General features: G+C 55.9%; 53 protein-coding genes (1 of these 53 only partly in view). 19 read left to right on the forward strand and 34 right to left on the reverse strand.

Annotated elements, in window-relative coordinates:
• The first annotated feature begins 145 nt into the window (after positions 1–145).
• On the forward strand, positions 146–2179 hold the full coding sequence (metG, locus tag APU02_RS03665; RefSeq protein ID WP_060569303.1) for a methionine--tRNA ligase: 2034 nt from the start codon (positions 146–148) through the stop codon (positions 2177–2179).
• 32 nt (positions 2180–2211) lie between these two features.
• Here metG and APU02_RS03670 read toward each other — a convergent pair whose 3' ends face one another.
• From APU02_RS03670 to APU02_RS03680, 3 genes are read right to left on the reverse strand one after another with little or no spacing between them, the layout of a single operon-like run.
• Complete coding sequence (locus APU02_RS03670) at positions 2212–2700, reverse strand: DUF1456 family protein (RefSeq protein ID WP_042284424.1); 489 nt, start codon at positions 2698–2700, stop codon at positions 2212–2214.
• Positions 2701–2746: 46 nt separating this feature from the next.
• Entirely contained in the window at positions 2747–3466 is a 720-nt protein-coding gene (btsR, locus tag APU02_RS03675; protein WP_060569304.1) for a two-component system response regulator BtsR, read from the reverse strand.
• Positions 3463–5148, reverse strand: a complete 1686-nt coding sequence (locus APU02_RS03680; RefSeq protein ID WP_060569305.1) for a sensor histidine kinase — start codon at positions 5146–5148, stop codon at positions 3463–3465. Before APU02_RS03680 ends, btsR begins: the two co-directional genes overlap by 4 nt.
• A 223-nt stretch (positions 5149–5371) precedes the next feature.
• Here APU02_RS03680 and mlrA point away from each other — a divergent pair, with 223 nt between their 5' ends.
• Positions 5372–6103 carry an HTH-type transcriptional regulator MlrA gene (gene mlrA, locus APU02_RS03685; RefSeq protein ID WP_042284435.1) on the forward strand — a complete coding sequence of 244 codons (732 nt, stop codon included), beginning with the start codon at positions 5372–5374 and terminating at the stop codon, positions 6101–6103.
• A 59-nt stretch (positions 6104–6162) separates the two neighbouring features.
• On the forward strand, positions 6163–6270 hold the full coding sequence (locus APU02_RS03690) for a protein YohO (protein ID WP_042284438.1): 108 nt from the start codon (positions 6163–6165) through the stop codon (positions 6268–6270).
• Here APU02_RS03690 and APU02_RS03695 read toward each other — a convergent pair.
• The 5 genes from APU02_RS03695 to bglX all read right to left on the reverse strand — a co-directional run bounded on the left by APU02_RS03695 (position 6251) and on the right by bglX (position 12447).
• The gene (locus APU02_RS03695) at positions 6251–6982 is read right to left on the reverse strand and encodes an ABC transporter permease (protein ID WP_060569306.1); all 732 of its coding nucleotides are present in this window, start codon (positions 6980–6982) and stop codon (positions 6251–6253) included. The two genes, APU02_RS03690 and APU02_RS03695, sit on opposite strands and share 20 nt — an antisense overlap.
• Positions 6966–7913 (reverse strand): ABC transporter ATP-binding protein, encoded by a 948-nt coding sequence (locus tag APU02_RS03700; RefSeq protein ID WP_060569307.1) that lies wholly within the window; start codon positions 7911–7913, stop codon positions 6966–6968. The genes APU02_RS03695 and APU02_RS03700 overlap by 17 nt, the downstream gene beginning before the upstream one ends.
• Positions 7906–9072: an ABC transporter permease gene (locus tag APU02_RS03705; protein ID WP_042284449.1), complete on the reverse strand. Its 1167-nt coding sequence runs from the start codon at positions 9070–9072 to the stop codon at positions 7906–7908. Before APU02_RS03705 ends, APU02_RS03700 begins: the two co-directional genes overlap by 8 nt.
• 16 nt (positions 9073–9088) lie before the next feature.
• Complete coding sequence (locus tag APU02_RS03710; RefSeq protein WP_042284451.1) at positions 9089–10006, reverse strand: ABC transporter substrate-binding protein; 918 nt, start codon at positions 10004–10006, stop codon at positions 9089–9091.
• A gap of 143 nt (positions 10007–10149) precedes the next feature.
• Positions 10150–12447, reverse strand: a complete 2298-nt coding sequence (gene bglX / locus APU02_RS03715; protein ID WP_060569308.1) for a beta-glucosidase BglX — start codon at positions 12445–12447, stop codon at positions 10150–10152.
• A gap of 216 nt (positions 12448–12663) precedes the next feature.
• On the opposite strand from bglX, the gene dld reads away from it, so the two are divergent.
• Together dld and APU02_RS03725 are read left to right on the forward strand one after the other, a co-directional pair.
• Positions 12664–14394 carry a D-lactate dehydrogenase gene (dld, locus tag APU02_RS03720; protein WP_060569309.1) on the forward strand — a complete coding sequence of 577 codons (1731 nt, stop codon included), beginning with the start codon at positions 12664–12666 and terminating at the stop codon, positions 14392–14394.
• Between the two features lie 101 nt (positions 14395–14495).
• Positions 14496–15050 (forward strand): GNAT family N-acetyltransferase, encoded by a 555-nt coding sequence (locus tag APU02_RS03725; protein WP_042284457.1) that lies wholly within the window; start codon positions 14496–14498, stop codon positions 15048–15050.
• Between the two features lie 47 nt (positions 15051–15097).
• Here APU02_RS03725 and pbpG read toward each other — a convergent pair whose 3' ends face one another.
• Entirely contained in the window at positions 15098–16024 is a 927-nt protein-coding gene (gene pbpG, locus APU02_RS03730) for a D-alanyl-D-alanine endopeptidase (protein WP_060569310.1), read from the reverse strand.
• 169 nt (positions 16025–16193) lie between these two features.
• The gene (locus tag APU02_RS03735; RefSeq protein WP_042284461.1) at positions 16194–16781 is read right to left on the reverse strand and encodes a Yip1 family protein; all 588 of its coding nucleotides are present in this window, start codon (positions 16779–16781) and stop codon (positions 16194–16196) included.
• Between the two features lie 171 nt (positions 16782–16952).
• Here APU02_RS03735 and APU02_RS03740 point away from each other — a divergent pair, with 171 nt between their 5' ends.
• Entirely contained in the window at positions 16953–17522 is a 570-nt protein-coding gene (locus tag APU02_RS03740) for a DedA family protein (RefSeq protein ID WP_060569311.1), read from the forward strand.
• 8 nt (positions 17523–17530) lie between these two features.
• Here APU02_RS03740 and APU02_RS03745 read toward each other — a convergent pair whose 3' ends face one another.
• The 8 genes from APU02_RS03745 to APU02_RS03780 form a co-directional block, all read right to left on the reverse strand.
• On the reverse strand, positions 17531–18292 hold the full coding sequence (locus APU02_RS03745; protein WP_042284467.1) for an SDR family oxidoreductase: 762 nt from the start codon (positions 18290–18292) through the stop codon (positions 17531–17533).
• Between the two features lie 88 nt (positions 18293–18380).
• Positions 18381–19820 (reverse strand): multidrug resistance outer membrane protein MdtQ, encoded by a 1440-nt coding sequence (gene mdtQ / locus APU02_RS03750; protein ID WP_042284468.1) that lies wholly within the window; start codon positions 19818–19820, stop codon positions 18381–18383.
• 370 nt (positions 19821–20190) lie between these two features.
• Positions 20191–21129 (reverse strand): tRNA dihydrouridine(16) synthase DusC, encoded by a 939-nt coding sequence (gene dusC, locus APU02_RS03755; protein ID WP_042284470.1) that lies wholly within the window; start codon positions 21127–21129, stop codon positions 20191–20193.
• A gap of 110 nt (positions 21130–21239) precedes the next feature.
• Positions 21240–22433, reverse strand: a complete 1194-nt coding sequence (locus APU02_RS03760) for a 3-hydroxybenzoate 6-monooxygenase (protein ID WP_042284472.1) — start codon at positions 22431–22433, stop codon at positions 21240–21242.
• A 14-nt stretch (positions 22434–22447) separates the two neighbouring features.
• Complete coding sequence (gene maiA, locus APU02_RS03765; RefSeq protein ID WP_042284474.1) at positions 22448–23092, reverse strand: maleylacetoacetate isomerase; 645 nt, start codon at positions 23090–23092, stop codon at positions 22448–22450.
• Between the two features lie 8 nt (positions 23093–23100).
• Complete coding sequence (locus APU02_RS03770) at positions 23101–23802, reverse strand: fumarylacetoacetate hydrolase family protein (RefSeq protein ID WP_042284475.1); 702 nt, start codon at positions 23800–23802, stop codon at positions 23101–23103.
• A 14-nt stretch (positions 23803–23816) separates the two neighbouring features.
• The gene (gene gtdA, locus APU02_RS03775; protein ID WP_060569312.1) at positions 23817–24854 is read right to left on the reverse strand and encodes a gentisate 1,2-dioxygenase; all 1038 of its coding nucleotides are present in this window, start codon (positions 24852–24854) and stop codon (positions 23817–23819) included.
• A gap of 11 nt (positions 24855–24865) precedes the next feature.
• Positions 24866–26227: an aromatic acid/H+ symport family MFS transporter gene (locus APU02_RS03780; protein WP_060569313.1), complete on the reverse strand. Its 1362-nt coding sequence runs from the start codon at positions 26225–26227 to the stop codon at positions 24866–24868.
• 126 nt (positions 26228–26353) lie between these two features.
• Between APU02_RS03780 and APU02_RS03785 the strand changes: the two genes are divergently transcribed.
• The 6 genes from APU02_RS03785 to APU02_RS03810 all read left to right on the forward strand — a co-directional run bounded on the left by APU02_RS03785 (position 26354) and on the right by APU02_RS03810 (position 30655).
• A complete protein-coding gene (locus APU02_RS03785) occupies positions 26354–27262 on the forward strand; it encodes a LysR substrate-binding domain-containing protein (protein WP_042284482.1) in 909 nt (302 codons plus the stop codon).
• Positions 27263–27393: 131 nt separating this feature from the next.
• Positions 27394–27792, forward strand: coding sequence for a CidA/LrgA family protein (locus tag APU02_RS03790; protein ID WP_042284484.1), 399 nt, complete (start codon positions 27394–27396; stop codon positions 27790–27792).
• Entirely contained in the window at positions 27789–28484 is a 696-nt protein-coding gene (locus APU02_RS03795; protein ID WP_042284486.1) for a CidB/LrgB family autolysis modulator, read from the forward strand. The genes APU02_RS03790 and APU02_RS03795 overlap by 4 nt, the downstream gene beginning before the upstream one ends.
• A 129-nt stretch (positions 28485–28613) precedes the next feature.
• Positions 28614–29498, forward strand: a complete 885-nt coding sequence (gene cdd, locus APU02_RS03800; protein ID WP_060569314.1) for a cytidine deaminase — start codon at positions 28614–28616, stop codon at positions 29496–29498.
• 196 nt (positions 29499–29694) lie between these two features.
• Complete coding sequence (gene sanA / locus APU02_RS03805; protein ID WP_042284490.1) at positions 29695–30414, forward strand: outer membrane permeability protein SanA; 720 nt, start codon at positions 29695–29697, stop codon at positions 30412–30414.
• A 1-nt stretch (position 30415) separates the two neighbouring features.
• Complete coding sequence (locus APU02_RS03810; protein WP_042284493.1) at positions 30416–30655, forward strand: DUF2542 family protein; 240 nt, start codon at positions 30416–30418, stop codon at positions 30653–30655.
• 44 nt (positions 30656–30699) lie between these two features.
• On the opposite strand, the gene mglC is transcribed toward APU02_RS03810, so the two are convergent.
• From mglC to folE, 6 genes are all read right to left on the reverse strand, one after another.
• Entirely contained in the window at positions 30700–31710 is a 1011-nt protein-coding gene (gene mglC, locus APU02_RS03815; RefSeq protein WP_042284495.1) for a galactose/methyl galactoside ABC transporter permease MglC, read from the reverse strand.
• 15 nt (positions 31711–31725) lie between these two features.
• Positions 31726–33246, reverse strand: a complete 1521-nt coding sequence (gene mglA, locus APU02_RS03820) for a galactose/methyl galactoside ABC transporter ATP-binding protein MglA (protein ID WP_042284498.1) — start codon at positions 33244–33246, stop codon at positions 31726–31728.
• A 67-nt stretch (positions 33247–33313) separates the two neighbouring features.
• A complete protein-coding gene (gene mglB / locus APU02_RS03825) occupies positions 33314–34312 on the reverse strand; it encodes a galactose/glucose ABC transporter substrate-binding protein MglB (protein WP_042284499.1) in 999 nt (332 codons plus the stop codon).
• A gap of 294 nt (positions 34313–34606) precedes the next feature.
• Positions 34607–35632: an HTH-type transcriptional regulator GalS gene (galS, locus tag APU02_RS03830; RefSeq protein WP_060569315.1), complete on the reverse strand. Its 1026-nt coding sequence runs from the start codon at positions 35630–35632 to the stop codon at positions 34607–34609.
• A 142-nt stretch (positions 35633–35774) separates the two neighbouring features.
• Entirely contained in the window at positions 35775–36932 is a 1158-nt protein-coding gene (gene yeiB, locus APU02_RS03835; protein ID WP_060569316.1) for a DUF418 domain-containing protein YeiB, read from the reverse strand.
• Positions 36933–36946: 14 nt separating this feature from the next.
• On the reverse strand, positions 36947–37615 hold the full coding sequence (folE, locus tag APU02_RS03840; RefSeq protein WP_042284508.1) for a GTP cyclohydrolase I FolE: 669 nt from the start codon (positions 37613–37615) through the stop codon (positions 36947–36949).
• 307 nt (positions 37616–37922) lie between these two features.
• Here folE and fghA point away from each other — a divergent pair, with 307 nt between their 5' ends.
• On the forward strand, positions 37923–38759 hold the full coding sequence (gene fghA, locus APU02_RS03845) for an S-formylglutathione hydrolase (protein WP_060569317.1): 837 nt from the start codon (positions 37923–37925) through the stop codon (positions 38757–38759).
• Positions 38760–39102: 343 nt separating this feature from the next.
• Complete coding sequence (locus tag APU02_RS03850; protein ID WP_060569318.1) at positions 39103–41088, forward strand: ligand-gated channel protein; 1986 nt, start codon at positions 39103–39105, stop codon at positions 41086–41088.
• Positions 41089–41185: 97 nt separating this feature from the next.
• Here the strand turns inward: APU02_RS03850 and lysP are convergent, their stop codons facing one another.
• Complete coding sequence (gene lysP / locus APU02_RS03855) at positions 41186–42661, reverse strand: lysine-specific permease (RefSeq protein WP_042284515.1); 1476 nt, start codon at positions 42659–42661, stop codon at positions 41186–41188.
• A 219-nt stretch (positions 42662–42880) separates the two neighbouring features.
• Complete coding sequence (yieE, locus tag APU02_RS03860) at positions 42881–43744, reverse strand: DNA-binding transcriptional regulator YeiE (RefSeq protein WP_042284517.1); 864 nt, start codon at positions 43742–43744, stop codon at positions 42881–42883.
• A gap of 98 nt (positions 43745–43842) precedes the next feature.
• Here yieE and APU02_RS03865 point away from each other — a divergent pair, with 98 nt between their 5' ends.
• From APU02_RS03865 to APU02_RS03875, 3 genes are all read left to right on the forward strand, one after another.
• On the forward strand, positions 43843–44892 hold the full coding sequence (locus APU02_RS03865; RefSeq protein ID WP_042284519.1) for a YeiH family protein: 1050 nt from the start codon (positions 43843–43845) through the stop codon (positions 44890–44892).
• A 113-nt stretch (positions 44893–45005) separates the two neighbouring features.
• Complete coding sequence (gene nfo, locus APU02_RS03870; protein WP_060569319.1) at positions 45006–45869, forward strand: deoxyribonuclease IV; 864 nt, start codon at positions 45006–45008, stop codon at positions 45867–45869.
• A complete protein-coding gene (locus APU02_RS03875) occupies positions 45866–46957 on the forward strand; it encodes a sugar kinase (RefSeq protein ID WP_060569320.1) in 1092 nt (363 codons plus the stop codon). Before nfo ends, APU02_RS03875 begins: the two co-directional genes overlap by 4 nt.
• A 60-nt stretch (positions 46958–47017) precedes the next feature.
• Here APU02_RS03875 and APU02_RS03880 read toward each other — a convergent pair whose 3' ends face one another.
• The 6 genes from APU02_RS03880 to fruB all read right to left on the reverse strand — a co-directional run bounded on the left by APU02_RS03880 (position 47018) and on the right by fruB (position 54274).
• Positions 47018–48268 (reverse strand): NupC/NupG family nucleoside CNT transporter, encoded by a 1251-nt coding sequence (locus APU02_RS03880; RefSeq protein WP_060569321.1) that lies wholly within the window; start codon positions 48266–48268, stop codon positions 47018–47020.
• 82 nt (positions 48269–48350) lie between these two features.
• Positions 48351–49286 carry a pseudouridine-5'-phosphate glycosidase gene (locus APU02_RS03885; RefSeq protein ID WP_060569322.1) on the reverse strand — a complete coding sequence of 312 codons (936 nt, stop codon included), beginning with the start codon at positions 49284–49286 and terminating at the stop codon, positions 48351–48353.
• Positions 49274–50215, reverse strand: coding sequence for a pseudouridine kinase (locus APU02_RS03890; protein WP_060569323.1), 942 nt, complete (start codon positions 50213–50215; stop codon positions 49274–49276). The genes APU02_RS03885 and APU02_RS03890 overlap by 13 nt, the downstream gene beginning before the upstream one ends.
• Before the next feature lie 282 nt (positions 50216–50497).
• Positions 50498–52189 carry a PTS fructose transporter subunit IIBC gene (fruA, locus tag APU02_RS03895; RefSeq protein WP_060569324.1) on the reverse strand — a complete coding sequence of 564 codons (1692 nt, stop codon included), beginning with the start codon at positions 52187–52189 and terminating at the stop codon, positions 50498–50500.
• Positions 52190–52205: 16 nt separating this feature from the next.
• The gene (gene fruK / locus APU02_RS03900) at positions 52206–53144 is read right to left on the reverse strand and encodes a 1-phosphofructokinase (protein WP_042284532.1); all 939 of its coding nucleotides are present in this window, start codon (positions 53142–53144) and stop codon (positions 52206–52208) included.
• Entirely contained in the window at positions 53144–54274 is a 1131-nt protein-coding gene (gene fruB / locus APU02_RS03905) for a fused PTS fructose transporter subunit IIA/HPr protein (RefSeq protein ID WP_060569325.1), read from the reverse strand. The genes fruK and fruB overlap by 1 nt, the downstream gene beginning before the upstream one ends.
• A gap of 367 nt (positions 54275–54641) precedes the next feature.
• Between fruB and setB the strand changes: the two genes are divergently transcribed.
• The gene (gene setB, locus APU02_RS03910) at positions 54642–55823 is read left to right on the forward strand and encodes a sugar efflux transporter SetB (protein WP_060569326.1); all 1182 of its coding nucleotides are present in this window, start codon (positions 54642–54644) and stop codon (positions 55821–55823) included.
• On the opposite strand, the gene APU02_RS03915 is transcribed toward setB, so the two are convergent.
• Complete coding sequence (locus APU02_RS03915; protein WP_060569327.1) at positions 55820–56074, reverse strand: YkgJ family cysteine cluster protein; 255 nt, start codon at positions 56072–56074, stop codon at positions 55820–55822. The genes setB and APU02_RS03915 overlap by 4 nt on opposite strands.
• A 139-nt stretch (positions 56075–56213) precedes the next feature.
• Between APU02_RS03915 and yeiP the strand changes: the two genes are divergently transcribed.
• Positions 56214–56786, forward strand: coding sequence for an elongation factor P-like protein YeiP (yeiP, locus tag APU02_RS03920; protein WP_060569328.1), 573 nt, complete (start codon positions 56214–56216; stop codon positions 56784–56786).
• A gap of 111 nt (positions 56787–56897) precedes the next feature.
• Here yeiP and uxuA read toward each other — a convergent pair whose 3' ends face one another.
• A protein-coding gene (gene uxuA / locus APU02_RS03925) for a mannonate dehydratase (RefSeq protein ID WP_042284545.1) crosses the window boundary here: on the reverse strand, positions 56898–57671 show its 3' portion. 417 nt of this gene lie beyond the right edge of the window; only the last 774 of its 1191 coding nucleotides appear in the window; the start codon falls outside the window, past its right edge — the gene reads right to left on this strand; it ends in the stop codon at positions 56898–56900.

Consider the following 57671-nt stretch of genomic DNA (forward strand, 5'->3'; position numbering starts at 1 on the left):
CTGAAAAGTACAAGTGTAGCGACCTAGTGTACTCCAGCGGTAATGATTAATCATTTATGGTTTGATGCCCTTATTTCTTGGCGTAGTTATTACCTTTCAGGTAACATCAAAACCCCCTTTTAACAGAGAAGAAGTAATACCTACTATGACTCAAGTCGCGAAGAAAATTCTGGTAACGTGCGCGCTGCCGTACGCCAACGGCTCAATCCACCTCGGCCATATGCTGGAGCACATCCAGGCTGATGTCTGGGTCCGTTACCAGCGAATGCGCGGCCACGAGGTCAACTTCATCTGCGCCGACGACGCCCACGGCACGCCGATCATGCTGAAAGCGCAGCAGCTTGGCATTACGCCGGAGCAGATGATTGGCGAGATGAGTCAGGAGCACCAGACCGATTTCGCCGGGTTCAACATTAGCTACGACAACTATCACTCCACGCACAGCGAGGAAAACCGTGAGCTGTCAGAGCTTATCTACACCCGTCTGAAAGAAAACGGCTTCATTAAAAATCGCACCATTTCTCAGCTGTACGATCCGGAAAAAGGCATGTTCCTGCCGGACCGTTTTGTGAAAGGCACCTGCCCGAAATGTAAATCGCCGGACCAATACGGCGACAACTGCGAGGTGTGCGGCGCGACTTACAGCCCGACGGAGCTGATCGAGCCGAAATCCGTTGTTTCCGGCGCGACGCCGGTGATGCGTGACTCTGAACATTTCTTCTTTGATCTGCCGTCGTTCAGCGAAATGCTACAGGCGTGGACCCGCAGCGGCGCGTTGCAGGAGCAGGTTGCGAACAAAATGCAGGAATGGTTCGAATCCGGCCTGCAACAGTGGGATATCTCCCGCGACGCGCCTTACTTCGGCTTTGAAATTCCGAACGCGCCGGGCAAATACTTCTACGTCTGGCTGGATGCGCCAATTGGCTACATGGGGTCGTTCAAGAACCTGTGCGACAAGCGCGGCGACAGCGTAAGCTTCGACGAATACTGGAAAAAAGACTCCAGCGCCGAGCTGTATCACTTTATCGGCAAAGACATTGTTTACTTCCACAGCCTGTTCTGGCCCGCGATGCTGGAAGGCAGTCACTTCCGTAAGCCGACCAACCTGTTTGTACACGGCTACGTGACGGTGAACGGCGCCAAGATGTCCAAGTCTCGCGGAACGTTCATTAAAGCCAGCACCTGGCTGAACCACTTCGACGCCGACAGCCTGCGCTACTACTACACCGCCAAGCTCTCTTCCCGCATCGACGATATTGACCTGAACCTGGAAGACTTCGTGCAGCGCGTCAACGCCGATATCGTTAATAAGGTGGTTAACCTGGCGTCGCGTAACGCGGGTTTTATCAATAAACGTTTCGACGGCGTACTGGCGGCGGAGCTTGCTGACCCTGAGCTGTATAAAACCTTCACCGACGCGGCAGCGGTTATTGGCGACGCGTGGGAAAGCCGCGAATTTGGCAAAGCGATCCGTGAAATCATGGCGCTGGCCGACCTGGCAAACCGTTACGTGGACGAACAGGCGCCGTGGGTTGTGGCTAAACAGGAAGGCCGTGACGCCGACCTGCAGGCGATCTGCTCAATGGGCATCAACCTGTTCCGCGTGCTGATGACGTATCTGAAGCCGGTTCTTCCGACCCTGTCCGAACGCGTGGAGGCTTTCCTCAACACCGAACTGACCTGGGATGCTATCCAGCAGCCATTGCTGGGCCATAAGGTAAATACCTTCAAAGCGCTGTATAACCGCATCGACATGAAGCAGGTCGAAGCGCTGGTTGAAGCGTCGAAAGAGGAAGTAAAGGCGGCGACAGCGCCGGTCACCGGTCCGCTGGCGGACGATCCGATTCAGGAAACCATCACTTTTGACGACTTCGCCAAAGTCGATCTGCGCGTGGCGTTGATTGAAAACGCCGAGTTTGTGGAAGGTTCGGACAAGCTGCTGCGCCTGACGCTGGATCTCGGCGGCGAGAAGCGTAACGTCTTCTCCGGCATTCGTTCCGCGTACCCTGACCCGCAGGCGCTGATTGGCCGCCACACGATAATGGTTGCTAACCTCGCGCCGCGTAAAATGCGCTTCGGCATCTCGGAAGGGATGGTGATGGCCGCAGGCCCGGGCGGGAAAGATATCTTCCTGTTAACCCCTGACGAAGGCGCAAAGCCGGGTCAGCAGGTTAAATAACCAAAAAGCCGGAGATCGTCTCCGGCTTTTTTTTACGCCTTCTTGCCCTGTGGCGGCTTCGCGCTATGTTCCCGGTTCGTCAGCCCGCGTAAAAAATAACGCATAAACTGATCGCCGCACTCGCGGTAGTTCTTATGGTCCGGCGCGCGCATCATCGCGGTAATTTCCGGCATTGATACGCGGAAATTCTGTTCGGTCATGATGGCAAGGATATCGTCCGTTTTCAGTGAAAACGCGATGCGCAGTTTCTTCAGCACCGTGTTGTTATTCACGCGGCGTTCGAGCGCTAATTCCGGCGCAGAATCGTCTTTTCCGCGCTTGTCATAAATCAGGCCGTTGAGGAATCCGCTCAGGACAATATCCGGGCAGCGCACAAAACCGTCTTCATCCTCTTTGGTCATCCAGGTATCAAAACCCGCAGAGGTCGATTCCATACCGGCAAGCGCAAGAATGCGTACCATGTCGTTATTATTGGCTTTCAGGGTGTAGCGCAAGCTACGAAGAATATCATTACTAAGCATAGAGCCTTCAACTGTCGATGATGCAATGGCGCGCAGTGTACCAGTTTTACAGGCCAATCGCCTCTTTCAAACTTTTCAGATAGCGACGGCTCACCGGCACGGTTAATCCGTTGCGTAAAATCAGCTCCGCCTGGCCATTATCTTCCAGCCGAATCTCCTGAAGATGCGCCATGTTCACAAGATATTGCCGGTGGCAGCGCAGCAGCGGCGTACGGCTTTCCAGTGTTCTGAGCGTCAGTTCGGTAAAGCCTTCTTTACCTTCGCTGCTGGTGACAAAAACGCCGCTCATTCGGCTGCTGACGAAAGCGACATCATCCATCTGCAACAGATAAATCCGGCTGTGTCCGCTACAGGGAATAAACTTCAGCGCCTGCTGGTTTTCCGGCAGCACGGAAACGTCCTGTTTGCTGCGCTCCTGGCGCAAGCGGTTAAGGGTTTTCTCCAGACGCGCCTCTTCAATGGGCTTTAACAGATAATCAAAGGCGTGTTCTTCAAAGGCTTTGATGGCGTATTCATCAAAAGCGGTCAGAAAAACGATATATGGACGGTGTTCCGGGTCGAGCATACCGACCATCTCCAGTCCGCTGATGCGCGGCATCTGAATGTCGAGGAACAGCACGTCCGGGTGTAATTTATGCACCGCGCCAATCGCTTCTACCGCATTCGCGCACTCCCCGACAATCTCAATATCGCTCTGTTCCTGTAGCAGGATCCGCAGATTTTCCCGCGCTAGCGGTTCATCATCCACAATCAGCACTTTAATCATGCGTTCTCCTCCAGCGGAAGTCGTAGGGTTATTCGGGTAAAGCGGTCAGGCTCACAGGCCACGCTAATGCCATAGTCATCGCCAAAACGCTCACGCAGGCGTTTGTCCACCAGATTCATTCCCAGGCCGCTGGCATTGGTCGTCGGTTGATACAGCCCGGCGTTATCTTCTATGTCCAGCATCAGGTGTTGTCCCTCCTGACGGGCGGTAATGGACACTTCACCCGTCTCCAGCAGTTGCGATGTGCCGTGTTTGATGGCGTTTTCCACAATGGGTTGAAGGGTAAACGCCGGAAGTTGCTGGTGAGCCAGCGCCTCCGGCACGTTCAGATTCACCTTTAAGCGCGACTGAAATCGCGCCTTTTCAATTTGCAGATAGGCGTTGACGTGCTCAATTTCATCGGCAAGCGTCACAATTTCTGAGGGTCGCTTCAGGTTTTTGCGAAAGAAGGTGGACAGATACTGCACCAGTTGGCCCGCCTGCTCGCTGTCGCGGCGCACCACCGCTTTAATGGTATTGAGCGCATTGAACAGAAAATGCGGATTCACCTGGGCGTGCAGCAGCTTGATTTCCGACTGGGTCAGCAACGCTTTCTGGCGCTCGTACTGTCCGGCCAGAATCTGGGCGGACAACAGCTGGGCAATCCCCTCCCCGAGCGTCCTGTTGATGGAGCTGAACAAGCGGTTCTTGGCTTCATACAGCTTAATGGTGCCCATCACCCGCTGGTTTTCGCCGCGCAGCGGGATCACCAGCGTTGATCCCAGTTTGCACTGGGGATGCAGCGAACAGCGGTACGGCACTTCGTTACCGTCGGCGTAAACCACCTCGCCGGTTTCAATCGCCCGCAGCGTATAGCTTGATGAGATCGGCTTGCCCGGCAGGTGATGGTCATCGCCAATGCCGGTAAAAGCCAGCAGCTTCTCCCGGTCGGTAATCGCCACCGCGCCGATATCCAGCTCCTGGTACAGCACCTGCGCGACCTTCATGCTGTTCACTTCGTTAAAGCCCTGGCGCAAAATCCCCTCCGTCGAGGCCGCCACCTTCAGGGCGGTAGCGGAAAACGCCGAAGTGTATTTTTCGAACATGGCGCGCTTGTCGAGCAGAATGCGCATGAACAGCGCCGCCCCGACGGTGTTGGTCACCATCATCGGCGCGGCGATATTACTGACCAGCCGGTACGCATCGTCAAAAGGCCGGGCGATCAGCAAAATGATCAGCATCTGCACCAGCTCGGCGACAAAGGTAATCGCGCCTGCGGTCAGCGGATTAAAGACTTTGTCGGTCCGCCCCCGCCGCGTCAGAACGCTGTGTACCAGCCCGCCGAGCAAACCTTCGACGATGGTGGAGATCATGCAGCTCAGGGCGGTCATCCCGCCCATGGAGTAGCGATGAAGGCCGCCGGTTAACCCAACCAATCCGCCGACCACCGGCCCACCGAGCAGCCCGCCCATCACCGCGCCTATCGCCCGGGTGTTGGCGATAGAATCGTCGATATGCAGGCCAAAATAGGTGCCGAGAATGCAAAAGATGGAGAAGGTGACGTAGCACAACAGCTTGTGCGGTAAGCGGACAGTGACCTGCATTAAGGGAATGAACAGACGCGTCTTGCTCATCAGCCATGCGATAACCAAGAACACGCACATCTGCTGAAGCAGCAGCAACACCAGATTAAACTCGTACATACCCGCAGACCACACTTCTATTAAAACCGCGTAACATACATCGACAGCGTTGATCTTTCTTTGAACTGTTGCAAAAAAAGATGAAATCGTGAGTACGATCACTCAATGTCGCCGCCGACTCTCAGATTTTTACCGCTAAATTGATTAAAAAACAGACAAAACTACCTGGTTCGAAAAAGAGCGTCTAAAGTTAAACTGGGACCTCGCGAGCAAGGATTAAAAGATGGCGCTTTACACCATAGGTGAAGTGGCTCTGCTTTGTGATATCAACCCTGTCACGCTTCGCGCGTGGCAGCGGCGTTATGGATTACTGAAACCGCAGCGAACAGACGGCGGACATCGTCTTTTCAACGACTCGGATATCGACCGCATCCGCGAGATCAAACGCTGGATCGACAACGGCGTCCAGGTCAGCAAAGTCAAAGTGCTGTTGAGCAATGACACGTTCGATCGGCAAAACGGCTGGCGCGAGCATCAGGAAACGCTCCTGCATTACCTGCAAAACAATAATCTGCACAGCATCAGAGTCTGGCTTAAAGAGCGCGGCCAGGATTATCCGGCGCAAACGCTCACCAGCCATCTGTTTATTCCGCTACGCCGCCGTCTCCAGTGCCCGCAGCCGACGCTTCAGGCGCTGCTGGGCATTCTCGATGGCGTGTTAATTAACTACATTGCGATTTGTCTCGCCTCGGCGAGAAAGAAACAGGGCAAAGACGCGCTGGTGGTAGGCTGGAATATTCACGACACCACCCGATTATGGCTTGAGGGTTGGATCGCCAGTCAGCAGGGTTGGCGCGTTGACGTACTGGCGCACTCCCTGAACCAGCTTCGCCCGGAGCAATTTGAAGGCCGCACCCTCCTGGTGTGGTGCGGCGAAAACCAGACACCGGCGCAGCAACAGCAACTGGCGACCTGGCGTGCCCAGGGATACGATATTTACCCACTTGGCATTTAATGATTCATTAACAGGAGCGCTTCTCTGTATAATCTCTTGGTTAACATAAGGAGAACATCATGAGCGCAACGAAAATCGGCGTTATCGCCCTCTTTTTACTCATGGCTATCGGCGGTATCGGCGGCGTCATGCTCGCGGGTTATACCTTCATTTTGCGTGCTGGCTAAGCCGCTGAACTAATCGTTCAAACAGGCGGTCAATGACGATCGCCGCCAGCGCGACCAGTAACGCCCCCTGAATGACATAGGCGGTATTAAAGCCGCTCAGGCCGATAATGATCGGCGTGCCCAGCGTACTCGCACCAACCGTAGAGGCAATGGTCGCCGTGCCAATATTGATGATTACCGAGGTGCGGATCCCCGCCAGAATGACAGGCGCAGCCAGCGGCAGTTCGACCTTTCGCAGCTGCTGGCCGCGGCTCATTCCCATCCCGCTGGCGATTTCCCGTACGCTTGCCGGGACAGACCCCAGCCCCGCCAGCGTCGCCTGTAGCACCGGCAGCACGCCGTAAAGGATCAGCGCAATAATCGCCGGCTGCTGGCCAAACCCCATCACCGGCACCGCGATTGCCAGCACGGCGACGGGCGGAAAGGTTTGTCCTACTGCGGCAATGGTTTCCACCAGCGGACGAAACTCCGCCCCGACAGGTCGCGTGACCGCGATCCCTGCCCCGACGCCAATCAGCACCGCGATCAGGCTCGACACGCCGACCAGCCAGAAGTGGGCCAGCGCCAGCGCGACAAAGCTCTCCTGTTGGTAGACCGGACGCGGCAGTTCAGGAAACAGGCGAGCGAACAGCGCCTCGCTATGCGGCAAGCCTACCAGCATCAGCACAAATACGACGATAAGCCAGAGCAGCGGATCAGTCAGTCGTTTCATCACGCAACGTCTCCGAAAGCAAATCGCGAAAGTGCAGCGTACCGCAGGCAACGCCATGCTGGTTAACCACCGGTAAAATTTCCCGGTTATGCGCCACAAACAGGGAGAGCGCGTCGCGTAGCGTCATCGTTTCCGTTAACGCATCGCCGACAGTGTGCTCATCACGCCGCACATAGTCGGCGACGTTACGCAGCGACAGCAGACGTACGCCCAGTTCGCTACGTCCGAAAAACTGGCGAACAAAATCATCGGTCGGCGCGGTCAACATCTGGAGCGGAGTGCCCTGCTGCACCACTTCGCCGCCGTCCATCAGTACCAGATGTTCCGCCAGGCGTAACGCCTCGTCAATATCGTGGGTCACCAGCACAATGGTTCGCCCGAGCAGGCGGTGAATACGGGTCATCTCCTGCTGTAATGCGCCACGGGTAACCGGATCCAGCGCGCCAAACGGCTCATCCATCAGCAGAACCTGCGGGTCGGCGGCCAGCGCGCGCGCTACGCCCACCCGCTGCTGTTGCCCGCCGGACAACTGATGCGGATAGCGTTCCCGCAGCCCCGGCTCCAGCCCCAGCAGCGCCATCAGTTCATCGACCCGATCGTCTCGTTTCTGTCGCGACCACTTGAGCAACTGCGGCACGGTGGCAATGTTTTGCGCCACGGTCCAGTGTGGAAACAGACCGATCGACTGAATGGCGTATCCCATACGTCGGCGAAGTTCGAGCAGCGGCAGAGAGCGGATCTCCTCACCGGCAAAGCGAATTCGTCCGCTGTCATGTTCCACCAGGCGGTTGATCATCTTCAGCGTGGTTGATTTTCCCGAACCGGAGGTGCCAATCAGCACCGAAAAACTGCCTTCTTTAAAATGCAGATTGAGATCGTTAACCGCTCTCTGCTCACCGAAGGTTTTACTCACGTGGTTAAATTCAATCATGATGGGTTACCTTCAGCAAAGCGCTCCCTAAGTCAAACAGCGCGTCAATCACTACCGCCAGCACAATCACCGGGATCACGCCAAGCAACACTAAATCGATGGCGCTGCTGAGCAGTCCCTGAAAAACCAACGCGCCGAAGCCGCCCGCGCCAATCAACGCGGCAATCACGGCCATCCCGACTGTTTGTACCATGACCACGCGCAGGCTGCGCAAAAATACCGGTAACGCCAGCGGCAACTGGACGTGAAAAAAGCGCTGGGCGGCGCCCATGCCCATCGCGCGCGCGCTTTCCAGCACGTCACGCGGCACCTGGTCCAGCCCGGCGACCACGCCGCGCACCAGCGGCAGCAGCGCGTACAGCACCAGCGCGATCAGCGCCGGCGTCAGACCGGTTCCCGCGACGCCCAACGATGAAAGCCACGGGAAGGCCTTTACCAGCCCGGCGAGCGGCGCAATTAACAGACCAAACAGCGCCACCGACGGAATGGTTTGGATCACGTTTAACACGGTAAACACCGGTCCCTGACGGGCAGCGGAAAAGTGGCACCAGATGCCCAGCGGCACGCCAATCGCCAGCGCAGGCAAAACGGTTCCCAGCAGCAGCGTCAGATGCTGCGCCAGCGCGTCGTCAAAGACGTCCTGCCGGTTGGCGTATTCTTTAAGCAGAGAAAGCGCGTCGAACGCGCCGGAAAACAGCAGCGCCAGCGGCACGATGGCGATCTGGGCATGCAGAACCCAGCGCCAGAGCGGCTGGACGGTGATTCTGCGAATCGCGTCGCTACAGGCCAGCAGCCCTAACGCCAGCGCCAGCCACAGACCGCTTCCCAGGCTGGTCCGCGCCAACGGCGAGCCAGTTTCAGCCAGATGGCTGGCGGCTTTTCCCGCGCTCCAGAGCATCAGGATCACCAACAGTTGCGCAACAGCAAGCGTGAGCGCAGCGCCTCGTCTTCCCGGCACGAAGCACAGCGTGAGCAAGGCGCACCCGGCGCCCACCAGCAGCGAAACCGAACCGGGCCAGACTGCCCAGATCGGACGCCCCTCGCCAGAAACCAGTCGGTTAGGAGCATAGTTTACGAACGGCAGCGCGGCGGCAACTGCGGTGAGCGCCACCAGCAGCAACAGCACGCGGTTAATACTGACTTTTGCCACGTCACCCAGCCTTATTTCAGTCCTTTTACTTCACCCATCCCTTTTGCTTCAGGTAATCTGCGGCGACTTTTTTCGCGTCCAGTCCTTCCACGGCAATACTGGCGTTTAACTGCTGCAGGGTTTTCGCGTCAAGGCTGGCGAATACCGGCTGCAGCCATTCGGCCATTTGAGGATAGTCTTTCAGCACTGCTTCACGCACTACCGGCGCAGGGGCATAGATCGGCTGTACGCCTTTCGGATCGCTCAGGGTTTGCAACCCCAACGCGGCCACCGGACCGTCCGTACCGTAAGCCATCGCCGCGTTTACGCCGGACGTTTGCTGTGCTGCCGCTTTGATCGTTACCGCGGTGTCGCCGCCCGCCAGCGAAAGCAGTTGATCCTGACTCAGTTTAAAATCGTAGGCTTTTTCAAAAGCGGGAAGCGCATCGGCGCGCTCAATAAACTCGGCCGAGGCGGCCAGCTTAAAGGTTCCGCCCGCTTTCAGGTAGCGTCCGAGATCGGCCAGCGAAGTGAGTTTATTTTTCTCAGCGACATCGCTACGCACTGCGATGGTCCAGGTATTATTGGCGGGCGCTGGCGTTAACCACACCAGCTTATGCTGTTCGGCATCGAGCTTTTTGACTTTTTCATAGCCCGCGTTGGCGTTTTTCCACGCCGGGTCGTTTTCATCTTTAAAGAAGAAAGCCCCGTTGCCGGTGTATTCCGGATAAATATCCAGTTCGCCGGAGGTGATTGCCCCACGCACAACCGGAGTCGTGCCCAGTTGGACTTTATTGACCGTTTTAACGCCGTGGCTTTCCAGCACCTGCAAAATGATATTGCCGAGCAGAGCCCCTTCGGTGTCGATTTTCGACCCCACCGTCACCGGCGACGCCGCCTGCAGGGGTAAACTCACCGCCGCTAACAGCGCCAGCGAGCCCGCACAGATCTTTGAGAGTGTCATTATGCTTTCCTCATCCTTTTGCCGCCCTTTTCAGCGACTTGAGCAAAAAGCATAGTCGAAAAGTGTCTCTTTAACCGGAGAATTCAGTTTTTTCGCGCCAGCGCAAAAAAGAGAGACGGGATTATGCCCGCCTCTCGTCTCTGTTACAGCAGCTCAAATTCCCCTTGCTTGACCCGCGCTGAGTCTACGCCGATAAAGACGTTAAACTTGCCCGGTTCGGCATCATACTGCATTTGTTGATTCCAGAACTTCAACGCCTCGACGTCGATCGGGAAATTGACGGTCTGAGTTTCCCCCGGTTTCAGGGTCACCTTCTTAAAGCCCTTCAGCGCTTTCACGGGACGACTCACAGACGCCGTCACGTCCTGCAAGTACATCTGAATCACCGTCGCGCCTTCCCGTTTACCGGTGTTCGTCACCTGCACGCTCGCGGTTACGCTGCCGTCACGCGTCATGCTCGGGGCGGAAAGTTTGACGTCAGACACGGTAAACGTGGTGTAGCTCAGACCGTAGCCAAACGGATACAGCGGGCCGTTAGCCTCGTCAAAGTAGCGTGACGTGTATTTATTGGGTTTATCGGCGTTATACGGACGACCGGTATTAAGGTGGCTGTAGTAGACCGGGATCTGCCCGACGGAACGCGGGAAAGACATCGGCAGTTTACCGGACGGGTTGTAGTCGCCAAACAGCACATCGGCAATGGCGTTACCGCCTTCGGTACCGGCAAACCAGGTCTCCAGGATCGCGTCGGCCTGTTGATTTTCTTTCACCAGCGCCAGCGGACGGCCGTTCATCAGCACCAGCACCAGCGGCTTGCCGGTCGCTTTCAGCGCCGCGATCAGATCGCGCTGGCTCTGCGGAATAGTGATATCGGTCCGGCTGGAGGCTTCGTGCGCCATGCCCTGCGCTTCACCGACGACGGCAACCACCACGTCGGACTGTTTCGCCGCGTTCACCGCTTCGTCGATCATCGCTTTCGGCGTGCGTGGATCCACCTTCACCGCTTCTTCGTACTGGTTGAGGAACGTGACGATGTCTTTATCGTCAGTGACATTCGCGCCTTTGGCGTAAACAATTTTTGCTTTATCACCCACGGCGTTCTGAATGCCGGTCAGTACGGTCACTGACTGATCCGCCACGCCCGCCGCGGACCAACTGCCCATCACGTCACGTTTGCTGTCTGCCAGGGGACCTACCACCGCAATAGTGCCGGATTTTTTTAACGGTAGGGTTTCCAGACGGTTTTTCAGCAGAACCAGACTTTCGCGCGCTACTTCTCGCGCCTCTTTACGATGCAGGCGGCTTTCGGCGTTGGTGTCCGCCGGGTCAGACTCTTTCGGCCCCAGATGGCTGTACGGATCGTTGAACAGCCCCATATCATATTTGACGTTCAGCACATGACGGGCGGCGTCGTCCAGTTCTTCCATCGTCACCTTGCCGGATTTGATCAGCCCCGGCAGGTATTTGCTGTAATACTCGTCGCTCATGCTCATGTTAATGCCGGACTTGAGCGCCACGCGCACCGCATCCTCGGGATCGGCGGCGGTGCCGTGTTTTATCAGCTCTTTGATCGCGCCGTGGTCGGAAACGGTAATCCCCTTAAAGCCCCATTTGTCGCGCAGAATATCTTTGAGCAGCCAGGCATCAGACGTGGCGGGGGTTCCGTTCAGCGAGTTCAGCGCCACCATGACGGCGCCGCTGCCCGCGTCCAGCCCCGCTTTGTACGGCGGCATATAGTCGTTAAACAGACGCTGTGGACTCATGTCGACGGTGTTGTACTCTTTGCCGCCTTCCACCGCGCCGTAGGCGGCGAAGTGCTTCACGCTGGTCATCACCGAATAGCGGTCCGCCGGGCTTTTACCCTGCATCGCTTCCACCATCGTCTTGCCCATGATCGATGTGAGATAGGTGTCCTCGCCAAAGCCTTCGGAAGCGCGTCCCCAGCGCGGGTCGCGGGAAACGTCGACCATCGGCGCCCAGGTCATATTCAGGCCGTCATCTGCCGCTTCATATGCCGACACGCGCCCGACGGTTTTCACCGCCTCAAGGTTAAAAGAGGAAGCCAGGCCCAGGCTGATGGGGAAAACGGTACGCTGACCGTGCAACACGTCATACGCGAAAAAGAGAGGGATCTTCAGGCGGCTCAGTTCCATCACCTGATCCTGCATTTTGCGGATATCCTGGCGGGTGACGGTATTGAAGATCGCCCCAACCTGTCCGTCCTTGATCATTTCACGGATCGCTTCTTTCGGGTTATCCGGGCCGACGCTAATCAAGCGAAGCTGACCAATCTTCTCATCAACGGTCATTTTGGTCAGGAGTTCAGTCACAAACGCATCCCGCGCTTCCGGCGTCAGCGGGTGGTTACCAAACATATCTTCCGCCAGCGCTGGCTGCAACGCCAGACTCACCGCGACACCTACAGAACATAGCCATTTCATGTTGTTTCTCTCTTTCTCATTAGCCCGACGTGGCTGCGAAAATATAACAAAAACCGCACGTTGCCATAAGCCTAATTGGCAGCCACGCAGAAAGCGAAGGTTATTCTCTTAATTTTCACCGCCGCTGATTCACAGACAGGGTAAATGAGTAAGCGCAGGGGCAGACAAAGCGCTATGCTTGAACGTGATATTTTGTCCCACCACAAGGAGTGGAAAATGTCTTCCCTGACAACAACTGATAATAAAGCCTTTCTGAATGAACTCGCCCGTCTCGTGGGTCATTCACACCTGCTGACTGAACCTGAGAAAACCGCCCGCTATCGCAAGGGCTTCCGTTCCGGCCAGGGCGATGCGCTGGCGGTGGTCTTTCCCGGCTCGCTGCTTGAACTCTGGCGCGTCCTTAACGCCTGCGTGAATGCCGACAAAATTATTCTGATGCAGGCCGCCAACACGGGCCTGACCGAAGGTTCAACGCCGAACGGCAACGACTACGATCGCGATATTGTGATTATCAGCACTCTGCGCCTCGACAAGCTGCATCTCCTTGGCAAAGGCGAGCAGGTGCTGGCCTGGCCGGGCACCACACTGTATTCACTGGAAAAAGCGCTGAAACCGTTGGGGCGCGAACCGCATTCGGTCATTGGTTCGTCGTGCATTGGCGCCTCGGTGATTGGCGGCATCTGTAATAACTCCGGCGGCTCGCTGGTTCAGCGCGGCCCTGCCTATACCGAAATGTCGCTGTTTGCGCGTATTGATGAAAACGGCAAGCTCCAGTTGGTCAACCATCTCGGCATCGACCTTGGTCAAACGCCGGAGCAGATCCTCAGTCAACTGGACGATGAGCGCATCAAAGAAGAAAACGTGCGTCACGACGGGCGTCACGCCCACGATCACGACTACGTAACCCGCGTGCGCGATATCGAGGCTGACACGCCGGCGCGTTATAACGCCGACCCGGACCGCCTGTTTGAAGCCTCCGGCTGCGCCGGAAAGCTTGCGGTGTTTGCGGTACGCCTCGACACTTTTGAAGCGGAAAAAAACCAGCAGGTGTTTTACATCGGCACCAATCAGCCTGACGTGCTGACCGAAATCCGCCGCCATATTCTGGCAAACTTTGAGAATCTGCCAGTCGCGGGCGAGTACATGCATCGTGATATTTACGATATCGCGGAGCAGTACGGTAAAGATACGTTCCTGATGATCGACAAGCTCGGTACCGACAAAATGCCGTTCTTCTTTACCCTGAAGGGCCGTACCGATGCAATGCTGGAGAAAGTGAAATTTTTCCGTCCGCACTTCACTGACCGCGCAATGCAGAAGTTCGGTCATCTGTTCCCCAGTCATTTGCCGCCGCGAATGAAAAGCTGGCGCGATAAATACGAGCATCATCTGCTGTTAAAAATGGCCGGGGACGGCGTGGCGGAAGCGCAAAACTGGCTGAGCGAATTCTTTAAAACCGCGGAAGGCGACTTCTTCGCCTGTACGCCGGAGGAAGGCAGCAAAGCATTCCTGCACCGTTTCGCGGCGGCGGGCGCGGCAATCCGCTATCAGGCAGTGCATGCCGACGACGTGGAAGATATTCTGGCGCTGGACATCGCCTTGCGTCGTAATGACACTGAGTGGTATGAACATTTGCCGCCGGAACTTGACAGCCAGTTAGTGCATAAGCTCTATTACGGACACTTTATGTGCTACGTCTTCCATCAGGATTACATCGTTAAAAAAGGCGTTGACGTACATGCGTTGAAAGCGCAGATGCTTGAACTGCTTCACCAGCGCGGCGCGCAGTATCCCGCCGAGCACAACGTCGGGCATCTGTACAAAGCGCCGGAGGCGTTGACCCGTTTTTATCGCGAAAATGACCCGACCAACAGTATGAATCCCGGAATTGGCAAAACCAGCAAGCAGAAATTCTGGAAAGACCCCTCTACCGGGCAAACCGTGTAAGCAGGCCCGCCGTGCAGGCTGGATCTGCTCGAAATATCGTGCAAAAGTAACGACATGTGCCGGAGCTATGACTCCGGCTTTTTATCCTGAAGGTGATAACCATGTCTGCTGCCGATACGCTTTCTGATGATGATATTGTGGTGCGCGACGCTTCGCCCGGCGACGTGGAGGCCATTTCCGCGCTGTACGCCTGGCATGTGCTGAATGGTCGCGCCTCTTTCGAAGAGATCCCCCCGACGGTAGAAGAGATGCGCCAGCGAATGCTCAAGGTCGCGCAGTATGGCCTGCCCTGGCTGGTGGCTTTGTATCGCGGCGTGGTGGTGGGCTATTGCTATGCCACTCAGTACCGCCCTCGCCCCGCCTACCGTTATACCCTGGAAGAGTCGATATACGTTGACGCCAGCATGACCGGGCGCGGTATCGGTAGTCTGTTAATGTCCACGCTCATCAGTCGCTGTGAAGCAGGCCCGTGGCGACAAATGGTGGCGGTGATAGGCGACGGGCACAATAACCCTGGCTCATTACGGTTACATAAAAAACATGGTTTTGAAATTGCCGGACAGCTTCGCAGCGTCGGCTACAAGAAAGGCGACTGGCGGGACACATTGATTATGCAGCGCCCGCTTAACGAGGGTGACTGGACGCTGCCGGAATAACGTTGATGTCGCCGGATGGCGGAGAACCGCCTTATCCGGCTTTCAGCTCAATCGTTTTGCGCGGTCTGCTGCGCCATCTGCGCGGCTTTTTGCTTTTTATAGCTTAATGCCGCCGCCGGAACCGGCATCACTTTGCCGGTCTCAATCCAGGTACGTAAACGGCTGGCGTCGGCAAAATGGGTATATTTGCCAAAGGCGTCCATCACGACCAGCACCACCGGTTTGTGATTAATTACCGTGCGCATCACCAGGCAGTGCCCCGCCGCGTTCGTGAAGCCCGTTTTCGTCAACTGAATGTCCCAGTTGTCGCGGTACACCAGATGGTTGGTATTGCGAAACGGCAGGGTATACGCCGGGTTCGAGAAGGTCGCCATATCCTCACGCGTCGTACTCAGTTGTCCAATCAGCGGATACTGCTTGCTGGCAATCAGCATTTTGGTGAGATCGCGCGCGGTAGATACGTTGTGAATGGATAACCCGGTCGGCTCGACAAAACGCGTATGGGTCATGCCGAGCGCTTTCGCCTTCGCATTCATCGCCTTAATAAAGGCGTTATAGCCTCCCGGATAATGGTGCGCCAGGCTTGCCGCCGCGCGGTTTTCCGAGGACATCAGCGCCAGCAACAGCATGTTTTTACGACTGATCTCACTGTTCAGCCGCACGCGGGAATAGACGCCCTTCATTTCTGGCGTCTGGCTGATATCGATCTTCAGCTTCTCGTCCAGCGGCAGTCGCGCGTCCAGCACGACCATCGCGGTCATTAATTTTGTTATCGAGGCGATCGGGCGCACCCGATCCGGATGGTTCGAATAGATCACCTTATTGGTGTTCAGATCGACGATCATCGCGCTACCGGAGGCGATTTCCGGTTGGGAGGCCGCGGTCGTCGCCGCCGCTTTGGCCATCGCCTGCGGTGCAAAAGGCACCGCCAGCATTAACGCCAGGCTAAGAACAGAAACTCGGAATGTCAGCATGATGAGATTTCAGAAAATGATTCACACGTGTGATAACACGCACCGCTTGAGTGAGAATTTACTTAAGCTAGCGAAAGAATCATAGCGAGCTAATAACATTGCCGCCATAAGAGAATCGTCAGGAAAGGCTGCATTGCTGGCTTTTACACCAACAATGCAGAGAATGACCTCAGAAGACCCGGTAACCGTATCCCCACAGAATAACGGTCAGCGCGAGCAGCACTTCCAGCACCAGCACGCCAATCGCCAGCGTCGAACTGGAGAAGCTCAGCCCCTCCTCCTTATTAATGTTCAGGAAGGTCGGTATACCGAGATACAGTAAGTAACCGGTATAAAACAGCGCCACCGTTCCCACCAGCGCACACAGCCAGACCAGCGGATACAACGCCACCACCCCACTCAGAAACAGCGGGGTCGCTACATAACCGGCAAACACCATACAATGCGCCAGCGACGGGCGCTGCGGAAAGCTACGCGCCATCCACCAGATCACCCGTCCCATCACCGCCACGCCAGCGAGCATGACGGCGTAGAACAGCACAGCCAGCGCAAGCCCCGTTACCGGCGACAGCTTCAGCACGTTGCCGTCGCCAAAATTCCAGCCGATTTGCGTGGTGCCAATAAACGCGCAGATAACCGGAATCGCCGCCATCAGCAGTACATGATGGGTGTAGTGATGCGATACCGTTTCATTCTCGCTTTTGATCACCTGCATTTCACGATCGGGATGGGAAAACAACCCCCAGACATGGTTCATACCGCCCCCTTGTGTCAGTTCCGGCCCCTAACACCTCAAGTATAATTCGCTTTTCGATTATTTTATGTACAGATCAGGAAATGTCAGGGCAGACGATCCCCTCCTCCTTTTTCATTCAGCAACATAAATTCACAAGGTGTATGCTTAACCGTGCGGAGGTTATTCAGACATATGGATATAAACAGTCTTATTGCACAATACGGTTATGCCGCGCTGGTCATCGGTAGTCTGGCGGAAGGCGAAACTGTGACCCTGCTGGGCGGCGTCGCCGCTCATCAGGGATTACTGAAGTTTCCTTTGGTGGTATTGGCCGTCGCCGTAGGCGGCATGATTGGCGATCAGGTATTGTATTTGCTCGGGCGCCGCTACGGTGACTCGCTCCTGCGCCGTTTTTCCCGTCATCGTGACAAAATCCGCCAGGCGCAAAAGATGATCCAGCGTCGTCCATATCTGTTCGTCATCGGCACGCGCTTTATGTACGGTTTTCGCGTCATTGGCCCGCTGCTGATTGGCGCAAGCCATCTGCCGCCAAAAATTTTTCTGCCGCTGAATATTCTCGGGGCGCTGATCTGGGCGCTGATCTTCACCACACTCGGCTACGCGGGTGGTGAAGTCATTGCCCCCTGGCTGCACAGCCTTGATCACCATCTAAAACATCTGGTCTGGCTGTTTCTTGCCATTGCGCTGGTGGTCGGCGTTCGCGGGTGGCTAAAACGCCGCAGCCGCCGCAAAGCCGACTAATACGAACGCTACTGCGGTGTAAACTGTGGATTGGCGAGCATAAATCCGCCGTCGACGATCAGCGACTGGCCGGTGGTGTAGCTTGCCCCGTCCGAACACAGCCACGCCACCAGGCTGGCAATTTCGCGCGTCGCCCCCATTCTCCCCAGTGGGATCGACGGTTCAGCGCCAGGCTTCACGTCGCTGTCGTCCATATCATTCATCGGGGTGGCGATGGCTCCCGGCGCCACGGCGTTGACCAGAATATTGTGTTTGACCAGCTCAAGCGCCATGGATTTGGTCAGCCCGCCAAGGGCGTGTTTCGCGGCGGTATAAGCGCTGGCCTCGGGCAGCGGCGTATGCTCATGTACCGAGGTGATATTGATAATACGGCCGCCCTCCCCCTGTTTTACCATCTGGCGAGCAGCCAGTTGGGAACAGAGAAATGCGCCGTCGACGTCCACCGTGAAAATCTGTCGCCAGTCGTCGAAGGGCATCTCAAGAAACGCGGCTTTGCGCATTGTGCCCGCATTATTCACCAGCACGTCAATCCGGCCCAGCCGGGTAATCAGTTGCTCAAGCGCCTGTACCCCCGCAGGTAGCTGGCTGAGATCTAACTGGACGGTCTCAGCGCGAACGCCGTGCTTCATCACCTCTTGCGCTGTCGCGCGCGCGCCCTGTTCATCGGAATGCCAGGTGATGCCAATATCAAATCCCTGCTGCGCCAGATGCAGGGCGCAGGCTTTGCCGATACCTGAATCAGACGCGGTGACAATGGCCACTTTTCTCATAATATCTCCGGTTGAATCAAACTGAACCTTAAGAATCTGTCTCATCAGGCTCTAAGTATAGAAGCTCAGTCTGAGAGAGCCGGAAAGATCAGGAGTGCGGGTAGCCGCCGCCGAGCGCGCTGGTGAGCTGTACCGAGGCGTCCAGCCACTGGCCTTGTAAAATCAGGCCGTTACCCTGTTCGCGCAGCGCCGGGATTTTCGCCTCGCTAACGCGGGAACCGGCAATAATCCCCGCCCTGAAGCGCGCTTCAGCCAACGTTACCACCCGCCGGGCATCGTGCTCAATCTGCTGCTGATGGGCATTTTTTTGCGCCAGCGTTGCCACCTGACTGGCGGCGCGTGCGACGTCATTTACCGCCTCCACCACCGCTTTGTTGTAATTCGCGATCGACAAATCGCTTTGCGCCTGGGCGATATCCAGATTCGCGTTCAGTCTGCCGCTGTCGAAAATCGGTAGCGTCAGCCCGGCGGTAACGCCCATCTGCTGCGCGGAACTGCGGAACAGATCGCTTAAATGCAGCGCATCCTGTTGCAGAAAAGCCATCAGGTTGATATCAGGATAAAACGCCGCTTTCGCCGCCTCCACGCTGCTGAGCGACGATTCGATATACCAGTGCGCCGCCTGCAAATCTGCCCTGCGCGCCAGCAATTCATAGCCCAGGCGATCCGGCAGCCGGCTTTCCACGTTCGGCAGCGCCACCGGGTGAAGCGCCAGCGAGGTCGACTGGGCATTAATGAGCGCGCTGAGCCGCGCCTCTATGACCTTCATCTTTCCGGCAGCATCATTCAGTTGCTGTTGTGTTTTGCTGTCATCGATATCGGTTTCAACACCCTCGACCGAAGACGTTATCCCGTTCTGGTACAGCTGGCGATCGCTGTTAATAATATTGCGCTGTTCGTCTTCGATTTGCTGGAGCAGCGTGCTTAACGCCGCCTGCGTTTGCCATTCCCAGTACAACCGCGTGACGCTGCTTGCCAGCAACTGGCGGGTCTGCTCACGTTCCGCTTCCCGCGCTTTCACCGCGCCGATTCGCGCCGTCACTTCCGCACGATTTTTCCCCCATAAATCCAGATCCCAACCGGCGGTTAAGCCAAACGTACCGTTGGTATACCACGGTCCCGTGGTGCCTGCCGCGGGATCGGTCAGTGCGAACGGTCCCATTAACCCTTCCGCTGACATTTTCTGCCGCTCGAGATCCGCTGAAAAATCCAGTTGCGGACCGTCCTGGGTTTCAACCGCTTTTGCCTGCGCTTCCGCCAGTTGAATGCGTTGTTCAGCCACCTGCATATCCGGCGAATGCAGCAGGGCGTGCTCAATCAGACCGTTGAGCTGGGGATCGTGATATACCTGCCACCATTGGCTTTCCGGCCACCCTTTTTTGAGTGACGCAGGCAGTGAGGCGTCAACGTGAGTCGCGGGGGTTTGCTGCGCCAGCGTCTGATGACTGTCATGCATGGGGGCGCATCCCGCCAGCAAAAGTGCAAAGGGGAAGCACGCTTTCACAGCGTGAAAAGAGTTACGATTCATGAAGAAGTTCTGCTTAGAAAGGGTGCGCGGAGCTTACCCGTTGTTGAATGCGGTTTTTTAGTTACGCGTGGCATAACATCTTTGGCAAATAACCGTCATATCCGGCAATGTATTTTTCAAATAAATATCATTAATGTGATTTATTTATCTGATCTATGTGTTTGTTATTTACGGACCATATCCCGGCGGCAGGTTGCAGAAGATTTCCTATACTTAATCTGAACTTACCAATAAGGGAACGGCAATGAAGATTTTACTGTGGGTGATTTTGATTATTTTTCTGATTGGGCTGTTGGTGGTCACCGGCGTGTTTAAGATGATTTTTTAACGGCTGCGCCGGGTAGCGACGCTTCGCTTACCCGGCCAGTTATCAGAGGGTTATCGCCTGGATCGCCCGTGCAATGTCCGGTGAATGATTTAACGCGCGGATGTGCTGAAAGAGAACGGTGGCTTCATCATATTCTTTACGCAAATACCCCAGCCACTGCTTGATGCGCGCCACGTGATAAAGCCCGGTATCTCCCTGCTTTTCCAGACGGGTATATTTTTGCAGTAGCGCCACCACCTCCGGCCACGGCATCCGCGGCTGGTTGTATTTCACTACCCGGCTGAGGTTGGGAATATTCAGCGCGCCACGGCCAATCATTATCGCGTCACAGCCGCTTGCCGCCATGCAGGCCTGCGCGCTTTGCCAGTCCCAGATTTCCCCGTTGGCGATCACCGGAATGGTCAGACGCTGGCGAATCTCGCCGATGGCCTGCCAGTTGATGTGTTCGGCTTTGTAGCCCTGCTCTTTCGTGCGGCCATGCACCACCAGCTCACTGGCCCCGGCCTGCTGCACGGCGTCGGCGATCTCAAATTTTTTATCGCCGCTGTCCCAGCCGAGACGGACTTTTACCGTCACCGGCAGGTGGGCAGGTACCGCCTCACGCATCGCTTTGGCGCCCTGATAAATCAGCTCCGGATCTTTCAGAAGCGTCGCGCCGCCACCGCTGCCGTTAACCATTTTCGACGGGCAGCCGCAGTTGAGATCGACGCCGTAGGATCCCAGCTCAACGGCGCGGGCGGCGTTCTCCGCCAGCCACTGTGGATATTGACCCAGCAGTTGCACGCGCACCAGCGTCCCGGAAGGCGTTCGGCTACCGTTCATCAGTTCCGGACACAGGCGATGAAACACTTTTACCGGCAGAAGTTGATCCACCACGCGCACAAATTCGGTGATGCATAAATCGTAGTCATTCACTTCCGTCAGAAGCTCGCGTACCAGGGAGTCGAGTACGCCTTCCATCGGCGCCAGTAAAACACGCATAAGGTTATCCGCAAAAAAAGAGGCGCTATCATAGCGCCTCTCTGCGAGGATCAAAACCTTTTGCCGGATGGCGGTAAAACGGCTGCCCAGGCCGGTGATGAAGCACAGCGCTAGCGCGGCAGCAGACAGTTATCCTCTTTCCAGCCGTATAACCACTCCATGCCGCGATAAAATTCCGCCTGCGATTTGCCTTTCCACAGCAGATTACGCACCTGACGTTCGACGCCCGCAGCGTGGTAGACGCGCCCCATTTCGCGGGTCGACCAGACAATTCGCGCCGTGCGCGGAATGCGCACCGACTCATACAGCGCAAAGGCGCTTGCCGCATCGCCCTCGCATTTTTCCAGCGCTTTGCCGAGGGTCACCGCATCTTCCAGCGCCATGCATGCGCCCTGGGCCATATACTGCGCGACCGGGTGCGCGGCGTCACCGACCAGCGTAATGCGCTCCGTTCCCCATTTTTCCACCGGTTCGCGATCGGCGGTGGACCAGCGACGCCAGGAGGTGGGTTTGTCGAGCATCTGACGTGGACGAGGATGGATACCGGCAAAATACGAGAGCACCTCTTCTTTACTGCCGTCCTTCACACCCCACTCCTCCTGCTGACGGCTATGGAACGTCACCACCAGGTTGTACTGCTTGCCGCCGCGTAGCGGATAGTGAACAAGGTGACAGTGCGGCCCCGCCCACAGTACCGGCGCGTTAATGCGCAAATCTTCCGGCATATCGTCACAATCAATCACCGCCCGGTAGACCACATGTCCGGTCACCCGCGGGGAATCCCCCAGCAGACTCTGGCGCACAACCGACTTCACGCCGTCACAGCCCACCAGAATATCGGCTGTCCAGCTGTTTCCCTGCTCATCAAATACCGTGACGTCGTCCGGCGTCTGGCGAATATCCACCACATTGGTGGACGTCCGGTATTCAACATCAGGATGGGTCAGCACCGCTTCCCAGACCGAGGCATGAATGTCGACGCGGTGAATCACGGCATACGGCCCGCCGAAATGGTCGCGAAACGCCTGGCCGGTTTCAATGCGGACAACTTCCTCCGCGTTTACCGCATCCATCATGGTGATATGGTCGGTAAATACCGCCCGCTGGCGCGCTACGTCGCCAACACCGAGGCTGTCCAGCGCCGAAAAGGCATTTGGGCCAAGCTGGATGCCTGCGCCAATCTCGCCAATCTCGTGCGCCTTTTCCAGCAGCATCACCTTGATACCCTGGCGCGCCAGCGAAAGCGCGGTTGCTGCCCCGCCGATGCCGCCGCCAACGATAATTGCGCTCTTCACTTTAGCCATTGTCGTTCTCCTTCTCAGGCTGAGAGTTTATCTTGTTGATTTTCGGGCGCGGCGGCGATAAACGCCGGAAGCTGTGTGCAGGCTTCATACACCGCATTGCAGCGCGGAAAGGCGCTTAAGTCACACCCCATACGCAGCGCGTTCGCCCACTGCGGGATCAAGCAACAGTCGGCAAGCGTTGGACGGTTTCCGACGCAGTACGACTGAGACTGGCTTTGACGCAACAACTGTTCAACAGCGCTCAGCCCCTGCTGGATCCAGTGCGCGTACCAGCGTTTTTTATCCTCTTCGCTGATCTTCAGTTCGTCAGTGAGATAGCGCAGCACCCGCAAATTATTCACCGGATGAATATCACAGGCGATGGCGTAGACAATCTCCAGTACCTGGCTGCGCGCCGGATCGCTGGCCGGCAGCAGTGGCGACTGCGGGAAATGCCGGTCCAGCCAGTCGATAATCGCCAGCGACTGGCCAAGCGCGTCGCCGTCATCGGTCACCAGCGTTGGCACCAGCCCCACCGGATTCATCCGCCGGTAGGCCAGTTCATTTTGCTGACCGATGCGGATATTGACGCCCACCGTCTGGTAGTCGATACCTTTCAGCGCCAGTGCAATGCGCACGCGGTACGAGGCCGAACTATTGAAAAAACTGTACAGCTTCATGTCTCACCTCAGACAATCTTCACGGCGAGGGGGGTTAACCCGTCCACGTTACCGGTGATCACATCGCCCTTCACCACTGCCCCCACCCCTTCCGGCGTGCCGGTAAAAATGAGATCCCCCGGTTGCAGTTCGAAAAAGCCGGACAGATAGCTAATGGTTTCGTTCACCGACCAGATGAGGTGGCGGATGTCGCTGCGCTGATGATCTTCGCCGTTGACCTGGAGCCAGATAGGCGCGGCATTAACGTCCGGCGCCTGGCTGGCTTTATGCAGCGGCGCGATGGGCGCAGAGAGATCGAACGCTTTGCCAATCTCCCACGGGCGACCCATCTGGCGCATCTCCATCTGCCGATCGCGGCGGGTCATATCCAGTCCGGTGGCATAGCCCCAGACATATTCATGGGCGTTTTCTAACGGGATATCACTGCCTTTTTTGCCTATCGCCACCACCAGCTCAATTTCATAGTGGTAATTGTCGGTTTGCGCCGGATACGGCAGTTCTAGCGTTTCACCTGCCGGCACCGGCACTACGGCATCGGCGGGCTTGCAGAAGAAGAACGGCGGCTCGCGATCCGGGTCGAAGCCCATTTCCCGGGCATGGGCGGCATAGTTGCGCCCGACGCAATACACGCGGCGGACGGGGAAGCGTTCATCGCTGCCGACCACCGGTACGGTAACGGGCGCTTGCGGTTCAAATACATACTGAGTCATTGTTTTCTCCCTTATTAATAACGTGCTTCGCGGAATAACCCGAGGGCTTCCTGTACCGGCCGGTCTGAAAAACTGAATAACACGGTGTCATCGGAGGATGTAAACGACACGCCGTGCCAGGTCGGCACCACGAAAATGTCTTTGGCGGTAAAGGTGAAGGTTTCATTGCCGATGGTCACTTCGCCGCTGCCCTCCACCACGTGGTAAATGGTGCTGTCGGTGGTGCGCGCCATCCGCGAGACAAAGCCTTTCGGCAACAGCTGCAGGAAAGTGCCCATCGATGGCATCGGGTACCCGCCGGTGACCGGGTTGACGTAGCGCATTTTGTAGCCGTCCCACTCGTCGGCCTCGCCGAAACGGGTCAGATCGTGCAGCGCTTCGCGACTGCGATCGTAGCGATAGTTGAAGATCGGTGATGAATTCCCCTTTTGCTGACGCAGCGGCAGCATGTTAGCGGCATAGCGCGGCAGGTAATCGCCCTCTTTGCGCGTCACCGGCTGCTGATCTTCCGGGTAATCCTCGGCAAAGCCGCAGCCGAGAAGATTCACCAGCGGCAGGTCCAGCCCGTCAAGCCAGACAACCGGCTCATCGCCCGGGTTGCCATGGTCATGCCACTGCCATTGTGGCGTCAGAATAAAGTCACCGACGTGCATCTGCGTGCGCTCGCCATCCACGGCAGTGAACGCCCCTTTCCCTTCCACAATAAACCGCAGCGCCGACTGGTTATGGCGGTGGCTTGGGGCGACCTCTCCCGGCATGATCAGCTGAAGCCCGGCATACAGCGTCGAGGTGATAGAGGATTGTCCGCGCAGCATCGGGTTTTCCAGCACCAGCACGCGGCGCACCGCCTCTTTTGCGCCAATCAGGTTGCCGCTCTCCAGCAGCAGCGGACGAATTTCCTGGTAGTTCCAGTAAGCCGGCGCGCAGTTGGCGTTCGGGGTTTGCGGCACCAGGTGATGCAGCGACTCCCACAACGGGGTCAGGTTTTGCCCCGAAATATGCTGATAGAACAGCTGACGGCTGTTTTTGACATCCTGGTTATGTTCAGACATAGGGATTCTCCTTATTCATTTACCATACCGCCAGTGCGCGGCACGTTATCGGGGACAGAGGCTGACTGACGGACAACCACGATCAGCAGGGTCAACATCACCGCGCTGATCGCCGCCGGGACAGCGATAATGAAAAACAGCGTATCGAATGAGAAATTCATCGCCATCATCACGCCGCCGGAGAGCGATCCGACGATGGCGCCGCAGCGACCCACCGCGTTTGACCAACTGACGCCTGTCGCGCGGCTTTGCGTCGGGTAGAGTGTGGCGGTTAAGGCGTTCAGTCCCACCTGCGATCCGCTGATCCCTACCCCGGTACCAAAAATCGCCAGCGCCATCAGCCACAGGCCGTTTTCGCTCAGGCCAATCATGATGATGCACACCGCGCCCAGCGCATAGCTCACCGCCAGAACCCGGAACGGGTTGTGTTTATCCATCAGTACGCCCAGCGCCAGCGCCCCCAGCGTACCGCCAATCTGGAAAGCCGCCGTCACCCAGGAGGCCTGCTGGAGGTCAATGCCGCGGTGGTTGAGCAGCGTGGGCATCCAGCTTGAAAGCAGATAAATAATCAGCAGGCTCATGAAGAACACCACCCATAACATCAGGGTAATGGGCAACTGGCGACCCACGAAAAGCTGACGAATGCTGCCTTTGGCGATCGCCGCCGCTTCGTTAAGGTAAAAATGCGTGTCCTCGTAACGCTGACGGGTAATGGCGCTGACCGTGCGGGCAATGGTGGCCTGCGGCAGCTGGCGACGAACCTGCCAGCGCGGAGATTCCGGCAGCACGAACAGCAGCGCGGCGAACAGCATTAACGGCAGCACCCCGCCAAGGATCAGAATGCCGTGCCAGCCAATGACCGCCACCAGTTGGGCGCTGACGATCCCCCCCATCGCCGAACCGAGGGTAAAGCCGCAGAACATCAGGGTCACCAGCGCGCCGCGCCGCCGCGCAGGCAGATATTCAGAGGTCATGGTGATGGTGTTCGGCATCGCGCCGCCCAGCCCAAGCCCGGTCAAAAAGCGCAGGAATACCAGCGTTTGCAGATCCGGCGAAAACGCCGAGATCAGACTCAGAGCGCCGAACAGCGCCACGCAAAGCTCGATAACCCGTTTGCGGCCAAAGCGGTCGGAAAGTGGGCCGCAAAGCAGCGCGCCCGCCGTCAGCCCCAGCAGTCCCGCGCCAAACAGCGGCGCGAGGTCACCGGCGGTCAGTTGCCAGTGGCTGCGAATGTCGGGTGCAATAAAGCCAATCGCGGCAGTATCAAAGCCGTCCAGCATCACCACCAGAAAGCAGCAGATGATCACCCGCCACTGGGTTTTGCCGACGGGGGCGGCATCGATCAGAGCCTGTAGTTCACGTCGTTGAGTCATTGTGTATGCCTCGGTGCAGGTAAGGTAAGAGGTTCTTTTGTTTTTGGTATGTTACGAGTTTGTAGATTGGGCGATAAAATGTACAATGGCTTTTCATGCAGAGACATAACCTGGAGGTTATCGCGGATGGCTAACTGGGCGCAGAAATTGAAACTTCATCACCTGCAAACGCTGATGGCGCTGGGCGAGCAGGGCAATCTCACGCAGGTGGCGCGAATGATGAATATCAGCCAGCCCGCGCTGTCGAAATGGTTGTCACAGCTCGAAGATGAGATAGGGATCACGCTCTTCGAACGTCACAGTAAAGGCCTGCGCCCGTCCGAAGGCGGCAAATTGTTGTTGCAGCATGCTCAGCGCTTAATCAACGACATGGAGCGATCCCAGTATGAAATTGCCCGCTTTAAGGCCGGTGGTCTGGTCGGCAGCCTGAAAATCGGTTGCTCGCCGGTGGCGACTGACTGTGTGTCACAGGCGATCCTCGGTTTGCTCAGCGAAATGCCGACGCTGCACCTCAACATCGAAGAAAAAGTGATGACGCCGCTGCTGCACGATCTGCTGGCGGGGTCAGTGGATGTGGTGGTTGGCCGGGTTGGCGGGCGGGCGCTCCAGCTTCCGCTGAACTATCAGGTCCTGTATACCGAACCCGTCTGCTTTGTTGCGCGGCCGGATCACCCGCTGGCCAGCCATGCCAGCCTCTCCTGGAACGATCTTGCCAGTTGGCGCTGGATCGTCTGGCCCACGGGGACGCCCATCCGCATCAGCATTGATAACGCGCTGGTCGATAACGGCGTGATGCTGCCAGAGAACACCATTGAATCGGCATCCATGAACGTCAGCACTAACCTGCTGCAAAGCAGCGACATGATCTCTATTCTTTCTTTACGGCTGGCGCAGCGCTATGCCAGCCAGGGGCAACTGGTGATCCTGAACCTGCCGAAGATAGAGCAGAAAGGCAGCGTCGGCGTATTCTGGCGCAACAACGAAACGCCTTCGGCGGCGCTCAGCCGCTTTCTGCACTTTCTGACGCAGGTCTAGCCCGACGAAAGGAGAACATGGCACGATGTTCCCGTTGTCTATCCTCAGTATGCTAAGAATTCATGATGTGATCGGTAGCACGTTTTAACGTTTAATTGTATGATGAATCCATCTCATTTAAGGCGTATCCCATGAGTAAGACACTGAATATCATCTGGCAATATTTACGCGCTTTCGTGCTGATCTATGCCTGCCTGTATGCGGGCATTTTTATTGCAACTCTGCTTCCTGTCGCCATTTCCGGCAGCATTATCGGCATGCTGATCCTGTTTGTCCTGCTGGCGCTACAAATCATCCCCGCTAAATGGGTCAATCCTGGCTGCTATGTCCTGATTCGCTATATGGCGCTGCTGTTTGTGCCAATTGGCGTAGGCGTGATGCAGTATTTTGACTTACTGCGCGCGCAGTTTGGCCCGGTGGTGGTCTCGTGCGCCATCAGTACGCTGGTGGTTTTTCTGGTGGTCAGCTGGAGTTCGCACCTGGTTCACGGTGAACGTAAAGTGGTTGGACAGAAAGGATCAAAAGAATGATGGCCTATATCTGGTGGTCGCTGCCGCTGACCTTAGCGGTCTTTTTTGCCGCGCGGAAGCTGGCGGCGCGCTTTAAGTTTCCGTTGCTGAACCCGCTACTGGTGGCGATGGTAGTCATCATTCCGTTTTTGCTGCTTACGGGGATTCCCTACGATCACTATTTCAAAGGCAGTGAAGTGTTAAACGATCTGCTGCAACCGGCGGTCGTGGCGCTGGCCTATCCGCTATATGAACAGTTGCACCAAATCCGCGCCCGCTGGAAATCCATCATCACCATCTGCTTTGTCGGCAGCGTTGTGGCGATGGTGACCGGCACCTCGGTTGCGCTGCTGATGGGGGCAACCCCGGAAATTGCCGCGTCGGTGTTGCCAAAATCCGTCACCACGCCAATCGCAATGGCGGTGGGCGGCAGCATTGGCGGCATCCCGGCAGTGAGCGCGGTTTGCGTGATATTTGTCGGTATTCTCGGCGCCGTCTTTGGCCACACCCTGTTAAATGCCATGCGTATTCGTACTAAAGCCGCGCGTGGCCTGGCGATGGGAACGGCTTCTCACGCCCTCGGCACCGCCCGCTGCGCGGAGCTGGATTATCAGGAAGGGGCGTTCAGTTCGCTGGCGCTGGTGATCTGCGGGATCATCACCTCCCTGATCGCGCCGTTTTTGTTTCCGCTCATTCTGGCGGTAGCCGGCTAAAATTTGCGATACGTCGCACATTTTTCATTTAAGTTTCATAAGTTGCACAAATAATGAGATTTATATCACATATAAAGCCCTGACAGGCCCGTACACTACGATCCCATTACATTATTTTGAGGCAACGCCATGCACCCACGTTTTCACACTGCCTTTGGCCAACTTGCGGATAATTTGCAATCAGCGCTGGCGCCGATCCTGGCGGAAACGCATTTCCCCGCCTTGCTGACCGCAGAGCAGGTCGCGTGGCTGAAAAGCGCCACGGGACTTGACGAAGACGCGCTGGCATTTGCGCTGCTGCCCCTGGCTGCGGCCTGCGCCTGTACCCCGCTCTCCCATTTTAACGTCGGCGCGATTGCGCGCGGCGTCAGCGGCACCTGGTATTTCGGCGGCAATATGGAATATCTGGGCGCCACCATGCAGCAAACCGTCCATGCCGAGCAAAGCGCTATCAGTCACGCGTGGCTGCGCGGTGAAAAAGGCCTTGCGGCGATCACTGTCAACTACACGCCATGTGGTCACTGTCGTCAGTTTATGAATGAACTGAACAGCGGGCTGGATCTGCGCATTCATCTGCCAGGACGCGAACCGCATACCCTGCGCGACTATCTGCCGGACGCCTTCGGCCCTAAAGATCTGGACATTAAGACGCTCTTGATGGACGAGCAGGATCACGGTTTCTCCGCCGAAGGCGACGCGCTGGCGCAGGCGGCCGTTGCCGCGGCGAACCGCTCACATATGCCTTACAGCCAGTCACCAAGCGGCGTGGCGCTGGCGTGCAAAGACGGCAACATTTTTAGCGGAAGCTACGCCGAAAATGCGGCGTTTAACCCGACTCTGCCGCCGCTTCAGGGCGCGCTGAATTTATTGAATCTCAACGGATATGATTTTGCCGATATTCAGCGGGCGGTGCTGGCGGAAAAATCGGACGCCTCGTTGATTCAGTGGGATGCCACCGCCGCAACGCTGAAGGCATTAGGCTGTAATAATATCGACCGCGTATTGTTAGCATAAACCTGTCATCATCCAAGCCGGCGTGAGCAACATCCCCCCTCTTGCGCAATTGCCGTTGCTTTTTCCTGCCTGGATGTTACGCGTTTTTTGCCGGGCGTATTGCTGAAAATCCCTTCGATCAGACTGCCGTTTCTTGCGCTTCGCAGGCGGGTAAAGTAGCCTGATTGAAATTTCATCCCGTTACCGAGTTTTCTTCATGCTAAAGCGCGTTTTTTACAGCCTGTTAGTCCTGATCGGCTTGCTGCTGTTGACCGTGCTCGGCCTTGACCGCTGGATGAGCTGGAAAACCGCGCCCTATATTTATGATGAACTGCAGGACCTTCCCTATCGTCAGGTCGGCGTGGTGCTCGGCACCGCGAAATATTATCGCGCTGGCGTCATCAACCAGTACTACCGTTACCGCATTCAGGGCGCGCTCAACGCCTATAACAGCGGGAAAGTGAACTATTTGCTGCTTAGCGGCGACAACGCCCTGCAGAGTTATAACGAACCGAGAACCATGCGTAAGGATCTGATTGCCGCAGGCGTCGATCCGGCGGACATCGTGCTGGATTATGCCGGGTTCCGCACGCTGGATTCAATTGTCCGCACCCGCAAGGTTTTTGACACCAACGACTTTATTATCATCACTCAGCGCTTCCACTGCGAGCGCGCGCTGTTTATCGCTCTGCATATGGGCATTCAGGCGCAGTGCTACGCCGTCCCGTCGCCGAAGGATATGCTGACGGTTCGGGTTCGCGAGTTTGGCGCACGCTTTGGCGCGCTGGCGGACCTGTACTTGTTTAAGCGTGAACCGCGTTTCCTCGGCCCGCTGGTGCCTATCCCGACACAGCATCAGATCCCCGATGACGCGCAGGGTTACCCGGCGGTTACGCCAGAGCAGTTGCTGGAATTGCAAAAGAAACTGGGAAAATAACATGGAAGATAAAACGATTTTTATCGTCATTGGCGTACTGATGATCGTCCTGTGGACCTTTCGTGAAGGGCTCAAAGCGCTACGCGCAGGCAGTGTAGAAAAAACGGTAAAAGGCTCGCAGACGCCGCTTATCATTCAGCGGACCGGACAGCCGGGCGTCTACTGGAGCTACGTTATCGCCTATTTTGGCGTTGCCGTTGGCGCGCTGGTTGTCGGCGTCTGGTTAGTGTTCTTTAAATAAAAAACCGGCGCAGAGCCTCTGCGCCGGTTTTTTTGTCCTGCCGGTTACTTCTTACGTGCGTACTTCAGGGAGTCCAGCGCAACGGCGAAAATGATAATGCCGCCCTTGATAATGTACTGCCAGTACGGGTTAACGCCGATATAGGTCAGGCCGTAGTTGATAACCGTAAAGATAATGACCCCGGTCACCACGCCCAACACCGTCCCAACGCCGCCGCTAAACGATACGCCGCCTACGACACACGCGGCAATCGCATCCAGTTCATACATAAAGCCGAGGTTGTTGGTGGCGGAGCCGATACGCCCCGCTTCCAGCAAACCGCCAAACGCGTAGAACACGCCGGAGAGGGCATAGATCATCAGCAGGTTCAGCGCGACGTTGACGCCAGACACTTTCGCCGCTTCCGGGTTGCCGCCGATGGCGAAAATGTTTTTACCGAAGCGGGTTTTGTTCCACAACACCCACACAAACGCCACGGCGATCAGTGCGTAGAACGTGATATAGGAAAGCCGGAAGCTGCCTAACGCGATAAAGCCCTGCGCGAAGGTCGAGAAACCGCTGTCAAAGCCGGAAATCGGCGATGCCCCAACGAAGTCGTAATACAGGGAGTTAATACCGTACACGATAATCATCGTACCCAGCGTGGTAATAAACGGCGTCACGTTCAGATAGGCGATAATGATGCCGTTGATCAGGCCGATAATCGCGCCAATAGCGCAGACAATCAGGATCACCAGCGCAATCGGCATGGTCGCCATTTCCGGAAAGACCTTATTGGCGTTCTCCATCGACTGCAATAGTGTTGCCGCAACCACCGCCGCCAGCCCGACCTGACGCCCGGCTGACAGGTCTGTCCCCTGGGTGACGATCAGCCCCGCCACGCCGAGGGCGATAATAATGCGCACCGAGGACTGAGTCAGAATGTTACTCAGGTTAAGCAGACTTAAGAACGTGGGATCCTGAAAAATAATAATTGCCAGTAAAACTAAAAGAACGACGTAAATACCGCCCTCTTTCAGATAAGTGAGAAAACTTTTCTTATTTAACGCACTCATGAGGAGCCCCTGATCTTAAAGGTGCAAAGACGCAAGACGCAAAATTTCATTTTGCGTGGTCGTTTTAGTATCAACAATTCCAGACACGAGTCCGTTGCTCATGACCAGAATACGATCGGTTATCCCTAACAATTCCGGCATTTCGGAGGAGATAATGATGATCCCTTTTCCTTTTTTGGCCAGTTCCGCAATTAACTGATAGATTTCAAATTTGGCGCCAACGTCAATTCCACGCGTGGGTTCGTCGAGCATTAATATCTCCGGCTGGGTCAGCAGCCAGCGACCAATAATCACTTTCTGCTGGTTGCCTCCGGAAAGCGAACCAATTTGCGTGCGGTGGCCAGGGGTTTTTACCCGCATGGAGTCAATAACCCACTGGGTGTCGCTTTTCATCCGCGAATTGTCTAACAGACCGACCTTGTTTTTATAATTATGGATATTGGAGATTAAGGAGTTAAAACCAATATCCAGATAGGCATAAATACCGGTAGAGCGTCGCTCCTCGGTAACCAACGCAAAGCCGTGATTGATGGCTTCGTTCGCATTATGGTTATTGATTTTTTTGCCGTGCAGGGTAATGGTGCCGGAAGATTTCTCACGAATACCAAACAGCGTTTCGACGATGTCGGTACGTTTTGCGCCTACCAGCCCGGCAATACCGAGAATTTCACCTTTATGCAGATCAAAAGAGACGTCACGAATCGACGGCTGGCGCAGCGACGTCAGATTACGCACTTCCAGTATCACTTCGCCGGGTTTGTTCTCTTTATCCGGGAAACGCTGGTTCAGCGAGCGTCCAACCATCATGGCGATGATCTTGTCCATATCCAGCCCTTCGAGCGGCTGAGTGGCAATCCACTGACCGTCGCGCAGCACCGTGACCTCATCGCAGAGCTGGAAAATCTCTTCCATTTTATGCGAGATATACACAATGCCGCAGCCGCGTTCTTTCAGCTTACGAATAATCGTAAACAGATGATTAACCTCTTTTTCGGTTAACGACGAAGTCGGCTCATCCATGATGACGATTTTGGCGTTATAGGAAAACGCCTTGGCAATTTCGATCATCTGCATTTGCGAAACGGAAAGCGTCCCGACGCGCGCCCGCGGGTCGATATCAATATCCAGTTCGTCAAATATCGCTTTTGTGTCGCGATACATTTTGTCCTGATCGACAAACATGCCTTTGGTGGGATAACGCCCGAGCCACATGTTGTCCATCACGGAGCGTTGTAATACCAGGTTTAATTCCTGATGAACCATTGAAATACCGTTTTCCAGCGCTTCTTTCGCTGAATGGAAATCGATCTCTTTCCCCTGAAATAATATGCTGCCAGAATCTTTTTGATAGATGCCAAAAAGACATTTCAATAGTGTCGATTTCCCCGCGCCATTTTCTCCCATCAATGCATGAATAGAGTGTGGACGGACTTTTAAATTAACATTATCAAGTGCCTTAACGCCGGGAAAAGACTTGTTGATACCGCTCATTTCCAACAAGTATTCGCCTGAGGACAGTGTCGTTGTGCTGACCATAATTATACCTTGTCGGCCTCGCAGAGTGCGTGATTAAAGGGCGCGATCGCGATCGCGCCCAACAGTCTTACTTTTTGGAGAACTCGGCCAGGTTATCTTTATCTACGCCCACGTAAGGAACGCGCACAATTTTGTTTTCAATTTTCCAGCTGGTGCCGTCTGCGGCGCCTTTGCCATCCGCCAGGTTTTTCGCCAGATCGAATGTCGCTTTCGCCTGGTTGTTGGCGTCATTCAGCACAGTACCGGCCATCGCTCCGGATTTCACCAGCGCCAGCGCTTCTGGCAGCGCATCCACGCCAAAGACCGGAATGCTGGTTTTGTTGTGCGCTTTCAGCGCTTCTACCGCCCCCATTGCCATCGCATCGTTGTTAGCGATAACCACTTCAATTTTGTTAGCGTTCGGGCCGGACAACCACGCGTCCATTTTGTCTTTCGCCTGAGCGGTATCCCACATGGCGGTATCTAACTGAAGCTGTTCGGTCTTGATGCCTTTGTCGTTCAATTCTTTAACCACGTAAGTGGTACGCGCTTCCGCGTCCGGGTGACCCGGCTCGCCTTTTAGCAGTACGAACTGAATCTGACCGTCTTTATTCAGATCCCAGCCCTGATTCGCCGCCCAGTGTTTCGCGATCAGATCGCCCTGGATAATACCGGATTCTTTGGAGTCAGTGCCGACGTAATAGGCTTTGTCATAACTGTCCAGCGCTTTACGGGAAGGTTCTTTGTTGAAGAAAACCACCGGCACGTTCTGGCCGCGGGCTTTTTCAATAACGGTGCCAGCCGCCGCCGGGTCGACCAGGTTGATCGCCAGCGCTTTCACCCCCTTCGCCAGCAGGACGTCTATCTGATCGTTCTGTTTGGACTGGTCGTTTTGCGAGTCGTTCATCAGCAACTGAACGTCCGGCGCCGCTTTCGCGTCTGCTTCGATAGCCTTACGCACCACGGACATAAAGTTATCGTCATATTTATAGATTGTCACACCGATGCGAGTATCTGCGGCGTGCGCAGCCGCGCCGAACAACATGCCTGCCATTACAGCAGAAAGGGTCAACACCTTCTTATTCATGGTAACTCCGGTTTTATTATGCAGGGTAGTGCTTCAGATAAATGCCCGGCGAGACATAACGTTAATGAAGTGTTAATTGAACGCCGAGGCTCTTTTTAAAAAAATCGTTCTTCCTTGCCCGGTAACGCTCCAGAAATAGGTTTTAATTTTGCTTAAAGCAGCTTTCATTCGTTAAAAGTGATTACTCACGGTTACATCGTAGTTACACTGCGCTAAGCGGTGCCATCATAGCGACGGCAATGTTAATATACTGTGAATTTACTCACATATTGAAAACGGTTACATCTGCCGACGTCATGAGTTAGTGATCACCACCGCATTCTGCCGGGCGGCGACGGAATGTCGCCTGACCAGCGTCGGCATAAAACAGTGGGTCGCCGTTGCGTCCAGCGTCCCCGCCGCGCCCTGTAATGCCAGCTCGGTCGCCAGTTTCGCCATTGACGCGATGGGATAACGCACCGTTGTCAGTTGTGGATCGGTATAACGGGCAATGGGAATATCATCGAAACCGATGATCGAAAGATGCAGCGGGATGGCAATGCCGTTATCCTTGAGTGCCGTCAGCGCGCCGGCGGCCATGCTGTCGTTATAGGCGAAGACGGCGGTCAGTTGCAGGTTGCGCCCCAGCAGTTCGACCATTGCAGACTCCCCGCCCTGCATGTCCGGCGAGCCCACGCCTGTCCAGCTTTCCGGCGGCGTTATCCCCTGCTCGCCAAGCGCGCTCAGCCACCCTTCCCTGCGCATATCGTCATCTTCAATACCGTGGCTGGAGGCCAAATAACCAATCCGCTGGTGACCGTTGTTCAGCAGCATCCGGGTCGCCATTTTCGCGCCGCTGATGTTGTCCAGGCAGACGCAGCGATGAGCATAGCCAGGCACGATACGGTTAATCAGCACCATGCCGGGGATTTGGCCCATAAATTCGCCCAGTTCACGATCGCTCAGCGCCTTTGAATGGACGATCAGCGCGTTACATCGCTGACGGATCAGCACTTCAATCGCATGGCGCTCTTTTTCCGCCTCATGATAGCTGTTGCCGATCAGGACATATTTCTGATGCTGTTGGGCGACCATATCGACCGCTTTCACCAGTGCGCCAAAAAAGGCATCAGAGACATCCATCACCACCACGCCGATGGTTTCACTCACCTGCGTCGCCAGCGCCTGCGCATTGGCGTTGGGGCGATAGCCCAGCAGCGTCACCGCTTTCATTACCGCCTCGCGCGTATCGGGACTGACCAGCGCGCTGTTGTTTAAAACCCGGGAAACCGTCGCCACGGATACGCCAGCCTGACGCGCCACATCACGTATGGTGATCATATTCACTACCCTGTTTGACAATGCAGTGGTTCACTGCACAACTGGCGGCTATTTTGTCAGCGGTAGGAAAAGCGCTACGTGAGTAAGGTCACAGGGATGAAAGCGCTTACATCCGTTTTGTTAATGATTGTGATCCAGATCGTTATCCGGATGTATGAGAGATGCGCGCTCCTGATGCCCGCAGGGTTAACTGACGCCATACCCATTCTACCGGCCCCTGCGGCAGGAAGCGCAACCAGAAAACCGAGAACAGCAGGTTTACCAGCCAGACGGGGATGACGAACAGCAATAGCGTGCTACGGTCAAACTGCATAAATAAGCCAAACTGATAAAACAGCATGGTACAGAGGAGCGTTTGTAGCAGGTAGTTGGTCAGCGCCATCCGCCCAACGCAGGCGATGGCAAATACGAGTTTTAGACGACTTAGCTGCGGCCAGTAGCCGAACAGCAGCGCGGCATAGCCGATCGTTTGTAACGGCGCGCTCAGCTCGCGCGGCGCTTGTAACAAAAACGCGCACCAGCGGTAGCTCCACGCCAGTTGCCACTGCGCAACCACGGCAGGCAGATTAATCAGCAGGCCAACGGCAATCAGCAGGAAACCGGTGCGTCGATAATGGGCAAGGCTATACTGCCCTTTCAGCCAACCGCTGCGCATCAGCGATGCCCCGACCAGCATCATCCCGGCCAGTTGCCAGCCATACTGCGCGCCCAGCGCCAGCAGACTATTGGACAACGCGTCAACCCGGTTGCTGATGGCTTCCATACCCCCGTTCACCTTCCAGTATTTTTCATACAGAAGCGCCGCGTCGTCTGGCGTCCACGCGCGACTGGTTTGGCTGTCAGAGATCGCGCCGAGCAGCAGTAATACGCCAATACCGACCAGATACAGCAGAATGCCCGTATTCATCAGGCTTTTTACCGAAGGCGCATCGCGCACCAGCCGCCAGCAAATCAGCCCGACCAGGCCATAAGCCAGCAAAATATCGCCATCCCAGAACAACAGGGCATGCAAAAAACCCAGCAAAACCAGCAGGGTCAGTCGCGCCTGGATCCAGCCTTTTCCGCGCGGCAGCAGCATTTGCAGTCCGGCGCCAAACAACAAGGCAAAAAGCGTGAGGAATTTGGCCTGGGCGAACACATCGAGTACAGCCCAGGTCCAGGCATCCTGCGCGGTAATCTCGCCATACCAGGCAGGATTAAGGTAAGCCGCCTTTGGTAAACCAAAGGCGCTGATATTCAGAAGCAGAATGCCCAGAACGGCGACGCCACGAACAACATCCAGCGTGACATTTCGCGCCATAGCCTCTGCCCCGATCAGTTATGGTGACGCACTGCGCGCAAGAATTCCTGACGCGTATTCTGGCTGGACTTGAACAGACCGCCGAGCGAAGTGGTGGTGGTGGCGCTGGTCGCATCGCGAATGCCGCGCGCTTTCACGCAATAATGCACAGCATCAATCGATACCGCGACATTGTTCGTGCCGAGCAGGGTCTGCAAGGCGGTCAGGATCTGCTGGGTTAAGCGCTCCTGCACCTGCGGACGCTGTGCGAAGAACTGCACGATGCGATTGATTTTTGACAGGCCGATCACCGAATCTTTCGGGATATAGGCGACCGTCGCTTTACCGTCGATAGTCACAAAATGGTGCTCACAGGTACTGGTCAGCGTGATATCGCGCACCGTCACCATTTCATCCACCTTCATTTTGTTTTCTATGACGGTAATTTTCGGGAAGTTGGCGTAATCCAGACCAGAGAAAATTTCATCGACATACATTTTCGCAATGCGATGCGGCGTTTCCATCAGACTGTCATCGCTCAGGTCGAGATTAAGCAGCTGCATAATTTCGGTCATATGGCCGGCGATAAGACGTTTGCGCGTTTCGTTATCCATCTCATGCACGGGCGGGCGCAACGGTGTTTCCAGCCCTCGCGCAACCAGCGCTTCATGTACCAGAGCCGCTTCTTTACTCAGTGATGACATTAATTTTTCTCCTGCAGGTGTGGCGCCTCTGCCCTGCGTGGGGCAAAGTTTGTCGGCTGTGTGACAGCCCGATTATTGTGCGTGAGGCCGTGCACATAATCCAGTATTCACAACGATAATTATTGAAATCGTCGTTGCCTTTCGTTCCGCCGCCAGAACAGACTGCGGAAATCTGTTAATTATACGTTGTGCAAATGATGAGGCATCTTTGCTGAATGCGGAAGTGAAAGTTACTCACAGCACCATGAATTATCTGTATTATGGGGCGTTTGCGAACACATTCCGATCACATAACAAGGAGCCACGCATGGAAATGCTTGAGGAGCACCGCTGTTTTGAAGGTTGGCAGCAACGCTGGCGACACGACTCCACCACGCTGAACTGTACAATGACGTTCAGCATTTTTCTTCCGCCGCCCCGCGACAACACGCCGCCTCCGGTCCTGTACTGGCTCTCGGGCTTAACCTGTAATGACGAAAACTTTACCACCAAAGCGGGCGCGCAGCGGATTGCCGCAGAACTGGGGATGGTACTGGTCATGCCGGACACCAGCCCGCGCGGTGACGCGGTCGCCAACGATGACGGTTACGATCTCGGCCAGGGCGCCGGTTTCTACCTCAATGCCACGCAGCAGCCCTGGGCCGCACATTTCCGCATGTACGACTATATTCGCGACGAACTGCCTGCGCTGATCCAGGCGCAATTCAACGTCAGCGATCGCTGTGCGATCAGCGGCCATTCAATGGGCGGACACGGCGCGTTGGTACTGGCGTTAAAGAACCCCGGCAAATATACCAGCGTTTCCGCCTTTGCGCCGATCGTTAACCCCTGCCGCGTGCCCTGGGGCGAAAAAGCTTTTTCCGCTTATCTGGGTGAGGATAAAGCCGACTGGGCACAATGGGACAGCTGCGCGCTGATGTATGCCAGCAAGCCGGAAGAGGCCATACCGACGCTTATCGATCAGGGCGACAGCGATCAGTTCCTCGCCGATCAGCTCCAGCCTGCCGTTCTGGCGGAAGCCGCCCGGCAGACCGCGTGGCCCATGACGCTGCGTATTCAGCCGGGCTACGATCACAGCTATTACTTTATCACCTCCTTTATAGAGGATCATCTGCGGTTCCACGCCGAACATCTGATGAAATAATGCGCATGCCCGGCTATGTCGCCGGGCACAACGTCGGTGGGGGCACGCACCCTCTCCTGTTTATCGGGCTTGCCGCGCCTCTCCAATTTTTCCGTCATATCTCCTTTTTTTCTTCATTTTTTCGTCACATTTACGTTTACGTATCCTGTTGACTTGCAAGCTTTTTCTTTATAAATCAACTAAACACAAATGATTTCAATTATCATTTGTGTTTACAAATATTGATTATTTTGTACAATTCTTCCGCTTCTTTACCGCAAAGAGTCCTTAAAAGACAAATACATACAGTTGTCATGGCCTTTTACATGACAAGCGGATTTTACTCGTTTAATGGAATGACAAAATGACCATACCTCACGTTAAGGCTCTCGCTGTCGCCGTCGGCGCGGCATGCCTCCCATCGCTCGTTCAGGCTGCCGATCAGGATACCGTTGTGGTGACAGCAACCGGATTTGAGCAGAAAATTCAGAACGCGCCTGCGTCGATTTCGGTTATCACCAAACAACAACTTGAAGATAAAGCGTATCGCGACGTAACCGATGCGCTGAAAGATGTCCCCGGTGTCGTGGTCACCGGCGGCGGAAGCAGCAGCGACATCAGTATCCGCGGGATGGCGTCGCAGTACACGCTGTTCCTCGTCAACGGCAAACGCATTAGCACCCGCGGAACCCGCCCGAACAGCGACAATTCCGGTATCGAACAAGGCTGGCTGCCGCCGCTGGAGTCTATCGAACGTATCGAAGTGATTCGCGGCCCGATGTCCTCGCTGTACGGTTCCGATGCCATGGGCGGCGTGATTAACGTGATCACCAAAAAAGTCTCCAACACTAAAGGCTGGAGCGGCTCGCTGCATGGCGACGCCACCTTCCAGGAAGACAGTGATTCCGGCGATCTGTTCCAGACCAACGCCTATGCCTCCGGTCCGCTGATCGACGGCCTGCTGGGGGCGAAAGTGACCGGCCTGCTCTCTCGCCGCGCGGAAGACCAGATCGTCAACGGCTATAATGAACAGCGCCTGCGCAACGGCGGCCTGACCCTGAACTTCACGCCGGACGATAAAAACGATTTCGATTTTGATATTGCCCGCGAGCTTCAGGATCGCAACAGTACGCCGGGTAAATCCATGGCGGCGGAAACCTGCCGCAATGGCACCTGCAAACCGAACAGCAAAAGCGAAAACCGCTATGAGCATACGACATATTCACTGACTCACAGCGGCTACTATGAAGACGTCAACAGCACCAGCTACATCCAGCAGGAAGAAACCAACAATCCTGGCCGTGAGATGAAGTCCTATAACACTATCCTCAATAACCAGAACCAGATTTTCCTCGGGGCGCATACGCTGACGCTGGGCGGTCAGTATCGCTATGAAAAACTGACGGACAACGGCAACCAACTGGAAGCGGCAGACGGTCTGAACAAACTCACCCGCTGGAGCTGGGCGCTGTTTGCGGAAGACGAATGGGCGATGACCGACAGCTTCACGCTGACCGGCGGCATTCGGATGGATAAAGACGAAAACTACGGCGATAACTGGACACCGCGCGGTTACGGCGTCTGGCATCTGAACGATCAATGGACGTTGAAAGGCGGTGTATCTGCGGGCTATCGCGCGCCGGATCTGCGTCAGTCCTCTGCAAGCTGGGGGCAGGTCACCGGCGGGGGCCGTCTGAACGGAATCATCGTGGGCAACCCGGACCTGAAACCGGAAAAAAGCCTGAGCGAAGAGCTGGCGTTGCTGTGGGATAACGGTGAAAACCTTAACGCAGGCGTCACCCTGTTCAATACCGATTTCAAAGATAAAATCACCGAAGTACGCCGCTGTAACAGCAGCGCCGACCCGGCCTGCACCATCGGCAGCACCCAGTATGATTTTGTCAGCGATCGCGTCAACGTTGATGAAGCCACTATGCGCGGCGTGGAATCCACCTTCGGCTGGAAAATCACCCCCGATATCAACTGGACGGCGAACTATACCTATACCGAATCAGAACAAAAGAGCGGACAGTTTTCTGGCAAACCGTTAAACAAAATGCCTAAGCATATGTTCAACACTACGCTGGACTGGCAGGCCACACAGGACGTGGGTTTCTGGAGCCGGGTGAACTTCCGCGGTAAAACCTCTGAATACCTGAGCCGAACCTCGATGTCGCAGGGCACGCCGTCGTATACCCAGGTGGATGTTGGCCTGCGCTATAACGCGAATAAAAACCTGCTGGTGACCGCCGGGGTGTATAACGTTCTGGATAAACAGATCGATTACGACACGTATGACACGGTACTGGATGGCCGTCGCTATACGGTGGGGCTGACGTATAACTTCTGAGGCTGAGAGCATAAAAAAACCCCGGCATGATTTATGTCGGGGTTTTTTGTTTGCCGGAAGGCGATGCAATAGTCTTTTCCGGCCTACAGGTAAGTGCTTAGCGCGGTTTCTTCAGGCGTTCGGGGAACTGCATTTCGCTGTAGCGAACAAAACGAGAGCCTTTTACCAGCTTGTAGCCAAACCAGATAATCAGGAACAGCGGGATACCAATGTAGGTTGCCGCGACGCCGCCCCAGTCAATGGTGTCTTTCAGGAATGCTTCGTAGTTCTGGCCGAGCGTAATGATCAGGCACAGCACAAAAGCGAAGATGGGTCCCAGCGGGAAGAAGCCTGAACGATACGGCAGGTCGTTAATATCGTTGCCCTGCATAACATAGCCGCGACGGAAGCGATAATGGCTGATCGCAATCCCCAGCCAGGCGATAAAACCGGTCATCCCCGAGGTGTTGAGCAACCACAAATAGACCGTCTGGTTTCCGAACATGGAGGTCAGGAAGCACAGACCGGCAATCACGGTGGTGGCATACAGCGCGTTACGCGGTACCCCGCCGCGGGACAGCTTCGCGAAAATACGCGGCGCTTTACCGTCGCAGGCCAGGGTGTAAAGCATACGGGTTGACGCATACATCCCGGAGTTACCCGCCGACAGTACCGCCGTCAGGATCACCGCATTCATTACCGCCGCCGCCGAAAGCAGACCCGCATGCTGGAACACCAGCGTGAACGGACTGACGCTGATGTCTTTCACATCGTTACGCAGCAGGCTCGGATCGGTATACGGAATGATCAGGCTGATAATCAGGATCGCGAAGACGTAGAACAACAGGATTCGCCAGAACACCTGACGTACCGCGCGCGGAATGTTTTTTTCCGGATCTTCAGACTCACCGGCGGCGATACCGATAAGCTCAGTCCCCTGGAAGGAGAAGCCGACAATCATCGCCACGCCGATCATCGCCGCAAAGCCGCCCGCAAACGGCGCATCGCCGGTTGTCCAGTTGCTCCAGCCCACCGGCTGCGTGCCTTTGAAAATACCGACAATCATCATGATGCCCACGATGATAAAGATGATTACCGTCGCCACTTTGATCAGCGAGAACCAGTATTCCGCTTCACCAAACCCGCGTACCGAGATGTAGTTCAACAGGAAAATCACCCCAAGGAACAGCGCGCTCCAGATCCAGCCGGGCGTGTCCGGGAACCACCAGCTCATCACCAGTTGCGCGGCGACCAGGTCAACAGCGATCGTTACCGCCCAGTTGTACCAGTAGTTCCAGCCCAGCGCAAAGCCAAAGCCTTCTTCAACATAGTTCTGGCCATAGGTGGCAAACGAACCTGAAACCGGCATATACGCCGCCAGTTCGCCAAGACTGGTCATCAGGAAGTAGACCATCAGGCCAATCAGGATATAGGAAAACAGCGCGCCGCCTGGACCCGCTGCTGAAATGGTTGCGCCAGATGCAACGAAAAGCCCCGTACCGATAGAGCCGCCGATGGCGATCATCGTCAGGTGGCGCGCCTTCAGTTCGCGACGTAACGCGGGCGCTTCTGTGGTTTTAGTTTTGGAAACCATGTGAAAATGCTGTCCATCCAAAAAATGAGGCGCGATTGTAGCAGACGAAACGCCATCCTTCCGGCACAAATGCGCAGTTATAAGAGACCTTCATGACTGGCCGCGGATTATAAGTAAAGCACTAAAGTGTAGGCCGGACAGGACGATTTCGCGTCCCGGTTCGTTAAGGACGCGAAGAGGATGTCGGATAGAGGAGAGACCGCCTCCCGCTTGCGGAAGTTATTCGCAGTAGCGTAAAAAGCGCAGCAGCGCGTTTGACAGGTGTTTCTGGCGATGGTGAATGCGCCACAGGGTACGCACCAGCCGCGGCAGCGGTACCGCTACTTCGCTCAGCGTGCCGGCGTGCAACTGTTCTTCAATCACCCGCCGCGACAGGCAACTGATGCCCAGTCCGTGGCGTACGGCGTGCTTAATGGCTTCCGAATTTCCCAGCTCCATCGCCATTTCAAATTTGGGTAAATGCGACAACAGCAGGTAGTCCACGATTTCCCGCGTGCCGGAACCCCGTTCGCGCAAGATCCAGGGGGCGGCGGCAAGCTGCTCCAGCGTCACCGGTTTTTGCGCCAGCGGTGAAGAGGGCGCGGCAAACACCACCAGCTCATCCTCAAGCCACGGCTCCGAAATGATTTCCGTACTGTGACATGGCCCTTCGATCAGGCCGATATCGACGCGAAAATCGAGCACCGCGGTGATCACATCCTGACTGTTACCCACGCTCAGCTCCAGCGGTAAATCCGGGAAGTCATGACGATAACGGGCAATAACCGCAGGAAGAATATAGTTACCAATGGTGCTGCTCGCATAGACCCGAAGAGCGCCGTTATCTTCGCGAAACAGTTGTTCAATTTCCGAGGCCTGCTCCAGCAGCGCCAGCGCCCGTGGGTACAACAATCGCCCGTGTTCGTTCACCACCAGCCGCTTTCCCACCCGGTCAAATAGCTGAACGCCAAGCTGTCCTTCCAGGTCGGTGAGCGCCGCGCTGACCGCCGATTGCGACAGCGCCAGCATCACCGATGCCTGGGTTGTCGAGCCGCTTTTTAAAACTTCGGTGAATACTTCCAGTTGTCGCAGGGTGATGTGCATGGTCGCTTACCACTTATAAAGATTAATTATAAATATATAATCAATTTTATTTTTAAACCAGATCGCCGTAATCTTTTGCCCAGATAAAGGAGAAGGTTATGACAGAACTCACCTTAACGAATCATCGTCGTACTGTGTGGCATTTTATTCCGGGGCTCGCCCTGAGTGCAGTGATTACCGGGGTGGCCCTGTGGGGTGGTTCCATTCCCGCCGTAGCGGGGGCCGGGTTCAGCGCCCTCACCTTAGCTATTCTGTTGGGCATGGTGATAGGTAACACCGTATACCCGCACATCTGGAAAAGTTGTGACGGCGGCGTGCTGTTTGCCAAGCAGCATCTGTTACGTCTGGGGATCATTCTTTACGGCTTTCGCCTGACCTTCGCGCAAATTGCCGACGTCGGGGTAAGTGGGATCCTGATCGATATTCTGACCCTTTCCAGCACCTTTATGCTGGCCTGCTTCCTCGGGCAGAAGGTCTTTGGTCTGGACCGTCATACCAGTTGGTTGATTGGCGCGGGCAGCAGTATCTGCGGCGCGGCGGCCGTACTGGCGACCGAACCTGTCGTCAAGGCAGAAGCGAGCAAAGTGACGGTTGCGGTGGCGACGGTGGTGATCTTCGGTACGCTGGCGATCTTCCTCTACCCGGCGATGTATCCGCTGCTGGCGCACTGGTTCAGCCCGGAAACCTACGGCATTTACATAGGGTCAACCATGCATGAAGTGGCGCAGGTGGTTGCCGCCGGACATGCAATTAATCCGGATGCGGAAAACGCGGCGGTGATTGCTAAAATGCTGCGCGTGATGATGCTGGCGCCGTTCCTGATTTTCCTGGCGGCGCGGGTAAAACAGCTTTCCCCGGCAAGCGGTGCGGAAAAAAGCAAAATTACCATTCCATGGTTTGCGATTCTGTTCATCGTGGTGGCGATTTTCAACTCGTTCCACCTGTTACCGAAGGCGGTGGTCGATATGTTGATCACGCTGGACACGGTACTGCTGGCGATGGCGATGGCGGCGCTGGGGCTTACCACCCACGTGAGCGCGCTGAAAAAAGCGGGAGCGAAGCCGCTGCTGATGGCGCTGGTGCTGTTTGCCTGGCTGATTGTAGGCGGCGGCGTGATTAACATCCTGGTTCATCACGTTATTGCATAAACTGCTACATTCCCCCCCTGTTAACCCGTTATGATTGGAGATTGTCTTTATCAGATACGCAACGTCCTTCACGTTTTATCATGGTTGCGTAGGCGGGTTAACAGGAGTCCCTTATGAAATACATCGGAGCGCACGTCAGCGCGGCTGGCGGCCTGGCAAACGCCGCGATTCGCGCCGCGGAAATCGACGCGACGGCCTTTGCTTTATTTACCAAGAATCAGCGCCAGTGGCGCGCCGCCCCGCTTACCGCGCAAATCATTGATGACTTCAAAGCCGCCTGCGAGAAGTACCACTACACCTCCGCGCAAATTCTGCCGCACGACAGCTATCTGATTAATCTCGGTCACCCGGTCAGCGACGCGCTGGAAAAATCCCGCGACGCGTTTCTCGATGAAATGCAGCGCTGCGAGCAGTTGGGGTTGTCGCTACTGAACTTCCACCCGGGCAGCCATCTCCAGCAGATTGCGGAAGAGGCGTGTCTGGCAAAGATTGCCGAGTCAATCAACATCGCACTCTCGCGTACCGATGGCGTGACCGCGGTCATTGAAAATACCGCCGGTCAGGGCAGCAACCTCGGGTTTAAATTTGAACACCTCGCGGCGATTATCGATGGCGTGGAAGACAAGTCACGCGTCGGGGTATGCATCGACACCTGTCACGCTTTCGCGGCAGGCTACGATTTACGTTCCGCAGACGCGTGCGAGAAAACCTTCGCCGAATTTGAGCGAATCGTCGGCTTTCGCTATTTGCGCGGCATGCACCTTAACGATGCTAAAAGCGCCTTCGGCAGCCGCGTTGACCGCCATCATAGCTTAGGGGAAGGCAACATTGGTCACGACGCGTTCCGCTGGATCATGCAGGATCCGCGCTTTGACGGCATCCCGCTGATCCTTGAAACCATCAACCCGGATATCTGGGCCGAGGAGATCGCCTGGCTAAAGGCGCAGCAAACTGAACAGGCGGAAGCGTTGTCATGAACGACAGGGAAAAACAGATCCTTAAAATCCTGCGCCGCAATCCTCTGATTCAGCAAAATGAAATCGCGGATATCCTGCAGATCAGCCGCTCCCGCGTTGCCGCGCATATCATGGATTTAATGCGAAAAGGGGTGATTAAAGGCAAAGGGTATATCCTCACCGAACAGGCGTACTGTGTGGTGGTCGGGGCGATCAACATGGATATTCGCGGCGTGGCGGATATCCATTATCCCCAGGCGGCGTCGAATCCCGGCAGCATCCAGTGCTCCGCGGGCGGCGTGGGGCGCAATATCGCCCATAACCTCGCGCTGTTAGGGCGCGACGTGCATCTGATTTCCGCCGTCGGCAGTGATTTTTACGGTGAAACGCTGCTGGAGCAAACGCGCCAGGCTGGGGTGAATATTTCCAGCTGTATCCGGCTGCATGGGCATAACACCTCCACCTATCTCTCCATCGCCAACCAGCAGGAAGAGACGGTGCTGGCGATTAACGATACCCATATCCTGCAACAGCTGACGCCGCAGTTACTGAACAGTTCCCGCGACTTAATCCGCCATTCCGGCGTGGTGCTTGCCGATTGCAACCTGACCCCGGAAGCCATTGAGTGGGTCTTTACGGTGGCCGACGATATTCCGGTGTTTATCGATACGGTGTCAGAGTTTAAGGCCACAAAAGTGAAAACCTGGTTCACGCGCATTCATACGCTGAAACCCACGCAAAAAGAGCTGGAAATATTGTGGGGCCACCCTGTTCACAACGAAGCGGATCGGATTGCCGCCGTTAATGCGTTGCATCAGCAGGGCGTTCAGCAGATTTTCGTCTGTCTGGAAGATGAGTCGGTATTTTGTAGCCAGAAAGACGGCGAGCAGTTCCTGCTCACACCGCCTGCGCACACGGTCGTCGACAGCTTCGGCGCTGACGACGGTTTTATGGCCGGGCTGATTTACAGCTTCCTGGAAGGCAACGATTTCCGCGAAAGCGCGCAGTTTGCTATGGCCTGTGCGGCGCTTTCGCGCGCCAGCGTCAGCATCAACAACCCTACCCTGTCTGCCGATAACGCCGCGTATTTGTTAGAGCACAGCGCCTGATGGCGCGGTGCTTCTTTCTGGCTGGACAGGACGCGAAGCGTTGCTGTCCGGCTCTGTTCGCTACGCCAGCCCGATAAAGAACCCGGCGATTGTCGCGCTCATCAGGTTAGAGAGTGTGGCCGCCGCCAGCGCCCGCATACCTAACTGCGCAATCTCCGGCGCGCGCTGGGGAGAAATGGCCGAAAACGCCCCGACAACCACGCCAATCGAGCCAAAGTTAGCAAACCCGCAGAGCGCGAAAGAGATAATGGCGATGGTTTTCACATCCAGCGTGCTCCCGGCCTGCAAATATGGCGAGAAATTCAGATACGCGACAAACTCATTGATCGCCAGCTTCTGCCCGATCAGGCTGCCGGCCAGCGTCGCATCGCTCCAGTCAACGCCCATAATCCACGCCAGCGGTGCAAGAATGTAGCCGAAAATGCCCTCCAGCGTTGCCGGACCAAAACCCGCCCAGCCGCTGATGCCGCCGATAATGCCGTTAATCAGCGCGATTATCGCCACAAACGCCATCACGACCGTCGCCACCCCGGCGGCAATTTTCAGTCCGGTCATTGCGCCGCTGGCGGCGGCCTCAATAATACTTTTGGGCGGCGTCTCGGTGAATGAAAGATTCTCAAAGCTAACCCGGGATTCTTCGGTTGCCGGACTGAGAATACGGGCGAACAGGATCCCACCGGGGATCGCCATTAACGATGCCGCCAACAGATAATCAATCGGTACGCCCATTCCGGCGTAGCCAATCATCATCGAACCGGCAATGGAGGCCATCCCGCTACAGATTGCGGTGAACAGTTCGTTGCGGTTAAGGCGATCGATAAACGGCTTTACAATCGCCGGGATCTCATTTTGCCCGAGGAAAATGGTGGTAACCGCCACAAACGACTCAATCTTGCTGATATTCAGCGCTTTCTGGAAAATACCGCCCAGAATGCGGATCAGCAGGCCCATGACGCCGATGTAGTACAGCAGACTGATCAGCGCGGTGACAAAGATAATGGCGGGCAGCACGCGGAAGGCGAAAATAAACCCTGCGCCGTCAAACAGCACATCCATTTTTGGCCCAACCAGAGAGCCAAAGATAAATGCGCTGCCCGCGTCGCTGTAAGACATGACCTTGTGCACACCCAGCGCGGCCTGCTCCACAAGCCATTTCCCGGGGGGAAAATAGAGCATGATACCGCCAATGGCGATTTGCAAAACCAGCGCTGCGCCCACGGTGCGTAAACTGATGCGTTTTTTATTCACTGACAGTAAGTATGCGATCGCCAGCAGTACCGCCATACCCACGAGACTTCTCATGACGTCCATAATGATTTCCCTTCATGCCAGGAAACCCGGCGCGAAGCCAGGTTTTGGTTATTTCGGGCGACCGCATCCTGCCCGTGTGTGATCAGGCGAGACGCTGATACTCTTTAGCAATCTCACAGGCCAGAACGGCGTTATTGAACACCAGCTGAATATTCGACTTCAGGCTGTCGCCTCCGGTCAGCTCCGCCACGCGCGCCAGCAGGAACGGCGTGCTTTCTTTGCCCACTACGCCCTGCTCTTCGGCTTCCCGGACCGCCTGGTCAATGGCGGCATTGATTTTTTCTTCCGCCATCGCATACGCGTGCGGAATCGGGTTAGCGACCACCAGACCGCCGTTCAGACCGGCTTGCCACTTCACCGCCATCGCGCGGGCTATCTCTTTCGCGCTGTCGAGGCGAATGCTGACCTCAAACGGACTGGTGCGGCAGAAAAACGCCGGTAGCGCGGTAGTCTGATAACCAATTAACGGTACGCCGAAGGTTTCTAAATATTCAGTGGTCAAGCCGAGGTCGAGAATAGATTTTGCGCCCGCGCACACGACTGTCACATTGGTATGCGCCAGCTCCTGCAAATCGGCGGAAATATCAAACGTATGCTCAGCTCCGCGATGAACGCCGCCAATTCCACCAGTGGCAAAAACATGAATACCGGCCAGTGCGGCAATAATCATGGTAGAGGCGACGGTCGTAGCGCCATGTTTTCCGGCGGCGACCACAAAAGGTAAATCGCGACGGCTGACTTTTGTGACGTTTTGTCCTTCGCGACCTAATAATTCGATTTCGTCTTTGCTCAGCCCTACTTTCATTACGCCGCCAATAATGGCGATCGTTGCCGGCACGGCGCCGTGTTTACGAATCGTTTCTTCAACCTCAATTGCGGTTTGCGCATTTTGTGGAAAAGGCATACCGTGAGAAATAATTGTCGACTCCAGTGCAACAACAGGTTTTTTGTTATTTAAGGCTTCCTGCACTTCTGGTGAAATTTGTAATAATTCAGAGGAAATCGTTAATTCAGACATTCGGTGTTCTCCACAAGAGTTCTGACGTTCGCAACGGATAATTCAGGGTTATTGGTATATTCACTGGCCAGCGCCATAGCGGAACAACCCTGGGCAAATCGAATGGAATCCATTAATGGCATGTCTTCCATCCAGCAGGCGGCAAGTCCGGCCATCATGGCGTCACCCGCCCCGGTGACGTTGATCACCTGCGTTTTAATCGGTGGCGACCAACCGCTGTCGCCCTGTTTTTCGCTGTAATACACCCCGTCGCCACCCATGCTCAGCACCAGACGATGTAGCCCACGCGCGTGGAACCAGGCGGCCACGTTTTCCACATCATCACGTCCGGCAAGCGCAATACCGCTCAGGGTTTCGGCTTCCAGACGATTGGGTTTAAGGGTATGAATACGGGACAGGCGGTCGCGAATTTTGACGCATTTCCACGCCGAGACCGGGTCGACAAACACCGGCACCCCACCGGCGTTATCCAACAGCCACGCCAGCGCGTCTTCACTGATATTGCAGTCGGCGACAATCACCTTCGCTCCGTGGATAAAATCACGATGCTGCGCAAGAAACGCTGCGGAAATATGGTCGGTAATACTCATGTCATTTATCGCCACCAGCATTTCACCGGTATTATCAAGCAGCGATAAATAACTCGACGTATTTTCTCCGGGAACGATCAAACATTTGTCAACATGCACACCCGACTGGTTTGTTTGCGCCAGCAGCGAGCGACCGTAAAAATCTTCGCCAACCGCGGTCATTAACCAGGAGTGCTTACCCAATAAAGCAAGGTTATGCGCGATATTGCGCCCTACGCCGCCGGGCGTGAATTTTATTTTCCCTGGATTCGAATCCGCATAATTTAATGACGCATGCGAATATCCGGCGACATCCATATTGGCGGAACCAATGGTGATTATGTATTCCTTTTCGCGCATAGCACGCCCTCTGGTAAGAAAATACCATTACGATAGCGAGAATAAGACCTGACTTCGCCTTAGCAAAAACTATTTGAGCACATGTTCATATTCAAACACATGTTTATGGTAAACCTCTTTTGTCGAAAGTAAACGGGCTGACAAGCGCCAAAAGTGACAGATATGAACAGAATCACAATTTTTTATCGTGACAGTTTATTAGGGAGGAAAAACTTGAGAGGAAGAACACAAAACAGAGATAAAAAAAGGGCAGAGATCTCTCTGCCCTTGAGGTAATTCGATTTATGCCGCTTTCGCGGCGATCTCGGCTTCCGGACGTTTCAGGAACGCATAGGCCAGCCCCGCCACCAGCGTACCGGCGACAATCGCCAGCAGGTATCCCAACACCGGACTAATAGCGCCAGGGATCAGCAGCACAAACAGGCCGCCGTGAGGCGCCATCAGCTTCGCGCCGACGGCCATGGAGATCGCGCCGGTCAGCGCACCGCCAACGATACAGCACGGCAGAACGCGCATGGGATCACGCGCGGCGAACGGAATCGCCCCTTCGGTGATAAAGCACAGGCCGAGCACCAGCGCCGCTTTGCCGCCTTCCTGCTGCGCTTTATCAAACTTACGACGCGCAACCAGCGTAGCCAGCCCCAGCGCCAGCGGTGGCACCATGCCTGCCGCCATTATCGCCGCCATTGGCGCGTAGGTTTGCGTACTGAGCAGACCCACGCCGAACGCGTATGCCGCTTTGTTGACCGGCCCCCCCATATCGGTACACATCATCCCGCCGAGGATCGCGCCCAACAGTACTGCGTTTGCGGTGCCCATGGTTTGCAGCCAGTGGGTCAGACCTTCCAGTATACCGGCTACGGGTTTGCCGATGAGGTAAATCATCGCCAGGCCCACCACCAGGCTGGAGATCAACGGAATAATCAGGATCGGCTTCAGCGCTTCCATACTCTGCGGCAGTTTCAGCCGGGTGCTGATCCCCTTCGCCACATACCCGGCAAGGAAACCGGCGATAATCCCGCCGATAAAGCCAGAACCGGTGCTGACAGCCAGCATACCGCCGATAAGGCCCGGCGTCAGACCCGGACGGTCAGCAATCGAGAAGGCAATATAGCCCGCCAGAACCGGCACCATCAGCGCGAACGCCGAGCCGCCGCCAATCTGCATCAGCGCCGCCGCCAGCGTGCCTTCTACTTTGAACGCTTCTATACCAAAGGCAAAGGAGAGCGCGATACACAGCCCGCCAGCCACCACCATCGGCAACATATAGGAAACGCCCGTCAGCAGATGACGGTAAGCGCCAGCACTCTCTTTCTTCCCTTCCGCCGCCGCAGACTGCGTTTTGGCCGTTGGTTGATACGGCGTCGCTTCCGCTACCGCTTTGTCCAGCTCCTGCGCCGTTTTCTTCAGGGCCAGCCCGGTAGAAGTACGGTACATCGGCTTACCGGCAAACTTCGCCAGATCCACTTCGATATCTGCCGCAACAATCACCAGATCCGCTTCAGCCACTTCTTCCGGCGTGATGGCATTGCCTGCGCCAACCGAACCGCGGGTTTCGACCTTCACCCACCAGCCGCGTTTTTTCGCTTCGGTTTCAATCGCTTCTGCCGCCATAAAAGTATGGGCGACGCCCGTCGGACAGGCGGTGACCGCCACCACGCGCTTCGGCCCGCTGGTTGCAGGCGCCACCGTCGTTGCGGTTGGCGCGCTATAGGGTTTTGCGTGACCTTTCGCTTCGCTCAGGAACAGTTCAGGATGCGCCACCGCCCGGGCAATGTCGCCCAGCCAGACTTTTTTGCCGTTCAGCGCGCTGTCTTCCGGGATACGGTCGCCCAGGACGATAGCCAGCTCAGCATCGTTCGGGTTGTCGATAATCTCCAGATGTGCTTTTTGTGCCGCCGCGCCAAGCAAGGTTTTCGCCATATACGCGCGAGCCTGCCCGAGGTTAGCGTCAATAATCAGCAGCGTTTTCATTATGCCTCTCCTGCTGTCAGTTAAACGGTTGTAAGTCGACGCGCGCCATCATTGCGGCCAACTGAGGACGATCGGTAATGCCGACATTGCTTTGGCTAACCGCCAGCGCGGCGACAGCGGTCGCCAGGCGCAGCGTATGCTCGCTGGATTCGCGCATCAGCAGTCCATAAATCAGGCCGCCAACCATCGAATCGCCTGCGCCCACGGTGCTCACAACGTCCACCGAAGGCGGTCTGGCGATCCATTCGCCCGACGCGTTCACCCACAGGGCGCCTTCTTCCCCGAGGGAGATCACCACGTGTGCGATGCCCTGCTCACGCAGGGCGTGGGCGGCTTCGATCACATCTTTCATCTCTGGCAGCTTGCGGCCTGCCCAGATCTCCAGTTCGCGACGGTTCGGTTTAACCAGCCACGGCGCCGCTTTCAGGCCCGCGACCAGCGCTTCACGACTACTATCAAAGATAATGCACGGACACTGGCTGCGCAGGCGGGTCATCCAGTCGGTAAAGGCTTCCGGGCTAACGCCGGCCGGCAGGCTTCCGCTGACGCAAACCATATCGAACTGACCGAGCCAGCTCAGGGAATCGTTAACAAAACGCTCCCAGTCGGCAGGGGTCACGTCGAAACCAGAGAAGTTAAAGTCGGTGACTTCGCCATCTTTTTCCGTCAGCTTGACGTTGATACGGGTACGCCCCTGCACCACCTGAAAACGGTTAGCAATGCCCAGTTCGCTGAACAACTGCTGAAAACCGTCCTGGTTGTCTTTGCCGAGGAAACCGCCTACGGTGACGTCAATGCCCAGGTCTTTCAGCACCTTGGCGACGTTGATGCCCTTGCCCGCCGCGTGCAGGCCGGTCGTTTTCACCAGATTGACTTCGCCGCGCTCAATTTCTGGGCAGAAGCCCACCAGATCATAAGCCGGGTTAAGAGTGATAGTGGCAACGCGTCTGCTCATTACGCGCCCTCCCCAAGACCGGCAGCGATAGCATCGCCTATCGCCTTCAGCGCCTGTTCAGCATCTGTCCCCTGCGCGGTAAAGCGCAGACGGTGTCCTTTTTTCACGCCCAGCGCTACCACTTTCATTAAACTGCGTCCATTAGCCGGTTTGCCGGTTCCATCAAGATTTGCCACGGTAATTTCACTGCTAAATTGTTTAATCGTATTGACCAGCATGGTCCCCGGACGGGCATGCAGCCCGTGTTCGTTGCGCACGACAAACTCTGCGCTCAGCAGATCCTCAGTCAATGCCTCATCGCTGGTCAGCAAGGCCAGCACTGTCGCCGCATCCGCGTTCAGCAGTCGGTCAGCTTTATTGTCGAGCAGCAGATCGCCCAGACGCTTCAGCACGGACACCGGCTGATCGTCAGCCATCGCAACGGTGACCAGCAGCGACGCTTTTTCGCCGCCAACGTCGAAGGCCTTCGCCGCACGGCTGACAGCAACGGCGCTACGCAGGTTGCCTTCCGCGCTGTCGCTCAGCCAGACGCCTTGTCCCAGGTTCATCGGCAGTTCGTTGATGGTTTTGGCGACAAACGCCGCGTCCACGGCGCCCGCTTCTTTCAGCCGCGCTGCGTTCAGCGCCTGGAGCGTAACCAGAGATTGGGCCGCCACATCGAGCGACAGCGTGTCGTTGTCCAGCTTCAGTTGTTCGCTCTGTTTTTCCCCCATCAGCAGCGCGCGCAGTTCCTCTGCGGTGGTGGCGGATTTCAGCTGTTCAGCAACGGAATCATCACTAAGGACATGCGTCAGCTGACGCAGCAGTCCGAGGTGTTCGTCGGAGCTGGCGGCGATACCAATTGCCACATAGGCAACCTGACCTTCCCCCCAGGTGACGCCCTGCGGAAACTGAAAAACCTGTACGCCGGTTTTCAGCACCTGGTCACGCGTGTCGGTCGTGCCATGAGGAATAGCGATCCCGTTGCCGAGAAAGGTAGACGTCTGTTGCTCGCGCGCGAGCATGCCGTCAACATAGCCTTCCGCCACGTTGCCCGCCTGTACTAACGCGGCGGCAACCTGGCGGATGGCCTCTTGTTTATCTCCGGCCTGTTCGCCCGGATGAATGTCCTGAACGGATAACTGGAACATGGTTCTCCTCTCCTGCTGAATTGAAACGATTCAGCTTACATGAGAAAAAAGGCGCTAACGGGCTTCGTTGAGTGAAACACGACAGCGCTGAAACGTTTCAAGAAGTCTTGCGCTTTCTGCTTCAGCACGCAAGAAAAGTTGTATTTTTGATCGCAAAATTTAGATGTAATGCACATTTTTCCGCCATCGCTTTTGACTTGCTGAAGCAAATCGGGTCGCGTTTCGTTTAAGGTTCAGCAGCTTCAGCACTCGCTTTGCATAATGAAATGCCATTTTGATTTTTCGTGTCGAATTTGATTCAGGCACCTGTTTATTTTCTGACAAGCGGCGTAAACTCCGCGTCTCGTCACCTCACTGATACTGAAACATGCATAACAGTCCCGCTGCCGCCGCGCCAAAAACGTTTGACCTGACGTCTACGGCCTTCCTTATTGTCGCCTTTCTTACCGGCATTGCCGGCGCGCTTCAGACCCCGACGCTGAGCCTTTTTCTCACCGATGAAGTGCATGCGCGACCGGGTATGGTCGGCTTCTTTTTTACCGGCAGCGCCGTGATCGGCATACTGGTAAGCCAGTTTCTGGCGGGACGTTCAGATAAAAAGGGCGATCGTAAAACGCTGATTGTTTTTTGCTGCGCGCTGGGGATGCTGGCCTGCGTGTTATTCGCCTGGAACCGCAACTACTTTGTTCTGCTGTTTATCGGGGTGTTCCTGAGCAGCTTTGGCTCGACAGCCAACCCGCAGATGTTTGCGCTGGCCCGCGAGCACGCCGACCGTACCGGGCGGGAAGCCGTAATGTTCAGCTCGATCCTACGCGCCCAGGTATCGCTGGCCTGGGTGATTGGTCCGCCGCTGGCCTATGCGCTGGCGATGGGCTTCAGCTTTACGGTAATGTACCTGAGCGCCGCAGTGGCGTTTGTGGTCTGCGGCGCGATGGTGTGGTTCTTCTTGCCCTCTATGCGTAAAGAGACCACGCTGGCGACCGGCGCGCTGGAAGCGCCGCGCCGCAACCGTCGCGATACCCTGCTGCTTTTCGCGATCTGTACGTTGATGTGGGGAACTAACAGCCTGTATATCATTAATATGCCGCTGTTTATTATCAACGAGTTACATCTTCCGGAGAAGCTGGCTGGCGTGATGATGGGAACCGCTGCCGGGCTGGAAATCCCAACGATGCTGATTGCGGGCCACTTCGCGAAACGTCTGGGTAAACGGCTGCTGATGTGCATCGCCGTCGCGGCGGGCCTCTGCTTTTATGCGGGAATGTTGGTCGCCCACTCCCCGGCGGTGTTGTTGGGTCTGCAATTGCTGAACGCTATCTATATCGGCATTCTTGGCGGTATCGGCATGCTCTATTTTCAGGATCTGATGCCGGGCCAGGCGGGTTCCGCCACCACCTTATATACCAACACCATTCGCGTGGGCTGGATCATCGCCGGTTCGCTGGCGGGCATTGCCGCGGAGATCTGGAATTACCACGCGGTGTTCTGGTTTGCGCTGGTGATGATTATCGCCACCATGGCCTGTCTGGCACGAATCAAAGACGTTTAAGGCGCGGTCATCGCTTCCAGTTCGATGAGGTACGTCATCGCCTGTTCGCGGCTGCGTCCGCACATTTCGGCGTCCGGTTGCAGTCCGGCACAAACTTTAGGACGCTGCGGCGAATCAAAAATTTTGCAGCGCAGGCGCGCGTCCAACTGGACGCACGGCGTATTGGCGGGCTTGCCGTTGGGCATGCCGGGGATGGGGCTGGAAATCGAGGGGGCGGTGCAACACGCCCCGCAATCCGGACGGCATTCCATAACGGGCTCTCTTTTTTTGACGTCCGGACAGTACCACCTTTTGTACACCAGTAAAAGTGCGAATTCCGCTTGCCTGAAAGCCCCGGCGCGAGTAGTTTGACGCGATAATTTAGCTAATCTCCACAACAGGATCTTTTCGATGCCAAGAGCGAACGAAATCAAAAAAGGTATGGTACTGAACTACAACGGCAAGTTGCTGATTGTGAAAGATATCGATATTCAGTCTCCTACCGCCCGCGGCGCGGCGACGCTGTATAAAATGCGTTTCTCCGACGTCCGTACCGGTCTGAAAGTTGAAGAGCGCTTTAAGGGCGATGATATCGTTGATACCGTGACCCTGAACCGCCGTGGCGTCGATTTCTCTTATATCGACGGCAATGAATATGTCTTCATGGATAAAGAAGACTATTCGCCTTATACCTTTACCCAGGATCAAATCGAAGAGGAATTGCAGTTTATTCCTGAAGGCGGCATGCCGGACATGCAAGTACTGCTCTGGGATGGACAACTGTTGGCGCTTGAATTGCCGCAGACAGTGGATCTGGAAATCGTGGAAACCGCGCCAGGAATTAAAGGCGCCTCTGCCAGCGCACGTAACAAACCTGCGACCCTGAGTACCGGTCTGGTGATTCTGGTACCGGAATACCTGAGCGCCGGAGAGAAAATCCGCATTCATATCGAAGAACGTCGCTATATGGGACGCGCGGATTAACAGAAGAGGTAGCCGGATGGCGGTGTAAACCTTTTATCCGGCCAGTGCTCTCTTCGCTGTAGGCCTGATGAGCGCAGCGCCATCAGGCCTCTTTACGTCAATAACGCGTCATTACAGCAGATCGCGGAACTGAGTCTGTTTCAACGCCAGTTCAACGCCGCGCACTTCCGCCAGCCCTTTCAGACGGCCAATCGCCGAGTACCCTGGATTGGTTTTCTTATGCAGATCGTCCAGCATCTGATGCCCGTGATCGGGACGCATCGGAATGGGGCGGAGATCTCCCGCCTGTTTACGACGCTGCTCTTCACGCAAAATAGCCGTCACCACGGCAACCATGTCGACATCGCCCTGCAGGTGCGCGCCTTCGTGGAAGGTTTTCGGATTGTCTTCACGGCAGGTGGAGCGCAGATGCGTAAAGTGAATACGATCGCCAAAGGTTTCGATCATTTTCACCAGATCGTTGTCCGCGCGCACGCCGTAAGATCCTGTGCACATGGTGAAGCCGTTGTGAATGCTGTCCACCGTCTCCTTCAGCCATTGCATGTCCTCAATGGTCGAGACGATGCGCGGCAAACCGAGGATCGGGCGCGGCGGATCGTCCGGATGAACGGCAAGACGGACGCCCACTTCTTCAGCCACCGGCACAATCGCGCGCAGAAATACGGCCATATTCTCACGCAAATCGTCTTTGCTGATGCCGTCATACTCCGCCAGGCGCGCGCGGAACTGATCGAGAGTATAACCCTCCTCCGCGCCCGGCAGGCCGGCGATAATATTACGGGTCAGCTTTTCGATATCCGCCGCGCTCATGGCGTTGAAATACGCCTGCGCCTGACGCTGTTCTTCATCGGTATAATCCGCTTCAGCACCTGCACGCTTCAGAAT

The sequence above is a fragment of the Citrobacter sp. 50677481 genome (assembly GCF_001463265.1).
In the GTDB taxonomy this organism is placed as follows: domain Bacteria; phylum Pseudomonadota; class Gammaproteobacteria; order Enterobacterales; family Enterobacteriaceae; genus Citrobacter_A; species Citrobacter_A sedlakii.

Bases quoted from the DNA above. Each gene is read 5' to 3' on its own strand.
- metG (WP_060569303.1), top strand. From the start codon at position 146: ATGACTCAAGTCGCGAAGAAAATTCTGGTAACGTGCGCGCTGCCGTAC.
- APU02_RS03670 (WP_042284424.1), bottom strand. From the start codon at position 2,700: ATGCTTAGTAATGATATTCTTCGTAGCTTGCGCTACACCCTGAAAGCC.
- btsR (WP_060569304.1), bottom strand. From the start codon at position 3,466: ATGATTAAAGTGCTGATTGTGGATGATGAACCGCTAGCGCGGGAAAAT.
- APU02_RS03680 (WP_060569305.1), bottom strand. From the start codon at position 5,148: ATGTACGAGTTTAATCTGGTGTTGCTGCTGCTTCAGCAGATGTGCGTG.
- mlrA (WP_042284435.1), top strand. From the start codon at position 5,372: ATGGCGCTTTACACCATAGGTGAAGTGGCTCTGCTTTGTGATATCAAC.
- APU02_RS03690 (WP_042284438.1), top strand. From the start codon at position 6,163: ATGAGCGCAACGAAAATCGGCGTTATCGCCCTCTTTTTACTCATGGCT.
- APU02_RS03695 (WP_060569306.1), bottom strand. From the start codon at position 6,982: ATGAAACGACTGACTGATCCGCTGCTCTGGCTTATCGTCGTATTTGTG.
- APU02_RS03700 (WP_060569307.1), bottom strand. From the start codon at position 7,913: ATGATTGAATTTAACCACGTGAGTAAAACCTTCGGTGAGCAGAGAGCG.
- APU02_RS03710 (WP_042284451.1), bottom strand. From the start codon at position 10,006: ATGACACTCTCAAAGATCTGTGCGGGCTCGCTGGCGCTGTTAGCGGCG.
- bglX (WP_060569308.1), bottom strand. From the start codon at position 12,447: ATGAAATGGCTATGTTCTGTAGGTGTCGCGGTGAGTCTGGCGTTGCAG.
- dld (WP_060569309.1), top strand. From the start codon at position 12,664: ATGTCTTCCCTGACAACAACTGATAATAAAGCCTTTCTGAATGAACTC.
- APU02_RS03725 (WP_042284457.1), top strand. From the start codon at position 14,496: ATGTCTGCTGCCGATACGCTTTCTGATGATGATATTGTGGTGCGCGAC.
- pbpG (WP_060569310.1), bottom strand. From the start codon at position 16,024: ATGCTGACATTCCGAGTTTCTGTTCTTAGCCTGGCGTTAATGCTGGCG.
- APU02_RS03735 (WP_042284461.1), bottom strand. From the start codon at position 16,781: ATGAACCATGTCTGGGGGTTGTTTTCCCATCCCGATCGTGAAATGCAG.
- APU02_RS03740 (WP_060569311.1), top strand. From the start codon at position 16,953: ATGGATATAAACAGTCTTATTGCACAATACGGTTATGCCGCGCTGGTC.
- APU02_RS03745 (WP_042284467.1), bottom strand. From the start codon at position 18,292: ATGAGAAAAGTGGCCATTGTCACCGCGTCTGATTCAGGTATCGGCAAA.
- mdtQ (WP_042284468.1), bottom strand. From the start codon at position 19,820: ATGAATCGTAACTCTTTTCACGCTGTGAAAGCGTGCTTCCCCTTTGCA.
- dusC (WP_042284470.1), bottom strand. From the start codon at position 21,129: ATGCGTGTTTTACTGGCGCCGATGGAAGGCGTACTCGACTCCCTGGTA.
- APU02_RS03760 (WP_042284472.1), bottom strand. From the start codon at position 22,433: ATGGCTAAAGTGAAGAGCGCAATTATCGTTGGCGGCGGCATCGGCGGG.
- maiA (WP_042284474.1), bottom strand. From the start codon at position 23,092: ATGAAGCTGTACAGTTTTTTCAATAGTTCGGCCTCGTACCGCGTGCGC.
- APU02_RS03770 (WP_042284475.1), bottom strand. From the start codon at position 23,802: ATGACTCAGTATGTATTTGAACCGCAAGCGCCCGTTACCGTACCGGTG.
- gtdA (WP_060569312.1), bottom strand. From the start codon at position 24,854: ATGTCTGAACATAACCAGGATGTCAAAAACAGCCGTCAGCTGTTCTAT.
- APU02_RS03780 (WP_060569313.1), bottom strand. From the start codon at position 26,227: ATGACTCAACGACGTGAACTACAGGCTCTGATCGATGCCGCCCCCGTC.
- APU02_RS03785 (WP_042284482.1), top strand. From the start codon at position 26,354: ATGGCTAACTGGGCGCAGAAATTGAAACTTCATCACCTGCAAACGCTG.
- APU02_RS03790 (WP_042284484.1), top strand. From the start codon at position 27,394: ATGAGTAAGACACTGAATATCATCTGGCAATATTTACGCGCTTTCGTG.
- APU02_RS03795 (WP_042284486.1), top strand. From the start codon at position 27,789: ATGATGGCCTATATCTGGTGGTCGCTGCCGCTGACCTTAGCGGTCTTT.
- cdd (WP_060569314.1), top strand. From the start codon at position 28,614: ATGCACCCACGTTTTCACACTGCCTTTGGCCAACTTGCGGATAATTTG.
- sanA (WP_042284490.1), top strand. From the start codon at position 29,695: ATGCTAAAGCGCGTTTTTTACAGCCTGTTAGTCCTGATCGGCTTGCTG.
- APU02_RS03810 (WP_042284493.1), top strand. From the start codon at position 30,416: ATGGAAGATAAAACGATTTTTATCGTCATTGGCGTACTGATGATCGTC.
- mglC (WP_042284495.1), bottom strand. From the start codon at position 31,710: ATGAGTGCGTTAAATAAGAAAAGTTTTCTCACTTATCTGAAAGAGGGC.
- mglA (WP_042284498.1), bottom strand. From the start codon at position 33,246: ATGGTCAGCACAACGACACTGTCCTCAGGCGAATACTTGTTGGAAATG.
- mglB (WP_042284499.1), bottom strand. From the start codon at position 34,312: ATGAATAAGAAGGTGTTGACCCTTTCTGCTGTAATGGCAGGCATGTTG.
- galS (WP_060569315.1), bottom strand. From the start codon at position 35,632: ATGATCACCATACGTGATGTGGCGCGTCAGGCTGGCGTATCCGTGGCG.
- yeiB (WP_060569316.1), bottom strand. From the start codon at position 36,932: ATGGCGCGAAATGTCACGCTGGATGTTGTTCGTGGCGTCGCCGTTCTG.
- folE (WP_042284508.1), bottom strand. From the start codon at position 37,615: ATGTCATCACTGAGTAAAGAAGCGGCTCTGGTACATGAAGCGCTGGTT.
- fghA (WP_060569317.1), top strand. From the start codon at position 37,923: ATGGAAATGCTTGAGGAGCACCGCTGTTTTGAAGGTTGGCAGCAACGC.
- APU02_RS03850 (WP_060569318.1), top strand. From the start codon at position 39,103: ATGACCATACCTCACGTTAAGGCTCTCGCTGTCGCCGTCGGCGCGGCA.
- lysP (WP_042284515.1), bottom strand. From the start codon at position 42,661: ATGGTTTCCAAAACTAAAACCACAGAAGCGCCCGCGTTACGTCGCGAA.
- yieE (WP_042284517.1), bottom strand. From the start codon at position 43,744: ATGCACATCACCCTGCGACAACTGGAAGTATTCACCGAAGTTTTAAAA.
- APU02_RS03865 (WP_042284519.1), top strand. From the start codon at position 43,843: ATGACAGAACTCACCTTAACGAATCATCGTCGTACTGTGTGGCATTTT.
- nfo (WP_060569319.1), top strand. From the start codon at position 45,006: ATGAAATACATCGGAGCGCACGTCAGCGCGGCTGGCGGCCTGGCAAAC.
- APU02_RS03875 (WP_060569320.1), top strand. From the start codon at position 45,866: ATGAACGACAGGGAAAAACAGATCCTTAAAATCCTGCGCCGCAATCCT.
- APU02_RS03880 (WP_060569321.1), bottom strand. From the start codon at position 48,268: ATGGACGTCATGAGAAGTCTCGTGGGTATGGCGGTACTGCTGGCGATC.
- APU02_RS03885 (WP_060569322.1), bottom strand. From the start codon at position 49,286: ATGTCTGAATTAACGATTTCCTCTGAATTATTACAAATTTCACCAGAA.
- APU02_RS03890 (WP_060569323.1), bottom strand. From the start codon at position 50,215: ATGCGCGAAAAGGAATACATAATCACCATTGGTTCCGCCAATATGGAT.
- fruA (WP_060569324.1), bottom strand. From the start codon at position 52,189: ATGAAAACGCTGCTGATTATTGACGCTAACCTCGGGCAGGCTCGCGCG.
- fruK (WP_042284532.1), bottom strand. From the start codon at position 53,144: ATGAGCAGACGCGTTGCCACTATCACTCTTAACCCGGCTTATGATCTG.
- fruB (WP_060569325.1), bottom strand. From the start codon at position 54,274: ATGTTCCAGTTATCCGTTCAGGACATTCATCCGGGCGAACAGGCCGGA.
- setB (WP_060569326.1), top strand. From the start codon at position 54,642: ATGCATAACAGTCCCGCTGCCGCCGCGCCAAAAACGTTTGACCTGACG.
- APU02_RS03915 (WP_060569327.1), bottom strand. From the start codon at position 56,074: ATGGAATGCCGTCCGGATTGCGGGGCGTGTTGCACCGCCCCCTCGATT.
- yeiP (WP_060569328.1), top strand. From the start codon at position 56,214: ATGCCAAGAGCGAACGAAATCAAAAAAGGTATGGTACTGAACTACAAC.